Consider the following 57,671-nt stretch of genomic DNA (forward strand, 5'->3'; position numbering starts at 1 on the left):
TGCTGCTATCCGACCGGGTCATCCCGCCTTCAACACCATAATGCCAAGTCAGGTCTCCTTCGCCATAAATGTGGCTCAAGGCGGCGATGTACGCTCGCTGCTTTGTCTCAACATCGACGCTGGGGCCTACCCCGCTGACGGTCCGCGTGTCAGTATCATCCGTGCGAAATTCATTGAAAAACAGAGCGGCGTTTCCGACATTGCGGTAACCGAATGTGTGACTCCACGCGACGCCCGAAAGTATTGCGGAAGAGTTGTCCCCTATTTCGATATCCGGCGGGCTGGGCAGAAGTTCCTGGAAATCGTCGATGTTCGAATAATTTGCGAAGGCGACAAAACGGTCGTCAGGAGTCGGATTGGCCGTGATGAAGCCATTGCCTCCGATAATCCGCAGCTCCCGTTCCAGGCGCGCGCCTCCGGATTCGATCGTGTCCCTCGGCTCCTCCCATTGGAACGTGCTGAATACGCTGATCGGGAACGGGGACACCGTAAATCCGCGAACTCCCGCTTCTCCTACCCACCCGGTATGATCGTCATTGGCGATGATCCCACCGCCAAGCTCGGTTTCGAAGAAGGGCGATTGCAGCAGGTTGACCGTCCGTTCCCGGCTCGCGAGCATGTGTGGCTCTATCAGGAGCCCCTGGATGAGAGCGGAGTAGCCGGTTGGATTGGCCGTGTTGATGACTGCGTTCGCGTCGAAATCGTAATCGTTGAAGAAGGGATTGACGCTGCCGCGCACCGCCTGGTCCACGTAGCTCGCGCCGGAAAAGGGGTCGAACACGGCATCGCCGTAATATTGGCCCCAGGCGTCTAGCCCCTGCAGGCGGAACGCGTCGTTGAGCGTCGAGCCTTGCTCCTGGTTCGCACCAAGCGCCGCCGTATCGCCGCCGCGCGCGCGTGTGCGGCGCATTGCTTCCTGGGCGTTGCGGATGGCGGCGTCCGCGTCATAGGCATCGATCGCAACGGCGGTTCGCGCCATTGGCACGACAGGATCGTTGGGGTCGAGCCTGTCGGCATTGTCGAGCGCCTGGGCAGCGGGTACCCGGTCGTCCTTTTCATAATGGGCTGCCGCAAGCAGCAGCTGGGCATTGGAATAGGTGGGGTTGGCCGTCGAGGCGGCGAGCAAGTCTTGAACTGCCTTGTCGACTTCACCATTCTGCAAGTAATAGCGGCCGCGCGCCAAAAGTGCGAGGTCGAACGAGGGATCCACGGAAAGTACGGTATCGATCTCTCGTTTCGCCTCGGCAATCCGCATTTCATCCAGATACTGGAGAGCTAGATTTGCATGGGCGACGGGATCAAGGGGATCGAGTACAATCGCTTCCTTGAAGGCGGCCTCCGCAGCGCGATTGTCGCCGCGCACACTCTGGACGATACCCAAGGAATTCAGAATCGACGATGATCCGGGCGCCGTCTTCAGCCCGGCCTGGAGATCGGCAAGGGCGCCCTCGAGATCATTCTCGATGTGATAACGATAGCGGGCGCGGGCCTCGAGCGCAGTCGGATCTTCGGGATCGATCGAAAGTGCCCGGTCGACGCCATCGCGAAACTCTTCCCGATCGTCAATCAAGAGTGCGGCTTGCGCCCGCAAAGCAGGAAGGCTCGGATCGTCGGGGTATCGCCGCTCGGCCTTTTTGATGACCTCGATCGCTGCGGGAATATCCTCCCGGAAACCTGCGGTCCAGGCCTGCGCCATGCCGGCGTACCGGCCGGTGGCATTGCGTGGCGGCTCCTCCACGCGGGTAGGATCGGCGAGGCCGCGCGCAAAATAACCGCCATAGGCAGCGATCGTACGGCGGTTGGCGTCGAGGCCGCGCTCGGCTTTCTCGAACAGCCGGGCGGCCTCCCGATACTGTTTCGAGGAGCCGGCGATCAATGCCCTGATGAGGTCGGCGCGAGCCGTCTGCACGCTTGTCAAGCCAAGCTCGGTCGCCTGCGAAAGAGCTGCTTGAGCCTTGTGGCGGCCATTGAGGGACGAATAGATTTCGGCAAGCGTCAGCCAGTCCTCGGCCGAGCGTGACATTTCCGGCTTGGCCTCGATCCGCGCGCGTTGACGACGCATCTCAGGAACGCTGAGTGGCGTCGGCGGCATCCAGACGAAGGCGTCTCGGAGCGAGAGATGGATGAGCATCTGCTCGCGGTCCGTCGGCGCGACGATGAAAATTTTCGTCGGCGCGCTGCCGATCGCGGCTACCGCACCCTCGCCCTGTTTCACAGTGACGCTGCCATAGGCGTTCTTGAGTTCGACGACGCCTTCGAGGACGGTGAGCGAGGTCTTGCCGTCGCCCCCGACCCTCATCGTCCAGTCGGTGCCGCGGATGGCAGCGGCCGCGGCGGGCGTGTCGATCACCAGGCCTTCGCCGCCGCGCTCGGCGCGGGCCCAGATCGACCCCGATTCGAGTTCGAGGTTGGTGTCGCCTCCGCCGATCTGCTTGACGCGGAGCGCCGTGTTACGCCCGAGCCGAATCTGCGTGTGGTCCCGGAAGAGCACGGCAAGTGAGCCGGTGGCGTTGGTCCGCAGCACGTCGCCTGGGATCAGGTCCTGGGCGAGGTCAACGAAGCGCCAGTTGGAGACGTCGACGAAGCGCACCTCCTCGCCGGACTTGCGGGCGATGACGGACCCTGCTGCCGGCTGATGCCGCGGCACCGGCTCGGCGAGCGCGGGCCATGGCGCAAAGAGCGCCATTGCGGTCAGCAATGCCCCCGTTCTTCTTCGCCGCATTCCTGCAATTGCTCCTCGTTACACGGAATCCAGTGGATTTTCGGTGAAGAAAAGTCAAGCGCCCAGTTTTGGGCATATAAAGTTGCGGCTCCGGTGTAATAAAGAGGAGACAAGAAACAAGGGGGCGCGCATGGATCTGGGCGGAAACCTGTACAAGCTCGAAACGCCAAGTGAAGGAGAGAGGTCGGAGGCCGCGCCGAGCGCCTATTACGATCACATCCAGAAGATCAATGATGTCTTCTCCGACCAGATCAAGATGTCGGATCAGAAGGCAGCCTATATCTTCACTTTCATGTTTGCTTTCTTGGTCTCGTCGGAAGAGGGGCGGAACGTGTTTACTTGGCAGCGCTACATGGAAGGGGAGATGCTGCCGATGATATTTTCGGCCGTCATGGCTCTGGCCTCGATATTCTCGCTCCTTGCCGCCATCCTCGTGGTTCTGCCGAGGAAGGGTGCCACCTCCACGACGCTGTTCTGGGGTGCATGGCGCGCCCACCGCAACGAATTCATCGATGCGGCAGGCCGTGGTGATTCGGCCTATCTGTTTCGCCAGTACGTGGACAATGCCGACGTGCTCTCGGCGATCGCCTGCAGCAAATACCGCTTTGTCATTGCCGCTTTCCGCGGCCTGTTGGTGACGGTGCTTGCCTATGTCTGTCTGCTGGCAATCCCCTAGCCGCCTTCGGGGTCGCAATGAGAATCCGTCGTTGCGCCAGCGCGTGGCGGCGCGCCGGTAGCATTACACCGAGTCGCGCACCCGCTCCCAGGCCTTTCTCAGGTGCCGCCCCAGCACCTCCGACAGCCTCGCCTGATCGCGCGCCTCGAGCGCGGCGATCATCTCCTCGTGCTCGGCGACGGCGGCGGCCCATTTTTCCGGGCCTTCGTGGCCGATGAAGCGAATGCGCTTCAGGCGCGTCTGCAAGATCCCGTGCATGTCGGCCAGCGCCGCATTGCCGGAAAGCTGGGCGATCGCCGTGTGGATCTGCTGGTTGAGCTTGTAATATTGCAGCCGGTCGCCCGCCTTGTAGCGGCTAACCATCTCGTCGTGCAGCGCCCGTACTTCGGCTACGCCCGCATCGCTTGCCGTTTCGCAGGCGAGCCGGCCGGCGAGTTCCTCGAGCGACCGCAGCACCGTCAACATATCCTGGACGTCCTTGGCACTGAAGCGCTTGACGACGGCGCCGCGGCTCGGAACGAGCTCGACGAGGCCTTCGCTCGCCAGATACTTGATCGCCTCGCGAAGCGGCGTGCGCGACACGCCGAGCTGCTCGCCGAGCTGTCCTTCGTGCAGGCGGGTGCCGGGCGGAAGGTCGCCCTCGATGATCATGTCGCGCAAGTGGGTGACCAGCGTATCGTGCAGCGCGGTGCGCCGGATCGGCCCCGGGCCGCCCTCGGGCCGCCGTTCCAGAGATGTGATTTCGTTCATTTTTCCGTTCTGCGCTCAGACCGGTGACCGGTCTTAAGTTCCCTCGACCGCTCGATTGAATCAGCGGTGTCTCATTCAAGCATGGAGACAGCCTTCTCCATCGTCAACAAAAAATGCTGCATACAGAATACAAAAGACTTGATGCAAAATTTTGAATAACATATGACATCGATCAACGCAGAGGATGGAGGACATCTCACGATGACGAATGGTGCGGCCGAAGCGAAGAGTGGGCGTCCTGTCATCGCCCTTGCCATGGGCGACCCGGCCGGGATCAGTCCGGAACTGACGGCGCGGCTGCTGGCGCTTGTGGATGTCCGCGAAGCGGCGCACATCATTGCCGTCGGGGACCGCCGCATTCTCGACGAGGGTGCGAAGGTTGCCGGCGTCGAGCTCGATCTCGATGCAGCGTCGCTCGATGCCCTCGACAAGGCCGGCACGTCGCGTCACGTCTTCGTCGATCTCAAGCATCTCGATCCGGCCGACGTGGTGCGCGGCGAGGCGACGCTTGCCGGCGGCTCTTTCGCGACTCGCAATTTCCGAGTGGCGCTGGAACTGGCGCATGCCGGCAAGGCCGATGCGGTCTGCTTCACGCCCTTCAACAAGAAGGCGATGCGCTTTGCCTATCCGGGCTACGACGACGAGATCCGCTTCGTCGCCGATGTGCTGTCCTTCACCGGCAAGGTCCGCGAGTTCAATGTTCTCGATAAAGTATGGAACGCCCGCGTCACGTCGCACATTCCGCTGTCGGAAGTGGCGCGGAGCCTTTCGGTGGAAGGGATCGTCGCAGAACTCGAACTGACCCGGGTCTGCCTTAGGAATGCCGGCCATGACGAGGCGCGGATCGCCGTCGCGGGGCTCAATCCGCATGCCGGCGACGGCGGCAGCTTCGGCATGGAAGAGATCGACATCATCGAGCCCGCCGTCGAGAAGGCGAAGGCGCTCGGCTTCAACGTGGAAGGACCGTTCCCGGCCGACACGGTCTTCGTCCGGGCGCTGAAGGAAGGCTTCCACGCGGTGCTGACGATGTATCACGACCAGGGCCAGATCGCCATGAAGCTGATGGGCTTCGACAAGGGCGTGACGATGATGGGCGGCCTGCCTTTCCCGCTCTGCACGCCGGCGCATGGCACGGCCTATGACATTGCCGGCAAGGGCATTGCCGATGTCGGCGCCAGCCGCGAAGCGATGCTGCTTGCGGCCCGCATGGCGAAGAAAAACCGCGGCCTCTCGGCGGCCGCCTGAATTCGCACGCTTTCAAGCCATACCGGCGTCAGGGGAGGTCTTGCGCCGGAATCAACTCAACGGGAGGACAAAACATGAAGAAATCCGTCTCCATCGCATGCATCATGGCCGCCGCCTTCGGCGTTGCCGTACCGGCCGCGGCCTTCGAACCGAACCGTCCGGTGGAATTCGTCGTGACTGCAGGCCCCGGCGGCGGCACGGACATTTTCGCGCGCACCATCCAGGCGATCATCGCCAAATACGAACTCATGAAGACGCCGGTCGTCGTCACCAACAAGGGCAGCGCCGGCGGCGCGGAAGGCTTCGTCTACACGGCCGGCTACGAGGGCGATGCCCACAAGCTCGCCTTCGGCACCAACAATGCCTACCTGCTGCCGGTTCGCGCCAAGGTGCCCTACAAGGCCGAAGACCTGACGCCGGTCGCTGCCCTCGCATCCGACGAATTCATCCTTTGGGTCAACGGCAAGGCTGACTATACGACCGCCGCGGACTTCGTCGCCAAGGCGAAGGAAGGTGGCTTGAAGGTCGGCGGCAGCCAGTCGAAGGACGTCGACCAGATCCTCACCTCGATGATCAACGACGCGACAGGCGCCAAGATCAGCTACATCCCGTTCAAGAGCGGCGGCGAGGCGGCCGTTCAGCTTGCCGGCGAGCATATCGACGCCAATGTCAACAATCCGAGCGAGAATGTCGGCCAGTGGCAGGCCGGCATGGTGAAGCCGCTCTGCGTCTTCAAGAGCGTAAAGCTTTCGAGCGAGGCCAAGGTCGCCGGCGACCAGGGCTGGAGCGACATCCCGACCTGCAAGGAAGCTGGCATTCCGATCGACAACTACTCCATGCCGCGCACCGTCTGGCTGCCGGGCGGCGTCGAGCCGGATGTCGTCCAGTTCTATGCGGACGTGCTGCGCAAGGTTTCGGAAACCCCGGAATGGGCGAAATATCTCGCCGACACCTCGCAGTCGCCCGTCTATCTGAGCGGTGACGAGCTCAAATCCGCCGTCGAAGTGGACGGCGACTCGGTCAGCGAAGTGCTGAAGCGCGAAGGCTGGCTCGCCAACTAAGGCTCCAGGCGGGCGCTTGGATGCCGGGCGGGTGCTGGAGCGGACATGCTCCCTATCTCGCTTTGGCGCCCGCCACCGCTTTCGAAAGGTTACGATCATGAGTGAGAACAGTGCGAATGGGGTTTCCCGCTTCGCGGTCGAGCTTGGCGTCGCGGCGCTGACCGGCGCCTTCGGCGCCGCCGTCTGCCACGGCTCGCTCGATATCGGTGCCGGCTGGACCGAGATGGGGCCGGATGCGGGCTATTTCCCTTTTTATATCGGCCTTCTCATCGTCTTCGGCAGCCTCGTCAACATCGCCCAGGCGTTCCTCAAGCATCGCGGCACGGGAGAGATCTTCATCGACGCCGGTCGTGCCAAGGTGGTCGCCTCCTTCCTGCTGCCGCTCGTCGCCTTCGGCGCTATCGCCGCCTGGCTCGGGCTCTATGTCGGGACGGCGCTCTATATCGCCGCGACGATGGTCTTCCAGGGGCGCTACAAATGGTGGATCGCGTTGCCGGCCGGGCTCGGCGTTTCGGCCGCCTTCTTCCTCATTTTCGAGATCGGCTTCCAGGTTCCGCTGCTGAAAGGACCGGTCGAGGCCTGGTTCGGGATCTACTGACCCGGCCGAATGCATTGCCTGCGGGAGGAATGACATGGAAAATATCGGTCTTCTGATCGACGGTTTCGGCCACATCCTCAGCTGGAACCACATTATGTTGATGATGGTGGGCGTGACGCTCGGCATCCTCGTCGGCGTGCTGCCCGGCCTCGGAGCACCGAACGGCGTGTCGCTGCTCCTGCCGCTGACCTTTTCGATGGATCCGATCTCGGCGATCATCCTCTTGTCCTGCATGTATTGGGGGGCGCTCTTCGGCGGCTCGACGACGTCGATCCTCTTCAACATTCCGGGCGAACCGTCCTCCGTCGCCACCACCTTCGACGGCTATCCGATGGCCAAGGCCGGCCAGGCGAGCCGGGCGCTGACGCTTGCCTTCGTCTCGGCCGGCCTCGGGGCGCTCGCCGGCGTCGTGATGATCACACTGCTTTCCGGCTGGGTTGCGAATTTCGCGCTCAAATTCTCCTCGCCCGAATATTTCGCCGTCTATTTCCTGGCTTTTGCGAGCTTCATCTCGATGGGGGCGCAATCCCCCTTCAAGACGCTCGTATCGATGATGCTCGGCTTCGCGCTGGCCTCGATCGGCATGGACACGATCTCCGGCAATCTCAGGCTGACCTTCGACATTCCCGAACTCATCAAGGGCGTGAGCTTCCTGATCGCCGTCATGGGCCTCTTCGGCATCGGCGAACTGCTGCTGACGACGGAGGAGGGCCTGCGCTTCGAGGGCATCAAGGCGCGCGTCAAGCTCGCCGAGATCGGCCGCACGCTGATCGAGATCCCGCGTTACTGGCTGACGATCGCCCGCTCGACGATCATCGGCATCTGGATGGGCATCACGCCGGCCGGACCGACGGCCGCCTCCTTCATGAGCTATGGCGTCGCCCGCCGCTCGGCGCGCGACAAGTCGCTATTCGGCAAGGGCGATCCGCGCGGCGTCGTGGCGCCGGAAACCGCCGACCATTCGGCCGGCACCTCGGCCCTGCTGCCGATGCTGGCACTCGGCGTTCCGGGTTCGGCGACCGCCGCGGTGATGATGGGCGGCCTGATGATCTGGGGGCTGACCCCCGGTCCGATGCTCTTCGCCGACCGGCCGGATTTCGTCTGGGGCCTGATCGCCTCGATGTATCTCGGCAATGTCGTCGCCGTCTTCCTGGTGATCGCGACCGTGCCGCTCTACGCCTCGATCCTGCGCGTGCCCTTCTCGATCATCGGGCCGATCATCGTCGCGGTGATCTTTTCGGGCGCCTACCAGGTGGTGAATTCCGTCTCGGACATTTTCCTGGTGATCGGCTTCGGCCTGCTCGGCTACGTCTTCAAGAAGCTCGACTATCCGCTGGCGCCGCTGGTCCTTGCCATGGTGCTCGGCGACAAGGCGGAGGACGCCTTCCGCCAGTCGATGCTGATGTCTGGCGGCAGCCTCGACATCTTCTGGTCGAACGCGCTGGTTGCCGGCCTGATGACGCTCGGCCTGGTGCTGCTTCTTTCGCCGCTTGCCTTTTGGCTGATCGGCACCCTGCGCAAGCGCCGCGACGACGTCGCTCCGCATGGCGACGGAAACGCGGCAGTCTGAACCGGCCGCCGCCGAAACACCCGACTTAATTTCCCAAATCTCGAGGAGTCCGCCATGGCGCCACGCAAATGGAACCGTGACAACTGGCCGATCGCGGCCGCGATGATCCAGTATCCGAACCTGTTGCCGGACGGCCGATCCGTGCAGGACCAGTCGGCGGAGGAGTGGGCCGCAACGCTTGGCGATGTGGTGGACGCCGGCTTTACCGAGCTCGACCCGACCGACAGCTGGATCCGGCTTGCCGACCTTTCCCGCGATCGGCTGGAGGAATTTGTCGCGTTGACCCGATCCGTCGGCCTCACCATTCCGGCGATCTCCACCGCGCGGCGCAGCCTGATCGATCCCGAGCATGGCGAGGAATATCTCGCCTATGGGCACCGGGTCATCGAGACTGCCGCGGCTGTCGGCGCCGGCTCGGTGTCCTTCGGCTTCTTCGGTCCGCTGACGGAGGCGCAGAAGAAGGTGCTGTGGTTCTGGACGGTCGACGGGCTGAAGAACCCGGACGACGCGGCGACCTGGAATACAGCGATCTCAAGGGTTCGCGAGCTTGGCCGTCATGCGGAAGAGCTCGGCGTCGAGGTGTCGCTGGAAATGTACGAGGACACCTATCTCGGCACGGCCGACAGCTCGGTGCGCTTCGTCGAGGAGGTAGGGCTCGAAAATGTCGGCATCAACGCCGATATCGGCAATCTCATCCGCCTGCATCGCCCGGTCGAACACTGGCAGGAGATGATGGCAAAGGTTGCGCCCTTTGCTAAATATTGGCACGTCAAGAACTACAACCGCACGGAGGATGCGGCCTCGGGGCTCATCGTCACCCATCCGGCCCCGCTCGAATTCGGCGTCATCAACTATCGTGCGGCGATCCGCATGGCCCTGGCGCACGGATTTCAGAGCCCCTTCCTCTGCGAGCATTACGGCGGCGACGGCCTTTCGGTCAGCGCCGCCAATCGCGATTATCTGAGGCGCATCCTGCCTCGCGAAGAGGGACTTTGAAGCGATGACGACGATCTTTGACGCTCCGGAAGATTTTGCCACCACCGCGCTTGCCGGTTTCGCAGCGATCTATGCCCGCAATGTCCGCCTGGTGAAGGGCGGCGTGGTGCGCTCCACCAAGGTGCCGCAGGGCAAGGTGGCCGTGGTCATCGGCGGCGGCTCCGGCCACTATCCGGCTTTTGCCGGCTATGTCGGTCCGGGTCTTGCCGATGCGGCTGTTGCCGGCGACGTCTTCGCCTCGCCATCGACCGCCGCCGTCGCACGCGTCTGCCGCCATGCGGACCAGGGCAGCGGCGTGCTGCTCGGCTTCGGTAACTATGCGGGCGACGTATTGAACTTCGGGGTCGCGGCCGAGCGGCTGCGCGCCGAAGGCATCGACGTGCGCGTCGTGCCGGTCACCGACGACGTGGCCAGCGCTTCGGTCGAAACGCCGGCCAAGCGCCGCGGCATCGCCGGCGATCTCGTCGTCTTCAAGATCGCCGGTGCCGCCGCCGAGGCGGGCAAATCACTCGACGAGGTCGAACGGCTCGCGCGCCTTGCCAATGACCGGACGGTATCGTTCGGCGTCGCTTTCGGCGGCTGCACCCTGCCGGGTGCCGCCGGGCCGTTGTTCACCGTCGACAGGGGGCAGATGGCGCTTGGTCTCGGCATTCACGGCGAGCCCGGCATCAGCGAAGAGAAAATCTCGACCGCAAGCGACCTCGCAAGGCTGTTGACCGGCAAGCTCATCGCCGAGCGGCCTTCTGGTGTCAGGAAGGTTGCGGCGGTCCTGAACGGCCTCGGTTCGACCAAGTACGAAGAGCTGTTCGTTCTCTGGACGGCGGTCGCCAGGGAACTGGCGGACGCAGGCCTCGAAATCGTCGATCCCGAGTGCGGCGAGTTCGTCACCAGCCTCGACATGCAGGGCTGCTCGCTGACCATCCTCTGGCTCGACGACGAGCTGGAAGCGTTGTGGCGCGCGCCCGCAGATGCGCCGGTCTTGCGCAAGGGCGCGATCATCGCCGCAGAGCCCGCGACGGATGAGATCGTCGATGCCGAAGGGCCGCAAAGCTTCCCTGCCGCCTCGGAAACCTCGCAGCAGAGCGGCAAATGCATCGCGCGGCTGATCGGCAATATCGCCGACGTGCTGAAGGAGGCGGAAGCGGAGCTCGGCCGCATTGACGCCATCGCCGGTGACGGCGACCACGGCCAGGGCATGCGCCGCGGCTCGGCTGCCGCGCTCGAGGCGGCGAGGACGGCCGTTGCGGCAGGCGCGGGGGCGGCGAGCGTACTTGCCGCCGCGGGTGATGCCTGGGCGGATCGTGCCGGCGGCACGTCGGGAGCGATCTGGGGTCTGGCGCTGCGCTCCTGGAGCAACGCCTTCAGCGACGAGGAGAGGGTGAGCGAGGCGGCGATCGTCAAGGGCGCGCGCCTTGCGCTCGATGGAGTGACCCGGCTCGGCCGCGCCCGCGTCGGCGACAAGACGCTCGTCGATGCGCTAGTGCCGTTCGTCGAGACGCTCGAGAGCGAGGCGGCTTCGGGCAAGTCCGTCGTCGCAGCCTGGCGCGTGGCAGCCACATCCGCGCGAGATGCCGCGGAAGCGACTGCCAGTCTGACCCCGAAACTCGGCCGGGCGCGGCCGCTTGCGGAGAAGAGCATCGGCCATCCGGACGCGGGGGCGGTCTCGCTGGCGCTGGTGGCAAGGGTGGCGGGGGATTTTCTGAAGGTGTGAAGGACGCTTGAGAAGACCCCTCCCCAACCCCTCCCCACAGGGGGGAGGGGCTCACATTGCCGCACCGTCTCCGCCTCCATCTCAACCTTGCCCCCGATGCGACGGTTGGGAATGGCGGGCGGTTGAAGCGGACGAGTGCCGCGGGGAAGCCCCTCCCACCTGTGGGGAGGGGTTGGGGAGGGGCCTTGTGCGGCGGGCAAGTTTCGGCGCTGTGGTCCCCCGTACCGGACCAGGAACTCCTCCCCCATCAGCTGTCCCGGAAATCGTCCAGAAGGCTGCCCGATGGAATTCTTAACCCACGCGCTTTGCCGCCGACCAGATGAAGCTGCGGTTAGAGGCTAACTTCAATCACGATCCAACGTCAGCTTGACCCGCACCGTCTGCCCGGCCGTAAGCCTTTCCGCCCGCCGTACATTTGCCTTGACCGGCAGGAGAAACGAATCCGATGCCCTGTCCGGGAAGATCGACGTGGTCCATTCGGTCCCGCCCGACTTGACGGTCACGGCCTCGCTGCGCCAGCCGCGGGCTTTCGGCTCGGCCAGGAAGCGGATTTGTCGGGCGATGTCTCGCGGCAGGGTGACGAAATGCCAGCCGCCTTTTCCCGGATAGAGCCAAAGCTCCGCATCGAATTCGAACGCTGCCACTTTTCGTTCTCGACTATTGCCGCTGCGACTTCACATAATCGATATAGCCGCGCACATCGGCGGCGGGTTCGGTGTAGGCGTCGCCGAGCGTCTCTTCCATCGTCGCCATATAGGTCTTCGCCCAGTCCGGCAGGGGATAATCGATCGCCGCCAGGAATTCGAGTGTTGCGGCCAGCCTAATGTCGGCGATCGACGGTCCGTCACCTCCGATGAACGGCCTGTCGCCCATATAGAAGACGCGGAAGACCTCGAGCGGTTCGGCGAGCGCCTCCGCGGCGGCCCCACGCGCCCGTTCCTTGGTTTCGGCATCCGCGTCGCTGAAGCCGACTTCGCCCGGATATTGCGGGAAATTGAGAGCCGGGTAGGTGGCACGAGCAAGATAGGGATAGAAGGTGCCGATCAGGTAGAACATGGCGCTGTCGATCATCGCGCGCGCTTCGGGGTCTTTCGGATAGAACTGATCGAGTCCGTGCTTGTTGCAGAGATATTGCATGATCGCGCAGCTTTCCCAGAGCGCGCCCTTGGGCAGTTCCGCCGTTTCGATCATTGGCGTCAGGTGCGACGGTGCCCGCGCCAGATATTCGGCGGACCGGGTCTGTCCGTAGACGTCATGTTCGGCGAAATCGAGCTTTGCCGCCCTTAAGAATACGCGCACCGTCATGTTGTTGACGCTGGGCTTGATCACGTTGAGCTTCATCGAGACCATCTGCCTTCCTCCCTCTGTTTCCCTAAACTTCGTCGAGCATTGCCGCGATCATGACGATCCGTATGGGTCCTTTGGTGCCCGGTCAGCTGACAGCGTCGGCCGCGCGCTCTCGACCAGCGCTTCGATGGCGTCGGCGAGATGCACTTCGGCGATGGCGTAGTCGCCGCGTGCCAGCCTGATATTGTGCGCCTCCATCAGCACCTCGGCATGGCTGTGGCCGGCCGGCGGCTCGAAGCGATAGGAGGCAAGCTCGATCAGGAGCCCGAGCGGGTCCTCGAAATAGATCGAGTCCATGAAGCCGCGGTCCTTGACGCCGCTGTGCCGGATGTTGCGCTCGTCGAGGCGCTCGACCGCCTGCTGGAACGTCGCGCGCGAAACGGCGAAGGCGATGTGATGGACGCAGCCGATATCCGTCGACGTCCGCTTCGGGTCGGGCTTGCGGTTCTCGTCGGTGAAGACGGTGATGAGCCGCCCGTCGCCGGGATCGAAATAGAGATGGCTTTCCGACGCCCTGTCGAGGTTCGGCTGTTCGAAGATGAAGGGCATGCCGAGAATGCCTTCCCAGAAGTCGATCGAAGTCTGCCGGTCGGCGCCGACCAGCGTGATGTGATGGACCCCCTGCGATTGAAGCTTCCGCATTGCCGTCCTCCCGATTCTTTTTCTGTCGGCGGAATACCGCTCCGCACTCATCCCGTTTCTTCTCAATCGCGGGATGCGAGCGGAAAACCGCTTCGCACTTTTCCTCATCCCGCTTGATGCTGCACCAGTTTCGACTTGTATTCGCTGCGTTGTAGCGTTCCCCAGGGCACGATTTCGACCCGGGTGGAAACGACAAGCAGGTCGCGGATGCGTTTCTGGATCTTTTCGGCGAGTTCCGCTGTGCCTTCCTTGTCTCTGGCTAGTTCCACCAATACCGGCAAGGGAGGCTCCTGCCTCGCGCCCGCCGCCTTGGGCGTTATCAGGATGACGCCGCTGACGGCCGGCGCAAAGTCGTTCACCACGTCGCGGATAGCCGAGGGGAAGACGTTCACGCCACGGACGATCAACAGGTCGTCCGTCCGGCCGATGCAACGCACCCGCGGCGCTGTCCGGCCGCACCGGCAGGCCGATGTCCAGATCTCCACATGGTCCCGCGTGCGGAACCGCAGCATCGGCGCCGCCTGATGGCGAAGATGGGTGAGCACCAGCTCGCCTCGCGCTCCATCCTCGAGGGCGATCGGCGCTTCGGTATCGGGATCGATCAGCTCGGCATGGACGAAGCCGCGGGCGCCGAGATGCATGCCGCATTGTTCCTCGCACTCGCCCCACAGCGACACACCGATATCGCCGATGCCCATGGCCTCCGTGACCTTGGCGCCCCACGCCTCCTCGAGGCGCGCCCGCATTTTCGCTTCGCCGCCACCCGGTTCGCCGGCCACAAGCAGCCGGCGGACACTGGAGGCTTTGAGGTCGAAACCGCGGTCGGTGGCCCATTCGCCGAGATAGGCGGCGTAGGACGGCGTCATCACCACCGCCGACGGCATTAACAGCCGGATGGCGGCCATCAGGCGTTCAGTGTTTCCCGTGCCGACCGGAATATGGCACATGCCCAGCCGGTCGAAGGCGCCGAGTGCTGCGCCGGCGACGAAAGGCCCGGCATTGTAGGTCGAAACGATCGCCTCGCCGCGCGCTATCCCCGAGGCCGAATAGCTCCGCGCCGATGTCGTCACCCAATTGTCGAGATCCTGTGTCGTCAGCGGAATGTAGCTCGGCGTTCCGGTCGTTCCGCTCGTGGAGTAGATGCGGACAATCCGGTCCCTCGGTGCGGCGACATGCGTGCCCATCGGCTCCGCCTCGGTGCAGCTCGCCCGGATCTCGTTCTTCTCCGTCAGGGGAAGATCGGCGATCGCATCGAGGCCGCCGACCTTTTCCGCGGTGTCGAAGCCTGCATCCAGGAGCTTGTCTCGATAGAAGCGCGAATGCGCCAACAGGTATTCGATCTGTTTCCGGTAGAGCGTATCATCCAACCGGATCTGGTCGCGCCAGGGAAGCGTCTCGACATCGGGCTCGAACATGATCAGCCGCCGCCCTCGTCGTTCTGGTAGGTGACAGCCGCCTCGGCATGCGCCGCCAAGGTGAAGCCGATTGGGTTCTGCTGCTCCTCCGCCAGATGGGCGAGCAGGCCGCCGGCACGGGCCAGCAAAGGCACCGCCTTGATCATCGCAACGGGAAAGTCGAGATCGAGCAGCACCGCAGCGATCGGCATCGAAACGTTCATGACAAGGGGCTTTCCCCAAACTTCGGCAGCCGCGTCGCGGAGGTCTCGCGCCATGCGCACATGCGGTCCGCCGACGCCGCGCGCGTCCGCGAGCTCGAGAATGCGTTCGGCGCGGGGATCGGTCGGGCGATGCACCGGATGTCCGAAGCCCGGCAGCTTGCCGCCTGCCTTGCGGATGTCCCGCAGCATGTCGACGGCGACCGCCTTCGCGTCCTCGCCGGCCGCGACGTGGGCCTGCGCCTCGGCCAGGAGCTTGCCGCACCGTTCCGACGTTCCGACCAGCACGGGACCGCAGCCGAGAAGTCCCGCAGCGAGAGCGCCCTGCAGCGAGTCAGGCTCGGCCGCAAGCGTCATTCGGGCTGCCTGGACCGTCGGCATCATGCCGTGCTCGGCGATGGCGATGAGCAGCAGGTCGAGAAAATAGCGCTGGTTGTCCGTAGGCTCCCGGCCGGTCAGCAGCAGGTAGAAATATTCCGTAAAGCTCAGCCGGCCCATGAGGTCGCGGCAGAGATCGCGGCCGCGCACCTCGACGCTCTCCGCACTTGCCTGGCAAATGCGGGTGATCGCCTCATGAGGTTTGCCGATATGCATGCGGTTCCCTCTGGCGGTGGTTTGCGGACGCGGTTGTCCGTGGGCGCGCCACAGCGATGATAGTAGTTCAAAAAGAGCCGAGGTAAAGCGGCGCACGGTTACAGGACCGGCGCGTCAGAACGACGGCTCGTCTCGCGAGCCGTCGTCGAAATGTCTCTTTGCGATTAGTCTTCAGACGTTGCGCCGCTTGCCTTCGATCAGGTCGAGCACGGCGCGCGCCGCGTCGAGCACATGCGTGCCGGGCCCGAAGATGGCGGAGACGCCGTTCTCCATCAAATATTGGTAGTCCTGCCGCGGTATGACGCCGCCGCAGACGACGATGATGTCTTCGCCGCCGCGCCTTTTCAGCGCTTCGGCGAGTTGCGGCATCAAGGTCTTGTGGCCGGCGGCGAGTGAGGAGACGCCGATGACGGTCACCTCTTCGGCAAGCGCCAGCTCGGCTGCCTCGTCCGGCGTCTGGAACAAGGGCCCGGCGACGACGTCGAAGCCGATGTCGCCGAAGGCCGAGGCGATCACCTTGGCGCCGCGGTCGTGGCCGTCCTGGCCGAGCTTGGCAACCATGATCTTCGGCTTGTGGCCGAGCCGCTTGGTAGCTTCGTCGAGGCGCCCGGCGAGCACGCCCAATTCCGGGTCGCCCTCATAGGCCTTGCCGTAAATGTCGGTAACGACTTCCGGGACAGCGGTGTAATCGCCGAAGGCCTGCCGCATCGCGTCGGAGATCTCGCCGACAGTGGCGCGCGTCCGCGCAGCCTCGACCGCGGCGGCGAGCAGATTTCCCTTACTGCTTCGCGCCACTTCGGCAAGCGCGTCCAGCGATTCCTTCAGCTTCCGTGAATCCCGGCGGCGCTTCGTTTCCTCGATCCGCTTGATCTGCGCCGTGCGCACCGCGGCGTTGTCGATCTGCAGGATGTCGAGCGGTTCCTCGTTCTCGAGCCGGTATTTGTTGACCCCGACAATGACCTCGTCGCCCCGGTCGACCGCCGCCTGGCGCCGCGTCGCCGCCTCCTCGATCAGCCGCTTCGGCAGGCCGGCATTCACCGCCTTGGTCATGCCGCCGAGTGCCTCGACCTCCTCGATCAGCGCCCAGGCCCTCTCGGCAAGTTCGTTCGTCAGGCTTTCGACATAATAGGAGCCGGCCAGCGGATCGACGACCTTGGTGACACCGGTCTCGTGCTGCAGGATCAGCTGCGTGTTGCGGGCGATGCGGGCGGAAAACTCGGTCGGCAGCGCGATCGCCTCGTCGAAGGAATTGGTGTGCAGCGATTGGGTGCCGCCGAGTACGGCCGACATCGCCTCGAAGGCGGTGCGGATGATGTTGTTGTAGGGGTCCTGCTCGGCGAGCGACACGCCGGACGTCTGGCAGTGGGTCCTGAGCATCAGCGAGGATGTCTTCTTCGGCTCGAACTCCTTCATGATCCGCGTCCACAAGAGCCGCGCGGCGCGCAGCTTCGCCGCCTCCATGAAGAAGTTCATGCCGATCGCGAAGAAGAAGGAGAGCCGTCCGGCGAAGTCGTCGACATTCAGCCCCTTGGCAAGCGCGGCGCGCACATATTCGCGGCCGTCGGCGAGCGTGAAGGCAAGCTCCTGGACCAGCGTCGCGCCGGCCTCCTGCATGTGGTAGCCGGAGATCGAGATCGAGTTGAACTTCGGCATCTCCTTCGCCGTGTATTCGATGATGTCGGCGACGATCCGCATCGACGGTTCCGGCGGGTAGATATAGGTGTTGCGGACCATGAACTCCTTGAGGATGTCGTTCTGGATAGTCCCGGAGAGTTTTTCGCGGGAGACGCCCTGTTCCTCGCCGGCGACGATGAAGGAGGCGAGGATCGGGATCACCGCGCCGTTCATCGTCATCGACACGGAGATTTTCTCGAGCGGGATGCCGTCGAACAGGATCTTCATGTCCTCGACGGAGTCGATCGCCACCCCCGCCTTGCCGACATCGCCCTCGACGCGCGGATGGTCGCTGTCATAGCCGCGGTGGGTGGCGAGGTCGAAGGCGACCGAGACGCCCTGCTGGCCGGCGGCAAGGTTCCTGCGGTAGAAGGCGTTCGATGCTTCCGCGGTCGAGAAGCCGGCATACTGCCGTATCGTCCAAGGGCGGCCTGCATACATGGTGGCACGCGGGCCGCGGACGAAGGGCTCGACGCCGGGGAGCGAGTCGAGATGGCCGATGCCTTCAAGGTCGCCTTGCTTGTAGAGCGGCTTGACCTCGATGCCTTCCGGCGTGTGCCAGGTGAGGCTTTCCGGGGAGGCCTTCAGCTCCTTCTCGGCGAGGGCTTCCCAGTCTTTGATGGTCTTTGTCTCGGTCATCGCATTGCTCCATCGAAGCCCAGTTGCGTCTGGTGCGGGCGAAACCCCTCCCCAACCCCTCCCCACAAGGGGGAGGGGCTACCGCGCCGCGCCCTCCGCACACTGTCTTTGCTGCAATTACGCCTGGAACGGTAGAACGGAGCAAGGCGGTGCCGCCGCAGAGCCCCTCCCCCTTGTGGGGAGGGGTTGGGGAGGGGATTGCGCCGCTGGCTCAACATGGCCGTCGTTCTCAGCAACATCACTCAAACTCCATGATCAGCTCGTCAACCGCGAGGCTCGCGCCGGCGGCGATCGCCACCCGCTTCACGGTCGCGCGCCGTTCCGCCCGCAGGATGTTTTCCATCTTCATCGCCTCCACGATGGCGAGCGACTGGCCCGCCTCGACCGTGTCGCCAGCCTTGACGGCAATCGAGGTCACGACGCCGGGCATCGGGCAGAGCAGCATCTTCGACGTGTCGGGCGGCAGCTTCTTCGGCATCAGCCGGGCAAGCTCGGCGACCCGCGGGCTTCTCACCCGGGCAAGGACATCGATGCCGCGCCAGCGCAGCCGGATCGCGGTGCCGACGAGGTCGACCTTCACGGCCATCGGGTGATTGTCGATGTTGAAGGTGGCAAGCGTACGGCCAGGTACCCAATCGCTGGCGACCGAAATGGCTTTCTCTTCGCCGAAGCGCACATAGGCGCCATCGGCCGAGGCGCCCGAAGCCACCTGGAATTCGCGCTCGGCAAGGCTCGCCACCCACTCATGACCGATGACCCGGCGATGGTTGCCGATCGTTCCGGAAACCTGGCTGGCGCGCTCCTGCAGCGCCTGGTTGATGGTGACGGCGACGGCCGCGAGTTTCATCGCCGATGCCTCGTCCGGGGCGACGCCCTGGAACCCGTCGGCGAATTCCTCGGCGATATAGGCAGTCGTCAGCCGTCCCTCGCGAAACCGGCCCTGCTGCATGACGGCTGAGAGGAACGGCAGATTGTGGCCGATACCCTCGACCTCGAAAGCATCGAGCGCCTCCGCCATCGCCTCGACCGCCTTCGCGCGATCCGGGCCCCAGGCGCAGAGCTTGGCGATCATCGGGTCGTAGTACATCGAGATCTCGCCGCCCTCGAAGACGCCGGTATCGTTGCGGATGACCGTGCCATCGTCCTGCCGGCCTTCTTGCGAAGGCCGGTAGCGCGTCAGCCGGCCGATCGAAGGCAGGAAGTTGCGATAGGGATCTTCCGCATAGAGCCGGCTCTCGATCGCCCAGCCTTCGAGCTTCACGTCCTGCTGGCGGAAGGCAAGTTTCTCGCCGGCCGCGATGCGGATCATCTGCTCGACGAGGTCGAGCCCGGTGATCATCTCGGTCACCGGATGTTCGACCTGCAGGCGCGTGTTCATCTCGAGGAAATAGAAGTTGCGGTCGGCATCGACGATGAACTCGACCGTGCCGGCCGAATGGTAGCCGACGGCCTTGGCGAGTGCGACCGCCTGCTCGCCCATGGCGCGGCGCGTCATCTCGTCGAGGAAGGGCGAGGGCGCCTCCTCGATGACCTTCTGGTTGCGGCGCTGGATCGAGCATTCGCGCTCGCCGAGATAGAGCGTGTTGCCGTGCTGGTCGCCGAGCACCTGAATCTCGATATGGCGCGGTTCGGTCACGAATTTCTCGATGAAGATGCGGTCGTCGCCAAACGAGCTCTTCGCCTCGTTCTTCGACGACTGGAAGCCCTCGCGCGCCTCGCGCTCGTTCCAGGCGATCCGCATGCCCTTGCCGCCGCCGCCGGCCGAGGCCTTGATCATAACCGGAAAGCCGATTGACGAGGCAATCCGCACCGCCTCGTCCGCATCCTCGATCAGCCCCATATGGCCGGGCACGGTGGAAACGCCGGCCTTGGCCGCAAGCTTCTTGGAGGTGATCTTGTCGCCCATCGCCTCGATCGCCTTGAAGGGCGGGCCGATGAAGGTGACGCCCTCCTTCTCCAGCGCCTCGGCGAAGGCGGCATTTTCGGAGAGAAAGCCGTAGCCGGGATGGACCGCATCGGCCCCGGTCCTGCGGATCGCATCGAGGATCTTGTCGATGACGATATAGGACTGGCTCGAGGGCGAGGGGCCGATAGGGACGGCCTCATCCGCCAGGCGCACATGCATGGCGTCGCGGTCAGCGTCGGAATAGACGGCGACGGTGGCAATGCCGAGCTTTTTGGCGGTGCGGATGACGCGGCAGGCGATTTCGCCCCGATTGGCGATGAGGATCTTCTTGAACATGCGTTTCTCTTTCAATTCTCTCTGTCGCGTCATCGCCTGAATTTTCGCAAAATGGGCAGCAAGCCGATTGCGGCGCCCGCGGCCGCGCCGATAAGGACGAAAGGGGCAAGCACCGTAGCCGCGGCAAGCAACGGGTCGGTCGAGCGTGCGACCAGCGTGCCGATGGAGGCGATGTCGAGCATCATCAGCACGCCGGCGGCAATCGCCCCGGCGATCGTGCCCGCGAGGGCACTCGTCGCCACATGCCGCAGCATCCGCCGGTGATCGCGGCCAGCGGCTTCAGGCATCAACCCGGGTCTCGGTTCCGGCCTCATGGCTCTCCATCAAAGCGGGATCGTGTCGTGCTTTCGCCAGCGGGTCTCCACCTGCTTGTTACGGAGCGAGGCGAAGGCGCGGGCGACGCGGCGGCGCGAGGAGTGCGGCATGATCACCTCGTCGATGAAGCCGCGCTCGGCGGCAACGAAAGGATTGGCGAAGCGTTCCTCGTACTCCTGGGTGCGGGCGGCGATCTTCTCCGGGTCGCCGAGTTCGGAGCGATAGAGGATCTCGGTCGCGCCCTTGGCGCCCATCACGGCGATCTCGGCGGTCGGCCAGGCATAGTTGACGTCGGCGCCGATGTGCTTCGAGGCCATGACGTCATAGGCGCCGCCATAGGCCTTGCGGGTGATCAGCGTCACCATTGGCACGGTTGCCTGGCTGTAGGCGAAGAGCAGCTTGGCGCCGTGCTTGATGACGCCGCCATATTCCTGGGCGGTGCCGGGCAGGAAGCCGGGCACGTCGACGAGCGTCAAGATCGGGATCGAGAAGGCGTCGCAGAAGCGTACGAAGCGGGCGGCCTTGCGCGAACTGTCGATGTCGAGGCAGCCGGCGAGCACCATCGGCTGGTTGGCGACGACGCCGACCGTCTGGCCCTCGAGGCGGATGAAGCCGGTGATGATGTTGCGGGCGAAATCCGCCTGCAGCTCGAAGAAGTCGCCCTCGTCGGCCACCGCGAGGATCAACTCCTTCATGTCGTAGGGTTTGGTGGCGCTCTCGGGAATGAGGCTGTCGAGGCGCATCTCGATGCGTGCCGGATCGTCATGGAAGGGCCGGACCGGCGGCTTCTCGCGATTGTTCAGCGGCAGGAAATCGAAGAGCAGGCGCACCTGTTCGAGCGCCTCGATGTCGTTCTCGTAGGCGCCGTCGGCGACCGAGGATTTGCTCGTATGGGTCCGCGCGCCCCCAAGCTCTTCCGCCGTGACGATCTCGTTCGTCACCGTCTTCACGACGTCCGGCCCGGTCACGAACATGTAGGATGAGTCGCGCACCATGAAGATGAAGTCGGTCATCGCCGGCGAATAGACGGCACCGCCGGCGCAAGGCCCCATGATCACCGAGATCTGCGGGATGACGCCGGAGACCTCGGCGTTGCGGCGGAAGACCTCGGCATAGCCGGCGAGCGAGGCGACCCCCTCCTGGATGCGGGCGCCGCCGCTGTCGTTGAGGCCGATCACCGGCGCGCCGTTGCGGGCCGCCATGTCCATGATCTTGCAGATCTTCTGGGCATGCGTCTCGGAGAGCGAGCCGCCGAGTACGGTGAAATCCTGGGAAAAGACGTAGACCTGCCGGCCGTTGATCGTGCCCCAGCCGGTGACGACGCCGTCGCCGGCGATCTTCTCACCGGCCATGCCGAAGTCGACGCAACGATGCGTCACATACATGTCGTATTCTTCGAATGAGCCCTCGTCGAGCAGCACGTCGATGCGCTCGCGTGCCGTCAGCTTGCCCTTTCCGTGCTGCGCAGCGACGCGGCGCTCGCCGCCGCCGGCCCTGGCCTCAGCCCGGCGGGCCTCGACCTGTTCAAGTATGGCGCGCATCGGTCTCCTCCCATTTTTTGCTGATTGTGCAGAGGCTTCTTCACCTTCGCAATAGCGCCGAAGGCCAGCTTTCAAAACCTTCGATCATGTGCAAATGTAGAATATAGAACATTGTAAACCGCAAATTGCAAAGTTGCGAACATGGCGATCGGCAAGCTCTATATCGGCCGGAAGGTCAGGGAACTGCGGGAAGCAAACCGGGCGACACAGGGGCAGTTCGCCGAGCGCATCGGTATCTCGACAAGCTACCTGAACCAGATCGAAAACAACCAGCGGCCGGTCTCGGCGGCGGTGCTCTTGGCGCTCGCGGAGAAGTTCCAGATCGACATTGCCGAACTCTCCTCGGGCGAGGGCGACAGGCTGCTCTCGGCCCTGTCGGAGGCACTCAGCGATCCGCTCTTCGAGACCTATGCGCCGAGTCTCCAGGAACTCAAGCTCATTACCCAGAACGCGCCGGGACTGGCGCACGCATTGATCAAGTGCCACCAGGCCTATCGCCGCAACAGCGAACAGCTCGCCAGCATAGACGACACGATCGGCCGCGACGCTTCCTTCGTCGAGACGACGCCTTATGAGGAAGTGCGCGACTTTTTCCACTTCGTCGACAATTACATCCACGAGATCGACAGGCTGGCCGAGCGGTTGGCGGGCGAACTTGGCCTCGGAGAGGGCGACCACCACGCCGCACTTGCCGGCCATCTCGAACAGCGGCACGGCGTTCGCGTCGTGCGGGGTGCGGCCGGCGACGAGGCGATCCGGCGCTTCGATCCGCGCGCCCGCATCCTGACCTTGAACCCTTACGCGCCGGCGCCGACGCGCGACTTCCAGCTGGCTCTCCAGATCGCCCAGCTTCACGCCCGCGAGGAGATCGACCAGGTCGCCGGGAGCGCCGGCTTCCGTACCGAGGAAGCCTATGAGATCTGTCGCATCGGCCTGCAGAACTATTTCGCCGGCGCGCTCATCCTGCCCTATCAGGCTTTTCTCAAGGCGGCGCGCGAGTTGCGCCACGATATCGAACTTATCGCGGCGCGCTTCGGCGCCTCGCTGGAGCAGGTCTGCCACCGGCTGTCGACCCTGCAGCGGCCGGGGCAGAAGGGCATACCGATCTTCTTCGCGCGTATCGACCGGGCCGGCAACATCACCAAGCGTCACAGCGCCGCCAAGCTGCAGTTCGCCCGCTTCGGCGCCGCCTGCCCGCTCTGGAACGTCCACCAGGCCTTCGAGGCGCCGGGCCGGATCATCCGCCAGCTCGCCGAGACGCCGGACGGCGTGCGCTATCTCTGTCTCGCCACGCAGATCACCAAGGGCGGCGGCGGCTACCGTGCCGCCCATCCGCGCTACGCGCTGGCGCTCGGCTGCGAGATCTCCTACGCCGACGCCTTCGTCTATGCGGACGACATGGACCTCGGCAACCGCGCCGCCTTCGATCCGATCGGCATTTCCTGCCGCATCTGCGAGCGTACCAAATGCGCCAGCCGCGCCATGCCGCCGCTGAAGCGTAAGCTGATTGTCGATCATGACATGCGTGCCGCTCTGCCGTATCGTCTGAGTGAGAGCTGAGCCGCCTCCTGTCGCGGGCCTGTTCGTTTTTGAACAGATACTGTGAGAATTTGCGTCTGTGCCTGTTCGAGATTTGGTGTAACTACAGCGCCACATCATAAATATGCGGGTCAGGGAGGACATGCATATGGATTTTCGCCTGTCGGAGGAGCAGGAAGCCATCCGCACGATGGCGCTCGATTTTGCGCGGGACGAGCTTGCGCCCCATGCCGTCGACTGGGACCAGCAGAAGCATTTTCCGGTGGAGACGCTGCGCGCCGCCGCCGCCCTCGGCATGGCGGGCATCTATGTCCGCGACGACGTCGGCGGCACAGGGCTTACCCGTCTCGACGCCGCGATGATCATCGAGGCGCTGGCGACCGGCTGCCCGTCGATCGCTTCCTTCGTGTCGATCCACAACATGTGCGCCGGCATGATCGACCGCTACGGCACGGACGAGCAGCGCCAGCGGTTGCTGCCGCCGCTGCTCATCATGGAGACGCTGGCGAGCTACTGCTTGACCGAGCCCGGCTCCGGCTCGGACGCGGCGGCGCTGAAGACCAAGGCGGTGCGTGACGGCGACGCCTATCTCCTGACCGGCCAGAAGCAGTTCATCTCAGGCGCCGGCGAATCCGGTCTCTACGTCGTCATGGCGCGCACCGGCGAGGAGGGGCCGAAGGGCATTTCCGCCTTCGTCGTCGAGATGGATGCGCCTGGGCTCACCTTCGGGGCCAACGAGAAGAAGATGGGCTGGCACGCCCAGCCGACGCGCGCGGTGATGCTCGACAATGTCCGCGTGCCGGCGGAGAACCGGCTGGGGGCAGAGGGCGAAGGCTTCAGGATCGCCATGGCCGGCCTCGATGGCGGCCGGCTGAACATCGCCGCCGCCTCGCTCGGCGGCGCGCAGGCCGCCTTCGACAAGGCGCTCGCCTATGTCCAGGAACGCCGTGCCTTCGGAAAAGCAATCGGCGAATTCCAGGCGCTGCAGTTCCGGCTTGCCGACATGGCGACCGATCTGGAGATCGCCCGCACCTTCCTTTGGCGGGCCGCCGCGGCGCTCGATGCCGCGGATCCGGAGGCCACCAAGCTCTGCGCCATGGCCAAGCGTTTCGTCACGGACCGCTGCTTTGCCGTCGCCAACGACGCGCTGCAATTGCATGGCGGCTACGGCTATCTCGCCGATTACGGCGTCGAGAAGATTGTCAGGGACCTGAGGGTGCACCAGATACTCGAAGGCACCAACGAGATCATGCGGCTGATCGTGTCGCGCGCGATCATAGGACGGAAATAGGAAGGACGCTTCATGGAGATGCAGACCGTTCAACCGGAAGTCGTCGTCGAACGCAACGGCGCGATCGGCAGGCTCCGGCTCAACCGGCCGCGCGCGCTGAACAGCCTCAATCTGGCGATGATCCGGGCGATCGACGCGGCGCTCACCGAGTTCGAACGCAATCCGGCGATCGCCGCCGTGCTCGTCACCGGCGAAGGCGAGCGTGGCCTTTGCGCTGGCGGCGACATCCGCATGATTTACGAGAGCGGCCGCGAGCGCCCGCATGAAGGGGCGCAGTTCTGGCGCGAGGAGTTCATCGTCAACAGCCGCATTGACGCTTTTGGCAAGCCCTATATCGCCATCATGGACGGCATCGTCATGGGCGGCGGGGTCGGGATTTCCTCGCATGGCAGCCACCGCATCGTCACCGAGAAAACCCGGTTCGCCATGCCGGAAACGGGGATCGGCTATTTCACCGATGTCGGGGCGACCTGGCTCCTGCCGCGGGCGCCCGGCGAGTTCGGCACCTATCTCGGCCTCACCGGCCGCGACGTCGGTGCCGCGGCGGCAATCTACGCGCGGCTTGCCGACAGCTTCGTCCCGTCCGAGAAGCTCGACGGGCTGATCGCCTCGCTTGTCGAGCTCCCGCCGTCGGCCACCGGCAAGGATGTTTCGGCCGCGATCCGGGCGGTCGCGGCTGAGGCGCCGGCCTCGGCGCTGCTCGACCACGTCGCGCTCATCGACCGCTGCTTCGCCTTCGATACGGTCGAGGAAATCCTTGCGGCGCTGGAAGAGGACGGGTCCGACTTCGCCCGCGAGACGCTCGCCCTGTTGAAGACCCGGTCGGCGATCAGCCTGAAGCTGACCCTTTCGCTGCTGAGAGCCGGACGCCGCAGCGCGACGCTGAACGACTGCCTGGAGCGGGAGTATGCCGGCTGCGTCGCCATGCTCTCCAACCCGGACTTTTACGAGGGCGTTCGCGCCGCGGTGATCGACAAGGACCGCAATCCCAAATGGTCGGTCGGGCTCGAGGAGGTCACGCCGCAGATGCTCGCGCGCTTCAAGCGCTACGAAGGTTCGCCGCTTTTTGCCGGCGGCTGAGGACGATCGCGCGGCGGAAAGCGCCTGGACCAAAGATGTGAGTTGAGGAGGAGAGGCAAGATGACGAAGATCGCCTTTATCGGACTTGGCAATATGGGCGGCCCGATGGCCGCCAATCTGGTGAAGGCGGGACACGCGGTCACCGGCTTCGACCTGTCGGAGGCCTCGCGCAATGCGGCGGCGAAGACGGGCGTTTCGATAGCCGGATCGATCTCCCAGGCGGTGCGCGAAACCGAATGCGTCATCACCATGCTGCCGGCGGGTTCGCACGTCATCTATGTCTGGGACGAGTTGCTCGGTTTCGTCGACCCGGGGACGCTCGTCATCGACAGTTCGACGATCGATGTCGAAAGCGCCCGCAAGGTCCACGGCTTCGCCGACAAGGCCGGCTGCCTCTCGCTCGACGCGCCCGTTTCCGGCGGCACGGCCGGTGCGGCCGCCGGGACGCTGACCTTCATGGTCGGCGGCAGCGACGGCGCTTTTTCCCGCGGCAAGCACCTGCTGGACGCTATGGGCAAGAAGATCGTCCATTGCGGTGATGCCGGTGCCGGGCAGGCCGCCAAGATCTGCAACAACATGATCCTCGGCGTCTCGATGGTGGCGGTCTGCGAAGCCTTCGTGCTCGCCGAGCGGCTGGGCCTGTCGCACCAGGCGCTCTTCGACGTGGCGTCCACCTCGTCCGGGCAATGCTGGTCGCTCACCTCCTATTGCCCGGTGCCGGGCCCCGTCCCGGCCTCGCCGGCCAACAACGACTATAAGCCCGGGTTCATGGCGAGCCTCATGCTGAAAGACCTGATGCTGGCGCAGCAGGCCGCAAGCGCAAGCGGTGCGACGACGCCGATGGGCGCGCAGGCGGCGCAGCTCTACAGCCTGTTCGAGAAGCTCGGCCATGGGGCTGAGGATTTTTCCGGACTGATCCGCATGCTGCGGGGGGAGGCGGTGAGGGCGGGGTAGGATGGCTACTTAGGCCGCGACGCTCAAAACCCCCTCTGGCCTGCCGGCCATCTCCCCCACAAGGGGGGAGAATATATGCGGCGTGCGCCGTGCCCCATTGAAGGATTCCGCCTGTGTCAGCCTCTCCGTTGGATTGAGCGGATCGCCGCGACTCGTCTCCCCCCTTGTGGGGGAGATGGCCGGCAGGCCAGAGGGGTATCCTTCCCAGCGGCGTTGCCGAAAGCTCACATCTGCACGGTCATACCGCCATCCACAGTCAGCGTAATGCCGTTGACGAAGCTTGCTGCCGGCGAGGCGAGGAAGACGGCGGCGGGGGCGATCTCCTCGGGCCGACCCCAGCGTTTCAGCGGAATGCGCACCTCGACAAAGGCCTGGAGCGCCGGGTCGGCGGCGAGATGGGCGTTGGTCTCGGTCGCGAACCAGCCGGGCGCGATTGCGTTGACCGTGAGGTTGTCGGCGCCGAGTTCGACGGCAAGCGAGCGCGTCAGCGCCGAAAGCCCGCCTTTCGCCGCCGTATAGGCTGGATCGCCGGCCCGGGCGGTAAAGGCGGCGATCGACGTCACGAAGATCAACCGGCCGGCGGCGGAACACTTGAGCAGCGGGAGGGCGGCCCTCGCGACGGCATAGGCCGCGGTCAGGTCGGTGTTCAGGAGCTGCGCAAAATCCTCCGGCTCCATCGCCTCGGTACCGCGCCTGTCGCGCTCGCCAACCGCATGAATGAGAATATCGAGCTGACCGGTCTCCTCGGTCGCCTGGGCGAGGATAGCGCCGACATCGCGGGTGATATCGCCCGGCGCGATGCCGATCGCGATGCCGTCGGCGGCGAGCCGCTCGCGCGCCTCTTGTAGGCTATGCCGGTTGCGGCCGTTGATCACCGTCCAGGCGCCGGCCTTCGCCAGCGCTCTGGCCATTTCGAGGCCTAGTCCGCGCCCGCCGCCGGTCACCAGCGCGGTCTTGCCGTTGAGGTCGAACATCGCTTGTCCTCGCTGCTTCAATCATCGAAACGCCGGATGGGGCCGATTTCTCACAAGGGGACATTTGCAGCGAACGGCGCCATGGTTCACATTCTTCAGAACGACGCTGGAAATCCCTTAATAGGTTGGCAAGAAACCAATGCCTGGACACAGTGATGATGTTGTATGTTGCTTTTGCTGGAAACAACTTCCCTTCAGCAAGGCTGTCAAACTCGAAGTTCATTCAACAGAAATGGGAGAGGAGAGGCAAGAGCTGTTCTGTCATGCGGCCTGCCTCTCGAAAGCGGTGTCACCAGCGATACCACTCCATCCCAATCTTCGAGAGTAAGAGTTGGCGAAGCGCCGTTCGCAAGCGCGCAAAGGGAGCACCCCGGGGCGATGCGCCGCCGAGGTGCTTGGTTGCCGCGCTGATCAACTGGAGCTCAGCACGTAGCGACGATTGCCGGCAACAGCCGGCCGCGCGTTCATCGAATAGAGCGCCGTGAACTTCTTGATGTCGGCCGGATCCACCTCGATCGGATCCATCGCCACCATCCAGTCGACGATCTCGCTGCAGGGCGGGGTGGTAAGCGATCCCTCGTAGGCCCAGTATTTAAGCGAAGCGGGCAGGAGACCCTTGGGGTCGACCGCGTCGAGGGCAACCTCCTCGCCTGCCTTCTGCGGGAACTTCGCTGCGAGGCTCGCAAAGGTCGGGTTGGCGGCACCGGGGACAATGAAAACGCCGAGCACGCCGAGCGTGCCGGTTTCGGCATTCTTGTGGACGAAATGCACTTCCATCGGGAAGCCCTTGCCGTCGACCAGATGTTCGCTCGGCGCGTGGAAATGGTATTGCACCAGGTCGTAGGTCTTGTCGCCGCGCTTGAGCGTGCCGCCGGCCGCCTTCACCTGGATCGTATGGCCGTTGTTGAGGATCGTGCCGCCGCTCTTCCAGTCGGTCGCGAGGTCCGGGATGTCGGCCTTGATCGCGCCCGTGATGTCGATCGGCGATTGCTGCGAGCCGGCCGAGCAGGCACTGTTCTCCTTGCTCAAGGTGCCCCAATGCTCCGGGCCCTCTTCGCCTTCATAGCTCCAATGCACGCCTTCGGCGGCGTAAGCCGTCTTGACGCAGAGCGGGCAAGCGGCAAGCAAGGCCAGGCCCCGGAGGAAATCACGCCTTTCCATTCTTATTTCCTTTCGAACAATTCGCGAGCAGATAGCGCTCGCGGGGACGCGATGTTGTGCTTCCAAACCTGTCCATCAACTGTCAGGAATGACGCAGTGCAAAAAGGCTGCGCGAAACGGACATCGCCTGCGGGATTCGGGTGTCCGGGTCAGGAACGGAGAGGTCCGTCCACCCGCGCGTTCACGAGAAGTTCGCCATTTACTTGTGCTCCAACTGCGCAGAAAATAGGCGGATGGGAGGAAGCCTTCGACGCGCCTCTCGACAACTGCGCCCGAACCGCTTCGCCCGCTGACACTTGGAGGGGGAAGGGGCAAGGTGTATGCGATTTTCCACCCGTATCCCGCTCTAGCCATTGGGAAGCGATCACGCAGGCTCCGGTTGCCAGAACCAGCATAGGCGTGATCCGAGGGAGGAAAGCCATGAGGCGAATTTTGCTCTCCGCGGTCTCCGCCGCGGCGTTATCAGTTGGCGTAACATCCGCATCCGCGCAATCGGGCAGCGTCGAGAAAGCGGTCGGCGGCTATAGTTTCGACGACGCGGCGAAGGAAGCCCCGGAAACCAAGGACTTCCATTCGGCCGACGGTCATCTGACCTTCGCGATCGTCACGCATACGGCCGGCAACGGCTTCTTCGATCCGGTCTATGTCGGAGCGAAGGTGGCCGGCAACATGATCGGCGCCGAGATCCTGCTGCTCGGCTCGGAATCGCCGGTGGACGACCCGGCGCGCGAGATCGAGATCCTCAACCAGATCGTCCGCGATCCGAAAATCGACGGCATCATCATGACGACGCCGCAGGTCGGCGCCTATAACGACATCGTCAAGGCGGCCGAAGCGGCCGGCATTCCGGTTGCCACCACGAACTCCTTTGACGAATCCATACTCAACCGCAGCAGCATCAGCCACACCGGGCAGGACGCCTCGGCAGCGGCGATCGGCGGCGAGGCGCTCGCCAAATGCGTGCTCGACAGCGGCAAGACCAGCGGCTCGATCCTGCTGCCTTCGTCGACCGCGATGGGCAATATCGAGGTGAACAATCGCGTCACGGCCGCCTTCAACGCGATCGTCAAGACGCTGAAGGATGCCGGCAAGCTCGAGGCCTTCAAGGTCGATGCCGGGCCGGAGAATGTCGGCATCGACACGAACCCGAACGACCCGGTCAACGCGCTCGTGACGCTCTTCGAATCGCGCGGCGACGTGGTCGGCGCGTTCACGGCCAACAATGTGTTCACGCCGCCGCTCGTCAAGGCGGTGGAGCAGATGGGCTGGACGGGCAAGTTCTGCGCCTTCGGCTTCGATCTCGGCCCGGCGCAGCAGGAAGGCATCGCCGCCGGCAACCTGACCGGCTCGCTCGGCCAGCAGCCTTTCCTGCAGGGCTTTTGGCCGGTCATGCAGCTCTATCTGCAGATCGACCGCGGCATCTCGGCCGCCAACCTCGACACCCGCGCCCAGCTCGTGACGAAGGAGAACGTCGCCAAGGTCGGCAAGCGGTTCGAGAACTGAACGGTGGCCTGGAGCGGAATGATGGCGGCAGCACTCCCCCTCTGGCCTGCCGGCCATCTCCCCCACAAGGGGGGAGAATATGTGCGGCTGCCCACTCGCTCCAACCATAGGTTTCCGCAAGCGGAGCGCTTCGAGGGAGACGGGGGCCGTGCCGCGCGTCGTCTCCCCCCTTGTGGGGGAGATGGCCGGCAGCCCAGAGGGGGTAGGGCATCCGCACCCATCTCGAACGGATCGTATCCTCGCGCGCGGAGCAAGCGGAAGACACCTCCATGACACCCACGTCGCCATCGCTCGGCCGCGCGCCCTCCCAGCTTGCCGGCAGCTGGGAGGGGGGACTCCTTGTTTTCATCGCGCTGCTCTATCTCGCCGGAGCGGTCGTCAATCCGACCTTCTTCGGTTCGACCGAGGGTCTCCACGCGCTGCTCCGCGACACCTCCCGCGTCGGGATCATTGCCGTCGGCATGACATTCGTCATCGTCAACAAGGACCTCGATCTCTCCGTCGGCTCGACCTATGGGCTGATCGCAGTCGTTTTCGCGAGGCTCTTTGCGCCGAGCTTTCTCGATTTCGGCATTGTCGCGACCATTATCCTCTGCCTGTTGCTGGGTGCCGCTATCGGCCTCGTCAACGGCGTGCTCGTCACCCTCCTGAAGGTGCCCGCGTTCATCGCCACGCTGACGATGCTCTTCATCGGCCGCGGCTTCGTGCTGGCGCTGACGCACGGCCAGGCGATCTACTATTCCGGCAAGGCCAAAGCAGCCCCGCTTTTCTTTCACCTGGGCGAGACGAATGTCCTCGGCTTCAACAACCAGATCGCCATATTCGCCATCGTCGCAGCGGCCGGGGCGATCGTCCTTGCCAAGACACGCTGGGGCTACGAAACCTTCGCCACCGGCGGCAACGAACAGGCCGCCGTCTATGCCGGCATCCCGGCGAACTGGGTACGTATCCGCGCTTATCTGATCTCCTCGCTGTCGGCGACCGTCGCGGCCCTCCTGGCGGCCGCCCAGGACAAGGGCGTCACTCCCCTCTACGGAGTGAGCTGGGAGCTTACCGTGATCGCGTCGGTGATCATCGGCGGCGCATCGATCCTCGGCGGCCGCGGCGGGGTTGTCGGGTCCTGCCTTGGCGCGGCGCTGGTCGTCCTCATCGACAAGGTGCTGCGCGAGGGCTGGCCGATCACGCGCACCGTCGTCATCGACGGTGAGAGCATTGCGGTCAGCGCCCGCTATACGCTGCCGGCAGGCGCAGTGCTGGTCTTCCTCGGCCTTCTCCTCGTCATCGCCGTGCTCATCGAACCCTATCTCATTCGCCGGCAGGTGCTGGCCCGATTCTGGGCCTGGCTGCGCCGCCACCCGCCGCCTCCTGCCATGGAGATGGGCGGCGTTGCCCTCGAGGGCGTCCAGACCAAGGGGGCGATGGCGGCGGACATGGCGCTGTCGGCGACGGGGCTCGGCAAGTTCCTGGCGCGGCGCGATGCGCTCGCCATCATCCTGGCCGCCGTTCTGTGGCTGACGGGAGTTGCGCTTCGGCCGGACTATTGGTGGAACCTCTCCAATACTTTCGCCATCCTGCTCAACTATACGGAGCTGGCGCTGATCACGATCGGGCTGACCTATGTGATCGCGGCCGGCGATATCGATCTCTCCGTCGGCGCGGTCCTGGCGCTTGCCGGCAGCACGGCGGCCTATTTCCTCAAGGTGCTGGGGGCCGATCCGATGACGGCGATCGCGATGGGCCTCGTCGCGGGCATGGCCGCAGGGCTCGTCAACGCCACCGTCACCGTCGGTTTCAAACTGCCCTCCTTCATCGCCACGCTCGGCATGTTCTACATCGCCCGCGGCCTTGCCGCCTGGTTCGTCGCAGGCCAGCAATTGACCGGCTGGACTGAGGGTTACAACCTCATCGGCCGCAAGGTCAGTGACGTGCTCCTCTATTTCGACGTCGCGCCGCCTCCGGGCTTTATCCGCACCGTCACCGAGGTCGTCAGCGTCCAGACGGTGTGGATGTTCTTCGTCGCCGTCGTCGCCGGCATCGTGCTCGCCTATACGCCGTTCGGGCTCAAGGTCTGCGCCACCGGGGGTAATCTCAGGGCGGCGGCCTATGCCGGTATCAACACCAACCGGATACGCTTCCTCTCGCTGATGCTGGCGGCGCTCTGCGCGACCATGGCGGGGCTCATCAACGTCGCCTATTTCCGCAGCTTCAACCCCGTCGCCGGGCAGTTCCGCGAGCTCGACGCCATCGCCTCGGTGATCATCGGCGGCGGGTCGATCTTCGGCGGCCACGGGACGATGATCGGCTCGCTCGCCGGGGCCGCCGTGATCACGCTGATCCGGGCGCTGCTGCAACTGAACGTCCAGGGCTTCACCATGCCGCAGCACTGGATCAACGTCTTCATCGGCGTCATCCTGATCGTCGCCGTGCTGATCGACATATGGGTGCGCCAGGCCAACATTCTCGGAACTCTGCGTGCGCGCTTCGCGAGGCGGGCGCCAACAGGAGCGGGCAGCCATGGTTGATATTCAGTCGCCCCGGCCGATCGTCGAGATGCGCGGCATCGAAAAGGCCTTCGGTGCCGTGCAGGCGCTTCGCAAGGTGGACCTCGTCCTCTATCCGGGCGAAATCCTCGGCCTCGTCGGCGACAACTCGGCCGGCAAGTCGACGCTGATGAAAATCCTCACGGGCGCCTATCAGCGCGATGCGGGCGAAATCCTCGTTGCCGGACAGCCGGTGCAGTTCAAGAGCCCGCACGAGAGCCGCGACGTCGGCATCGAGATGATCTACCAGGACTTCGCGCTTTGCGGAAACATGGATGTCGGCCAGAATATCTTCCTCGGCCGATGGCCGCTCAAAGGTCCCTTCGTCAACCGACGGGCGATGTATGCGGAAGCCGATCGGGTGCTGAAGCGGCTCAAGGTCGACGTGAACTCTGTCTACCAGAAGGTCGAAAGCCTCTCGGGCGGGCGCCAGCAGTCGGTGGCGATCGCCCGGGCGATCTCGTTCGAACCGCGCGTCGTCATCCTCGACGAACCGACCGCCAACCTTTCGGTGATGGCCACCGAGCGGCTGCTCGAGACCATGCTTGAATTGAAGAGGCAAGGTGTCGCCCAGATCATCATCTCGCACCGGCTCGTCGACATCTTCGCCGTCGGCGACCGTGTCATGGTGCTGAAGCGTGGCGAATATGTCGGCGACCGTTACATCAGGAACACCGACGAGCACGAGGTGCTGGAAATCATCGTCTCCGGCACCCGCGAGACGGCGCTGACGGCCGACGAGGCAAGAGGGCGCCGGCCGTAGCACGGCGACGATATAAGGAAACATGCAGAGGCTTCAGATCACCTGTGCTGTCACGCAGTGGATCGAGTTGTTGCCGTAGCCGAGCCGGTTCCACTCGGCCCGCTCTGGCTGGGTCCGGCCCGCCATGTCGGTGCCGCGCGCCCGCACGACGAGCGGCCCTGTCTGCTCAAGCGGCGTGATCAGCTCCCACCATTGCCATGCGGAGCTCCGCCGCTCGCCCACGAGGCGCGCCTCACGCCACGGGCCGTCGTTCAGGCTTACATCGACCCTGGATATATTTCCGGCGCCCGACCAGGCGACGCCACGGATCGCCGTCTCGCCACGTGGCAGGCTCTCCCCCTGATCGGGCGAAGCGATGAGCGCCCGCACATTCATCAGCGTCACCGGCTCACGCTCGTCGCGCCCGTTCCGGACCCACTGGTACCAGTACTTCTCCGCCTGATAGTGGGCCTCGCAAGGCTTGTCGGTAACGATGATCTCGGTCAGCCACTTGACGGACGCCACCGCATACCAGCCGGGCACGATCAGCCGCAGCGGGTAGCCGTGAGGCGGCGACAGCGGCTCGCCGTTCATCTCGTAGGCGAGCAGCGCACCCGTTTCGCGGATCTGGTCGAAGCTGAGGCCGCGCTCGAAACGGATCGGCGCATCGCGACCCTCGACGAGCCCGCCGTCCGCACCGCGGAACGTGAGTTGCGTCGCGCCGGGTTGCAGGCCTGCCCGTTCGATCACTTCGATCAAGGGAACGCCGGTCCATTCGGCGGTGCTTACGGCGCCCAGGCCCCAGGCCTCGCCGGGCACGGCCGGATCGAACAGGCTGCGGCCGTTGCCGGCGCATTCGAGGGTCACCACGAGGCTCTCGGCATGAAGATTGTGAAGGTCTCGCATGCTCAGGCTCAGGGGCCTTTCGACCAGCCCGCCGACCGAGAGCCGATAGCGTTCGCCATCGAGGTTCGGAATATCGAAGTGGTTACGCAGGTAGAAACGGCCGTTGGGCATGACTGCCCCGCCCGCGAGGTCCGGCACCGACGTCTCGCCGTTCAGCGGATAGGCGCGATGAACGAGAAGCCCGGCCTCGATTGCGTCCTGGCATGCGTCGGCCGGATCGAGCAAAGCGGCCGAAACTTCCGCCGCGGGCTGATCGCAGCCGCCACTCGCGACCACCTCCGCGCAGGTCGATGCCGCCATCACTTCGACCTCGCCGGCTTGACGGAATGGCGCCAGGAACGCCTGGAGGACGGTCTCATCCGCCGCCTCGGCGATGAAGAACAGCGAGTGGGCACCGCGAACGACGGCCTCGGCCTTGATGACCACGCCGTAGCGAGCGGCGCTCGGCCGGCTCAAGTGGTTCAGCAGCATCACGCCCATGGCCGGATCGCGCGCCGGGCAGTTTTCGGGTGCATGCTGGTGGCGCACAATGAACAGAGGCATCGGGACCCCCATGCCTTTCGGTAAGATTGGACGAGCGTTCGGGGCAATATATCATGCATCCTCGCTTTCGCCGGATATCGTTGAAAACTCTCCTGTGGGGGTCTCGTCCACAGCCCCCGCTCCTCCGGAAATCGATGACGGCTTCGTGTCGATCGGACCGCTTGAAGGAACAAGCGGGCGTTCATATCTCCGTCTCGGAAGACGGTGGCGCCGGTCCTGCATCAGTAACGGCCGGCGATCGTGAACAGTGCCTGCGCACGCCGGTGACCGTCGCACCTCCGGACGCTCGAACAGATCAGCACCCTTCCATGAACTTTGGGATCCAGAGGAACGGTCATGGGCTATATCGACAAGAACATTCAGGCGGCACCGGATGCCGAACTGCTCGACGCCTATTCGCAAACGGTGACGGATGCGGTCGACCGCGTCGGCCCGGCCGTCAGCCGGATCGAGAGGATCGGCGGGCGCGGTGGCCAGGGTTCCGGGTTCGCGATCTCTCCGGACGGGCTGATCGTCACCAACAATCACGTGGTCGAGAACGCCCGCGGCCTCCGCGTGAAGATGCCGGATGGCTACAGCGGCGAAGGCAGGATTCTCGGCAGGGACCCCGACACCGATCTGGCTTTGGTCCGAGCGGACTCGAGCCTCGGCGCCTGGGCGCCGCTCGGCGACTCGAAGAGGTTGAAGCGCGGCCAGATCGCCATTGCCATCGGCAACCCCCTCGGCTTCGAATGGACGGTCACCGCCGGGGTCGTTTCGGCGCTCGGGCGGTCGATGAGGGCGGCCAGCGGTCGCCTCATAGACGACGTCATCCAGACGGATGCCGCGCTCAATCCCGGCAATTCCGGCGGCCCCCTGGTATCGTCGGCAGGCGAGGTCGTTGGTGTGAACACGGCGGTCATCCAGGGCGCGCAGGGGATCGCCTTTGCCGTGGCTTCGAATACGGCCAACTTCGTCATTTCCGAGATCCTGAGGTTTGGACGGGTTCGCCGGGCCTTCATCGGCGTCGCGGTCGACACGATCGCCCTGCCGCGTCGCATCGCGCTCAGCGCCGGGATCACGGGCGAAACCTCAGTCCGCCTGCGCCGCATCGAAGCGGGCGGGCCGGCCGATCAAGCGGGCCTTCGCGAGGGTGACTTCGTGCTCGCGATCGACGGCACCCCGGTCCTCGGTATCGATGACATGGTCCGGCTCCTCGATGGCGAGCGTATCGGGAGAGCGACGGAGTTTCTGATCTATACGGTCGCAAACGAAATCGAACGGAAGACCGTGTTGCCGATCGCGCGAGCTTCGTGAACTGGCCTATCTCGCGTAGGCGCGAAGCGTCGCCGCCGATCCTTCTTCGACGAGCCTTGTCAAGGCCCTGACGAGCGCGAGGCGAAAGGGGGCGCTCGTCGCCAGATCTGCATCGAAAACGTCCTGCATGGTCAGGTAGGCATCGACGATCCGCTCCGGCTCGACGACGTCCCGGACGAGGCCGGCGATGCGGGCGGCATGCGGGTCGCGGACGTCGATCGCCTGGCCCCGTTCGTCCAGCCCTCGCGCGTAGCGCATCCAGGCGGCGACCCCGAGCGCCAGCCGCGAGTACCCGGCGCCGGCCTTCAGGCGGTCACGAATGGTGCCGAGAAGGCGCTGCGGCAGCTTCTGCGAGCCGTCCATGGCGATTTGCCAGGTGCGGTGGCGGAGCTTCGGATTGCGGAACCGCCGGAGCAGGTCGGCGCGATAGGCGGCGAGGTCGATACCCTGCAGGGGCGGCAAGGTCGGTGTGGCTTCTTCGCGCATCAACCCCTCGATCAGCGCCTCCATCCCGGGAAGGGCCATGGCTTCGGCCACCGTCTCGGCGCCGGCCAGATAGCCGAGATAGGCGAGCGTCGAATGGCTGCCGTTGAGCAGCCGAAGCTTCATCATTTCGAACACGGCGACATCGTCGACGAAGACGGCGCCCGCCTCTTCCCAGGCCGGGCGGCCGAGAGGGAAATCGTCCTCGATCACCCATTGCTGGAAGGGCTCGGTCATGATCGGCCAGGCGTCCTCGAGCCCGAGCGCCGTCGCGATCGCGTCCCGGTCGCTGTCCGTGGTGGCCGGCACGATCCTGTCGACCATGGTGGAAGGGCAGGAGATGCCATGTGCGAGGTCTGCAAGGACGGGATCGCGCAGCTCCGCAAAGCGTGTCACCACCCGTTTCAGCACGTGGCCGTTCGACGGAAGGTTATCACAGCAAAGCAGGGTGAACGGAGCAATGCCGGCCCTTTTCCTCCTGGCAAGCGCCTCGACGATGAAGCCGACTGCCGAGCGCGGCTGCCGCGGATTTCCAAGGTCATGGACAATGTCGGGATGGTTCTCGTCCAGCGTGCCGGTCGCGGGGTTGTGGCAATAGCCTTTCTCGGTAATCGTCAGCGAAACGATGCGTGTGGCGGGATCGGCCATCCGGCGGAGAACGGCCTCCGGATCTTCCGGCGCGCAGAGCAGCTCGACGATGCTGCCGACGACCTGCAACTGCTCGCCTTGGCCGTCCTGGATCTTGAGTGTGTAGAGACCGTCCTGAGGCTTGAGAGCGTCCCGTGTATCGGGGCTCCGGAGCGAGACGCCTGAGATGCCCCAAGCCGGATCGTCGGCGAGGACCGCCTCGGTAAAGACCGCCTGGTGGGCGCGGTGAAAGGCGCCGATGCCGAGATGGACTATGCCGATGATTACACATGTCGGATCGTAGCCCGGTCTTCCTACGCCTTCCGGCAGGCGGTCGAGCGTCAGTCTTGAAAGCCGCATGGCGCTCTTCCTCCCGCGTCCGATTGGCAGCACGTGCAAATTGATATACTAGTATGACAAACACTGTCAAACATGGCGGCTCGGCATTGCGGCATCAAACCTCGGATGGACCAAATGGTATCAGGCTTCGCCGGGTCACGACGGCGGCGGCCATTTACCAGCAGCTCCATGCTGCAATCGTGTCCCTTGCGTTGAAGCCGGGAATATCGCTGCAGGAAAAGCGCATTGCCGAGGAATTCGGCGTCAGCAGGACGCCGGTGCGCGAGGCGCTTTTGCGGCTTGCCGAGGTGGGCCTCGTGGAGATCTTCCCGCAATCGGGCACCTTCGTTTCGCGAATTCCGCTTTCCGCCATTCCCGAGGCGGTCGTCATCCGCAAATCTTTGGAACGCACGACTGTCGAGCGTGCGGCGCAAGTCGCCACGGCGGAGGATATCGCACAACTCGATTCGATCATCGCCCGCCAGCGCGCCCATGCAAGCCTGGGCGAGGCCTCTCACTTCTATGAACAGGACGAGGCGTTCCACGAGGCGATTTCCGCGATCGCCGGCTATCCCGGAATCTGGACCCTGGTCAAAACGGTCAAGCTGCAGATCGATCGCGCCCGCCGGCTGACGCTGCCCGTCTCCGGTCGCATGACAACCGTGACAGAGGAACACGAGGCAATCCTCGACGCGATAGCGGCACACGATGCGGACCGCGCCTCGGCGGCGATGATGCACCACCTGGGCGCCGTCATCCCCGATGTCGAGGCGCTTCGGCAGCACCATCCCGGCTATTTCGCGTGACATTCTTCAAAAAGGCCGGTCTGCACGGACGTGCCGCCCAGCTTTGAAGGTCATTCAAATGCCACAAAACTGAAGACCCTCGAGCCTGGATCAAGAACGATCTTCGCCGCCCGTTGGCCACAACGTCAGGCCAATGCTCTGTCGCATCCCGATCGGCTGCACTCCAGAGCGGGCATTTCTCCAAGGACCTGAATGAGAAGGTTCGCCGCGACCAAAGCAGATCTGCGAGGTTCAATGCGATGCATTCCATCCAAGACCGTCTTCCAGTCTCCATCATCATTGCGAACTACAATTATGCGCAATTCGTGAGCCGGGCGATCGATAGCGCACTCGAGCAAAGCTACGGCAATGTGGAAGTCATTGTCGTCGACGATGCTTCGACCGATCATTCCGCCGAGGTCATCGCTTCCTGCGGCCCCCGGATCAAGCCGTGCATGAAAAAGGCGAACGGCGGTCACGGCGCAGCGTTCAACACCGGTTTTGAGGCAAGTCGCGGCGCGATCGTCCTCTTTCTGGACGTCGACGACTACCTCTACCCGAACGCCGTGTCGGAGATCGTCGCCCGGTGGGATGACGAAACCGCCCAGATGCAGTTCAGGTTGCATATCGTCGACCAGTGCGAGCACGTCAGCGACGTCTTCCCGCCGCCCGAGGTGCCGTTCGACTCCGGCGATGTCACCCCGCAACTGTTGCGCCGTGCCCGTTACCAGACGACGGTGACCAGCGGTCTGGCTTTTGCCCGCTCTGCGCTTGAGCGCATCATGCCGGTGCCGGAACAGGAATTCCGGCAGGGTGGCGACGGCTATCTGGTCACCCTGGCGCCGCTCTACGGCAAGGTGAAGTCGATCGATACTTGCCTCGGCGCTTACCGCATGCATGGCAACAACCATTCGACCTTCTCCGAGAAGCTGGGTCAGAGGGCCCGATGGCGCGTCGAACACGACTTTCACCGGTTGCAGGCCCTGGCGCACCAGGCCGGGGACATTGGGCTGGAGGTGCCGCCGGACGCCAATCTGCGCGACCCGACGCACATCGAGGAACGTCTGGCTTCGCTCTGCGTCGATAGCCAGCGCCATCCGGTGGCAGAGGATTCGAGGCTTTCGCTTGCTGCGGCCGGCGCCGCCGCCAGCATGGAAATGAACGTCTCGCTCCGCCGCCGTGCCATGCTGGCGGCCTGGTTCCTGTCGGTCGGGCTCCTTCCGCGACGCATGGCGCAGGCGGTCCTGTCATGGAAGCTCGTCGCCTCTTCGAGGCCCGCGTTTCTCACGCGAATATCCAAGACCATTCGCTATGTGACGGGATAGTCCGCACCTTCCGCCGCGCGCTGCCCACCAAGCTGCAACGAAAGCGGTAGCTAATACGACCCTCTCTAAATCAAGCGCAATGTGGTAGATTTGCGTTGGGAGCAACGTCGGCTTGTGGAGAAGCCCGATGACGGTCGGAACCGTTGCAGGCCCGACCTCATGGACGTTGCATCAGCCTCTCCGCCAAGCCGGATCCGGCGGGACCCATAAGGTGGTCTCGCCAAGAGCTCGGATTGGGAGGTGTTCAATGGTGCGCAAATTCTGTCTGGCCCTCGCTGTCGCGGCATCCGCACTCGCGATCAGCGCGTCAGCCTGGGCCGACATCACGATCCTCGTGCCTTCAGGCAGTGAAGGTGACGGCCTCAGAGCCGCAGCCGCCGACTATGCGAAAATGAAGAATACGAAGGTGGAGACGGTGCAGGCGCCCTACGCCAATGTGTTCGAACAGGGTGCCAATGCCGGGGCAACCAAGTCCGGCGTTTTCGATATCATCCTGATGGACGATCCGTGGATCCCGTTCTTTGCGGAGAACGGGCATCTCGAGGACCTGACGTCCTATTTCAAGGGCGCCGGAGTGGAAGGGCCGGATAACGACTTCCTGTCGAAGTCTCTGGCGATCTGCCGCAACCCTTATAATTCGGGGCCTTATGTGTGCCTGCCCTATGTGGGAAACGCGCAGATGTTCTTCTATGACGCCGCCAAGTTCAAGGAGGCCGGCGTCGAGTCCCCGAAGACCTGGGATGACGTGCTGAAGGCGGCAAAGACGCTGACCGAGCAGGGCGGCGGCCGCTATTTCGGCTATGTCTTCCGCGGTGGCCAGGGCAACCCGGTCGTTGCCGACTTCATGCCGATCTTCTGGTCCCATGGCGCCGACATGTTCAATGCCGACCGGACCAAGGTGACGATCGACACGCCCGAGGGCGCTGCCGCCATGAAGGTCTTCATGGCACTGCGCGACGTCTCACCGAAAGGCGTCGAGAGCTATAACGCCAACGAGGTCGGCACGGCCCTTGCAGCGGGCACCGCCGCCTCGTCGATCAACTGGCCGAATTGGGTCGCGACCTTCGAGGACCCGAGCCAGTCGAAGATGGTCGGCAAGATCTCCTACAGCCCGATCCCCGCAGGCACGAAGCCGGGCAGTTCGGAGATCGGCCACTGGACCATGGGCATCATGGCGGCGTCCAAGAACAAGCAGGAGGCCTTCGACTTCATGATGTGGGCGACCACGGCCGAGCAGATCAAGATCTCCGCCGAGCGCGGCAATCCGCCGGTCCGGACCTCGGTCTTCACCGATGCGGAACTCACCAAGCAGGAGCAGTTCCGACACTATCCGGTGCTGATGGAGGCGATCCAGGCCTCGACGCCGCGCCCGCGCCATCCGAAGTGGCCGGAAATCGAGAATGCCTTCGGCATCGAGCTTTCCAAGGCGGTCGCCGGCACGATCTCGCCGGAGGAGGCGCTGAAGAACTCGCAGGCCGCGGTCGAGCAGATCACCGGCCTCAAATAGACGGTTGCCTGCATGGAGCGGGGCTTCTGTCGCCCCGCTCTGCGGTCGCGCCGGAATTCGCCCCGGCGGGCCGGGGTCCAGGTGCGCACGGGCAGGGTCCATGGGAGGGACCGATGTTGAAGTCCGACAAGGGCACAATGCCCAAGTCGCTCCGGCCGGGAGGGGGTCTGGAGCATTGGACGGAGCGTCATCTGCGCTATCTGATGCTCGCGCCGACCGTGCTCATCCTGTTGGCCCTGACGATCTTTCCCAGTGTCTATATGTTCTATGCGGCGGTCCACCGGATCAGCCCCAATCCCGACCTGCCCTGGGAATTCGTCGGCATCGGGAATTTCGCGCGGCTGCTTACCGACGCGCAGTTCCACGTGGCGCTGCGCAATACCGCGGTGTTCACGATCGCGGCGGTGACGCTCGAATTCCTTCTCGGCCTCGGCCTCGCTCTCCTCCTCGACAGGTTCATCCGACGGCTCGGCTTTCTGAAGACCATGCTGATGATCCCGATGATGCTGCCGCCGATAGCCGTCGCGATCACCTGGAAACTCATCTACGAGCCGCAGTTCGGCGTCCTGAACGAGATCATGTTTCTCCTCGGTCTACCCGTCCAGGCGTGGGCGGGCGACGTCAACCTAGCCATGTTCTCGATCATCGTCGCAGATGTCTGGCAATGGACGCCGTTCATCTTTCTCTTGATGCTGGCGGGGCTCGCAAGCCTGCCGGTCGAGCCCTATGAGGCTGCGGCGCTCGACGGCGCCTCGTCCTGGCGACAGTTCTGGGACCTGACGCTGCCCTTCCTGAAGCCGGTGATCGCCATCGCGCTTCTCCTGCGCGTCATGGATGCGCTGCGCCTTTTCGACCTGGTCTTCATCCTGACGGGAGGCGGCCCGGCAGACCGGACCAAGGTCTTGAGCCTCTATATCTACCAGGTCGCCTATCGCTTCGCCGATCCCGGCTACGCGGCGGCTATGTCGCTCTTCGTGCTGTTCGTCACGATCGTGCTCAGCACCTGGTTCATGAAACGCATGCGGCTGGCGGAGTGAGCCGATGGCGACGATCAGGACACGCAGCCGCATCCGGGAACTGCTTCTCCGCCTGTCGGCCTATCTGGCAATCCTCGTCGCACTGATCCTGACGCTCTTTCCGGTCTATTGGATCGCGGCGAACTCCTTCAAGTTCGACATCGACATTTTCGCCGTGCCGCCCGAATGGGTGCCGCGCAACCCGACGCTGAAGCACTACGACGAAGCCTTCGTCCAGCGTCCCTTCCTGCGCTACGCGCTGAACAGCTTTCTCGTCGCGGTCGGAACGACCGCCATTTCGGTGACCTTCGGCACCATGGCCGGCTATGCGCTGGCGCGGTTCAGCTATCCCTGGCAATGGCGCAAGCAGATTTCGTTCTGGATCCTTTCGACGCGGATGATGCCGCCGATCGTCAGCATCATTCCGCTCTATCTGTTCTTCAACTATTTCGACATGCTCAACACGAAGTCGGCGCTGGTCATCGCCTATACCGCCTTCAACCTGCCGTTTGCGACCTGGATGATGAAGAGCTATTTCCAGGACCTTCCGGTCGAGCTGGAAGAAGCGGCGATCGTCGACGGCGACACGCGCTGGGGCGCCTTCCTGCACGTCGCCCTGCCGCTCGCCCGCCCCGGGCTTGCGGCGACCGCCATCTTCTGCCTGATCATCTCCTGGAACGAGTTCCTGCTGTCGCTGGTCATCACGCTGACCGAGCAGTCGCAGACGCTGCCGATCGGCATTGCCGGACGGGTGACGCAGTACAGCACCTATTGGGGAGAGATCAGCGCGGCCGGCTTCATGGCCTGCGTGCCGATCGTCATCTTCGCCTTCATCGTCCAGAAGCATCTCGTCCGGGGGCTCTCCCTCGGCGCCGTCAAGGGTTGAAGGGAGAGGGGTTGAGGCCTATGGCGTCCGTCCGGTTCGACAATGTGACAAAGAAGTTCGGCGAGTTCGTCGCCGTCCACGATTTCAATCTTGAAATCCGCGACAAGGAATTCCTCGTCCTGCTCGGGCCATCGGGCTGCGGCAAGACGACGACGATGCGGATGGTTGCCGGCCTCGAGGAGGCGACATCCGGCGACATCTACATCAATTCGGACCGGATCAACGACGTCCTGCCGAAATATCGCGACGTCGCCATGGTCTTCCAGTCCTATGCCCTCTATCCGCATCTCTCCGTCGAGGACAATATCGGCTACCCGCTGAAGATTCGCAAAGTGCCGCCGGAGGAATACAAGCGCCGCATCAACGAGGTGGCACGGCGGGTCGAGCTCGACACGATGCTGAAGCGCCTGCCCAAGGAGCTTTCGGGCGGCCAGCGCCAGCGCGTGGCGCTCGCCCGGGCCATCGTGCGAACGCCGCGCGTGTTCCTCATGGACGAGCCGCTGTCGAACCTCGACGCCAAGCTCAGGACCCAGATGCGCGCCGAATTAAAGCACCTGCAGCACGAGCTGCAGGTGACGACGATCTACGTGACCCATGATCAGATCGAGGCGATGACGCTCGCCCATCGCGTCGCCGTGATGAATAAGGGTGTGATCGAGCAGCTTGGAACGCCGCGGGAAATCTACAACGACCCGCGCACGCTCTTCGTCGCCGGTTTCATCGGTTCGCCGCCGATGAACCTCATCCCGGGCGAGGTGAAGGACGGCGTCTTCGCCAGCGCAGGCTTGCGGGTCGTGGGGGCTGGCCACGTCAGCATTCCGCATGCTGTGCTCGGGGTGCGCCCGGAGGACGTCCATGTGGCGCGCGCGGAGGATCCGGACGTAAATCTCGCTGCGCCGATCTATTCGGTGGAACTCACCGGCGAGAACACCCTTGTCAGCCTGCAGCTCGGCGGCCGGCTCCTGACATTGCGCGCTGACAAGAATTTCGCCGGCCAGATCGACCAGCGGATCGGTGTAAAGATCGAGCCAGACCGCATGTTCCTGTTCGATGCGGAGACGGAACGTCGTGTCGATGTCTAGCCTGATAGTCTGTCGGGCAGGCGTCGTGACCCCCCTCTGCCCTGCCGGGCATCTCCCCCACAAGGGGGGAGATCGGCAAGACGCGGGCTCCCCACTTCGCGACCGCTCCAGCCATGCAGCAGCAGAAGTTGAGAGGGACGCATGGGCGGCACCGCTGGCGAGTCTCCCCCCTTGTGGGGGAGATGCCCGGCAGGGCAGAGGGGGGTACGGCCCGCCTCTCGGATATTCTCCTCATGTAACGGCAGCCGCAATCGCTCTCTTCCTAGCATCAGGCTCGCTCGCCGCCGACGCCGGCCCGATTGCCGGCAATCCGCTCATCGAAATCCCTGCCGGTCCTTTCGTTTTCGGCCGCGACGACGGCCCTGAGAACGAACGCCCGCGCCGCGTGCTCGAGGGCCGGGCCTTCGCCATCAACCGCACCGAGATAACCAACCGGCAATACGGAGCCTTCGTCGCGGCGACGGGCCATCGGCGCGCCTTTTATGCCGACCACCCGCTCCTCGGGCTCGCCGATCGGCCGGTGGTTGGCGTCAGTTGGGGCGATGCGGATGCCTTCTGCCGTCACTACGGCCTCGCTTTGCCGTCGGAGCAGCAATATGAGAGGGCGGCGCGCGGCACTGAAGGCAACGCCTTTCCCTGGGGCACCAGGTCCCGCGGCGAGGCACGGGCCAATATCGGTGCCGCTGTCTGCTGCACGGGCGATGATCGCGACGGCTATCCGATGACAGCACCCGCGGGTTCCTTCAACGCCGGCGCCAGCCTCGAAGGCGTGCTCAACCTTGTCGGCAATGTCTGGGAATGGACGCGCGACGTTTATGCGCCTTACATTGGAGCATCCGTCGCCGGGGGGCGTCATCGCGTGCTGCGCGGCGGTGCCTGGAACAGCGACGCGCGCCACCTGACGACGACCTACCGGCTCGCCTACGACCCCGACTTCCGTTTTGCAGCCAACGGTGGCTTCCGATGCGTCCGTTCCTCGCCCTGATCTCGGCCTGTATCCTGCTTCTGGCTCGCAGCGGGGGCGCCGAGCCCGTGGCGGCGGGATACCGCCTCGAGACCGTTCATGTCCCCGGCGCCGCCTTTGCCGGGCTTGCCCGCGATGGCGGGAGCCTGCTCGTCACCGATCTGGCGCGCGGTCGCCTCTATCGCCGCGATGAGGACGGGCGGCTGGCCGCCTTCGGGCCCGTCTTTCCCCACGGCCCGGACGTGATCGGAGACCCGACCGGGCCGTATCGTGCCGCGCGCGTCGGTGCCGAGTTCGTCGTGGCGCAAGGGTGGACGCCGGCCAATGCCGATGAAAATCCGCTCGATCACAGCCTGGTCGCGATCGATAGCGTCGGCGAGACCCGGGTCATCAGCAATGACTTCTGGAACCCGTTCGATTTCATAGCCGCCGACCAAGGCTTCTATGTCGTCGACGCGGCGCGCAACAGCGTCGAGCATGTCAGGTCCGACGGACGAAAGAAGACGCTCATCAGTTTTCGACGATTGCCTCAGGCGCCGGATACATTGCAGAGCCTTTCGCCGACGGAATTCGCGGCGGGCAGTAGCTATGAGGTCGACGCAGTGCCGACCGGCATCGCGCTCCACAAGGGGCGCCTTTACGTCGCGCTCTTCGGCGGCTTTCCCTTTCTCTCCGGCGCGGGGAAGATCGTGTCGATCCCGACGGCGGGCGCGTCCGAACCGCGGCTCGAGGCCGACGGTCTCAATGCACCGGTGGCGATTGCGTTCGAAGGTGGTGGCGGAATGCTCGTGCTCGAACACGGGATCTACGATCAGAAGCAAGGCTTCGTGAAAGGCAGTGGCCGACTGCTTAGGTTCAATGCTGCGGCGAAGAGCAGGAGCACCATCATCAGCGGCCTGACACGGCCGGTCTCGGTTCTCATCTGGAACGAAACCGAGCTTGTCGTTTCCGACCTCGCCGGCAACCTGCATTTCCTGCGGCGCGACTAGGAAGAACTGCCTCTGGATGAGGGTCGGCGGCCGCCGGCGCGCAAGGCTCTGCAGCGGCGACGACCGATGCGCGGGGAATCATACTCAGTGCCTGGTGCTTGTTTCCTCGCGAACCGCTTCCTCGTGGTACCAGCAGCCGTCGATGGCAGCCGCGCACACGTCCGACGAAGCGAAGTCCGCCTTTCGCTGCACCTCGGAACGGCGCTCCTCGGCCTTCCGGGAGATGTGTGCCGGGAACTGATAGATCGTCGCACTCTTGCCGTGAAAACTCGTGGCCATGCTCTGGTCTCCCGTGAGTCCTGTCGAAAAAGATAGTACGCCGCGGCAGAAATTGCACATCATTTACGCGAATTGCCGAAAATTCGTTCAATTGCGTGCCGGAATCGCAAGCACTCCCCCCCGTTTGCGCTTGAGGGAGGGCAATTGGTGCGATTTTTTAGGCAGCTGCGCGCAACTGACGCATTTTGCGGCGGTTGCATCCGAGCAGCCCGATGCGGACGCGCGCGCGCCGAGCGGAGGAGAGGCGCGGGATATCCAGCAAAATCAACGGGGTGGCAAGAAGCTTGAGGCGCACGGGGAGGCTTGCGGTTTGCCACGAGCTTCGCGGTCGGCCCCTCCGAATCCGGTCTGAATTCGCGACTGGCCAAAAAAAGAGTCTCGCCGATCGCCGAGTTGGCACGCTTGATGCTTGAACGGAGTCGATCCCTGGTGGTCGAGCACGTTTCCCGTGCAAGACCGCGCCAGGAATTCTCAAACCTCGCAGCACCACGTTAGAGAGATTCGCTAATGACCAAGTATAAGCTCGAGTACATCTGGCTCGATGGCTACACACCCGTACCAAATCTCCGCGGCAAGACGCAGATCAAGGAATTCGACGCGTTCCCGACGCTCGAGCAGCTTCCGCTCTGGGGCTTCGACGGCAGCTCGACGATGCAGGCCGAAGGCCGCAGCTCCGACTGCGTGCTGAAGCCGGTTGCCGTCTATCCGGATCCGGTCCGCACCAATGGCGTGCTGGTCATGTGCGAGGTCATGATGCCGGACGGCAAGACGCCGCATCCGTCGAACTCGCGCGCCACGATCCTCGACGACGAAGGCGCCTGGTTCGGCTTCGAGCAGGAATACTTCTTCTACAAGAACGGCCGCCCGCTCGGCTTCCCGGAGCAGGGCTATCCGGCACCGCAGGGTCCGTATTACACGGGCGTCGGCTACAGCAACGTCGGCGACGTCGCGCGCCAGATCGTCGAAGAACACCTCGACATCTGCCTGGCTGCCGGCATCAACCATGAAGGCATCAATGCCGAAGTCGCCAAGGGCCAGTGGGAATTCCAGGTCTTCGGCAAGGGCTCCAAGAAGGCCGCCGACGAAGTCTGGATGGCTCGCTACCTGCTGCAGCGCCTGACCGAAAAATACGGCATCGACGTCGAGTACCACTGCAAGCCGCTCGGCGACACCGACTGGAACGGCTCCGGCATGCACTGCAACTTCTCGACCGCCTACATGCGCGAAGTCGGCGGCAAGGACTATTTCGAGGCGCTGATGGCAGCCTTCGACAAGAACCTGATGGAACACATCGAGGTCTACGGCCCGGACAACCACCTGCGCCTGACCGGCAAGCATGAGACGGCACCGTGGAACAAGTTCAGCTACGGCGTTGCCGACCGCGGTGCATCGATCCGCGTTCCGCACAGCTTCGTCAACAATGGCTACAAGGGCTACCTCGAAGATCGCCGCCCGAACTCCCAGGGCGACCCCTACCAGATCGCTTCGCGCGTGCTGAAGACGATTGCTTCCGTTCCGGCGGAAGTTTCTAAGGTCGCTTAACTACTCCCAAGCCTCTACATGGCGTCGATCTCACGGTCGGCGCCATGCTTTTTTAACAGGCGCCGCACCGCGCGAGAATCCATTCGGCGGCTGCCCCGATGTCGTCGACGGTCGCGCTCGGCGCCGGCGCAAATCGCGCTTCGTCTCCCCCCCTGTACTTTCCCGTACGCACCAGCAGCGCATGACCAAGCCCGGCGCTCAGCGCACCGGCGACGTCGGTTTCCGCGTCGTCCCCGACCATCACGGCGTCCGCTGCCGTGCAGGGTATGGTGGCGAGGGCAGAAAGGAAAAAGCCGGGCGCCGGCTTGCCGAGGACGATTGCTTGCCGCCGGCTGGCAAATTCCAGTGCGGCGACGAAAGCTCCCGCGTCGAGGCTCAACTTCCCGTCGGCGTCCTTGAAGGTGCGGTTCGGCGCAAGCGCCAGCAGTTCGGCGCCATCGGTGAGTTTTCGGAAGGCGGCGTTCAGCGCTCGATAGTCGAAGGCATCGCCGGCATCGCCGACGACGACCGCCATGCTGCCCTCGGCCGGTAGGTCATAGAATTCGGATACGAGATCGGGATGGACGAGAAGGTGCGCGGCTCGCTCGTGCGCGCGGAGCCAGTTGCAGGCGGCCTCGGCCGGCGTGAAGAGCTCGGCGCCTTTTACCGGAAGCCCCAGTTTCGCCAGCCGCTCGAGGACGGCTTGCTTCGTCGAGCGAGTGGTGTTGCTGACGAAGCGGATCGGAAGGTTCGACGCGCGCAATCGGGCGACGGCAGCCGCCGCCCCGGGCACGGCCTTTTCGCCGTCATAGATGACGCCGGCAAGATCCAACAGCACAGCTTTGATCATACGGGCAGGATGGCACGGCGCCGTGCGGGGTCAAGCTTTGCCATGTCAGGCGAAGGGAGGCCCCGAATTCCGGGTCGCGGCACCCGATCGATCAGTGGGGGGTAATGCGGACGGTTTGGCATGGCGCCGCGCGTCGCTCACGCGAACCGGCTCGCCGTTCTCGCGCGCGCCTTTGCGGCCTCTTCCTCGCGGTTGCGTGGAGATTGTGAAGTCTCCAGCGAATCGAGCAGTTCCCGGGCGGATGCCGCGATCGAATTGACCGCGCGCTCGAACGCCTCCTCATTGCGTTTCGACGGTTTGGTCGTTCCGCTCAGCTTGCGCACGAACTGCAGCGCGGCGTCGTGGATTTCCTCTTCCGTTGCTGGCGGATCGAAATTGAACAGGGTTCTTATGTTCCGGCACATGACTTGCTCCCAAGCACGGAAAGCACAACACGCTCACGGCGATCCATCCTCGATGTAGCACCACCGAGGGCGCAGCGATCATCGTTGAAGGACAGGATTTAGCCAAACACTTTTTTCACGCGGGATTGGCTTGCCATTCCGCGTCATTCGCCGAACTCGGAGATGCGTCGCCAGTCTATCATGTCGACGAGAACAGCCAGCCTCCGAGCCGGCTCGGTCAGGGCTTCGTCAAGCCAGCCGATCTGACCGCCGCTCACAGGCTCATTTGCGCCCACGTCGGCCTGATGATCCTCGGGATTGAAGGAAGCTTAGTGGAGATTGCCCAATTTCGTCGCTTTGGCGGCCTGGAAGATTGGTCAGCCGCCGCCGGGTGGCCGCTTCCGGCTGAATTTGGTTGTGTTTTTCCAAGCCGCAACTGACAGAGACGTTGACACCGGCCCCGTTCCTTTAGCATTTAGGGGCGGGGACTCAGCAGACACTTCATCGATGCACAAGCTCAGACTAGGGGTTGCAGCACTTGTGGTGCTGGCAAGCGGGCTGCCAACTGCGGCCGAGGTACTGTCGCGCGCCGGCTTTGCCGAGGGGTCCGTCATATCCCGCAAGTCCGGCGAGGAAATCAGCTTCATTGACATCGAAGGCTGGCGCAGCGTGGAGGTCAGTCAGGACCTGCTTGCCGGCGACATTCTGCGGACCAATGCGTCCGGCAGTCTTGCACTGCTCTTTTCCGACGACACCCAGATGCGCATGGGGCGCAACACGACGCTTCTTGTCAAAAAGATTGGCGAGCACTCCGGCAGCGAGCTTGAACTCAAGGCCGGCGCCATTTGGGCACGGGCAAAGCGCGGAGGCAGTGGCCTCACCGTCGATACGCCTTCGGCTGCCGCCGCGATACGGGGAACGGACTGGACGCTCAGCGTGAGCGGCAACGGCGACACAACCCTCTCCGTCCTGGAGGGCAGCGTGGAACTCAAGAACGCCCAAGGTGCCGTGACCGTCAATCAGGGGGAGGGCGCGATTGCGGCCATTGGCCAGGCGCCGCGCAAGTACATCCTCGTCAATCTCAAGGAACGCGAGCAGATCCTGCTCTATTCGGAGCTGCGCGGTGTTTTCGCAGGTTTGCCGGCAAGCGGGCTGGGCGGCCGCGAGACTCGCGCCGAACGCGAGCGCATCCTGGCCATTGCACCGGTCCGGCGCAGCGATGAAGACTGGCTCGCGCTTGCCGAAGCGTCGCTGTCGCACGACGGCCGGGCAGCCGCCAAGGAGGCGCTGAGAGAACTGCGGCGGCCTCTGCCTGCTCGCTTGGAGGCGCGTGCCAAGCTCGTCGAGGCGATGATCGCCGGACTGGAGCGGCGCTATGGCGATGCAAGCCGGCTCTTTGCCGCCGCTCTGCCTGCGCTTCCCCGAAACCGCAGGGCATCGGCAATCTATGGCCGCTGGTTCGCCGAGACCCTGGCCCATCCCGATCGGCAAGCCCCGCCGCCGCGCGAGGGCGCCTATGCGGACGATCCTACCGCGGCATTGATGCAGGCCACGGCCGCTTCCCATGCAGTCGGGCCGGCCGAAGCGATCGAGATACTGCGAGCGGCCGAGCGCCGCTATCCCGAGGACGCACGGCTGCCGGCGATGCGCGCCGACCTCGCTTTTCAGCTCGACCGCCGCGACGAGGTTAAGGAGGCGCTTGCCCGGGCCAAAGCGCTTGATCCGGATGAGACGGCCTATCTCCTGAGCAATGCGCGCTTCCGCGCGTCGGTATCGAGCGACCTTGATGGCGCGCTCGCCGACCTGAAACGCGCCACGGAAGTCGCTCCGGGTGACGATGCCGTCTGGAATGAACTCGGCATCATTCAGAGTGATCGCAACGCGATCGTCGAAGCGGATGCCGCCCATCGCCGCGCCATCGCATTGAACCCGGAAAATGCGGTCTTGTACGCCAATTATGCGCGCTTCCTGATGGACAATGATCAAATCGTGGCGGCGAAAGCGGAGATTGACAGGGCGGAGGCACTCGATCCCCATTCCTATGCGGTTCTCGCCGCCAAGGGCCGCTATCTCTTGCGGATCGGAAAAACCGAGGAAGGCGAGAAGGTGCTGCTCGAAGCCTCCGCCGTGAACCCGACCTATGGCGACAGCCTCATAGGCCTGGCGATCGGCAGCTATCAGCTGGGCGAAGAGGAAGAGACCGCCCAGGCTCTCGACAATGCGGACAGGTTTGATCCGGACAATCCCTCGATCCCACTGATCCGCTCCGGCATAGCCATTGACCAGTACCGCGCCGACGAAGCGATCGTGGAGGCTCGCGAGGCGCTGCGCCGTCGCCAGGCGCGCGGCGGCTACTACAGCGGTTACGACGCAAACCGACAGGCCTCATCTTTTCTGGGAGTCACGCTCGCCAATATCGGACTGACCGAATGGGGCCAGTACTACGCGGATCGCTCATTCGACCCGTTCAAAGCAACGAGCTACATCGACGAGGCTGCAAGCGGACGGCTCAACCCTTTCGTGGGAGAACCGCTTTCTGGTCTGGATCGCTTCCCGTTCGGTTCAACGTCCACTTCCTTGCAGATGCAAGGCCTTCTTTTTGATCCGCTTGCCGTCGCTTCGGAGGGTAAGCGCAATTCGCTCGAAGGGCGAAGCTTTTTTGAAACCGCGATCGGAGCCGCGGTTTTCGACAGTGGTGCGGGTCCAGGCTGGGGCAGTGACGTCCTTCTTCAGGGCACGAGCTACAGTGGCATACCCTTGAGCTATTACGTACAGGGCCAAATATCGCGCCCGGAGTTCGAGCGCGAGAATGATACCGACGATTTCGACGGCGGCCTGTTTCAGCTCGGTCTTCGACCCACCCTTGCCGATAGCCTCTTCCTGTTTGGAAACAACATCCGGCAAGAGATCGGTTATCCTGGTCAAATATGGAACCCGGCTCCGTTTAACGAGGTCGGAACTCGCGACAATACAATCGGGGGGGCATGGAGCCATACGATCTCTGACCGCAATGTCATTCAGGCCTTCGCTGTAGCGAGTGATGTCGACACTCGGCGCCAGTTCCGGGTAACAGATTTTGACGCAGGGATAGTCTACCGGATCAACGAAAGGAACGAAGATGACGACATTGCGTACGGTGTAAGTCATCTATTCGGTATCGGCCCCCTCACCGTTCGCTACGGTGCGGAGGCGGCACACTCTCAGTTCTGGATCTCTCAGACGTCAACCAATTTGAGCTCGGGTGCCGTCGAACACCTTGGTGAGTTTTCCGGAGAAAGCAACGCGACCCGCGCCTATTTCGACGTCATGCTGGACCTGTCCCAGGATCTTCAGTTCCAGGGCGGAGCTTACGTCACTCGGTTTGACGGCGAAAGCGGGATTTGGGGCCCGGTCGACCCGCGGGTAGGCGTCGCGTGGTCTCCCATAGAGGGGCACTGGCTTCGGGCCTACTACCGGCAGGACACCCAGTTCCTATCCAACCACACGCTATCGCCTGTGACAACGGTCGGCCTGGCTCCGCTTCAGCTGCCGCTCTATTCGAGCGGACAGACGCGCACGGCCGCCTTACGTTGGGATGCGGAGTGGAACGAGCGCTTTTTTACGGCTGTCGAATACCAGCACCAGCGGTTCAATGGCCTTACGCTTGAGTACGAAGACCTGCTCTCGACCTTTATTACGTCGGATGGTGAGATCGACCGCTTGAATATTAGTGCCAATTACTGGATCGGCAATGGCTTGGGTGTCTTCGGCTCGCTGACGTTGAACGACAGTAAAGACACCACCCCCTTTTGGAATTCCGATTTCAAGGTGCCGCTCATACCCGACTACGTGGCCCAAGTTGGCCTCAGCTATGTACATCCCTCGCGCGTGACGCTGACCATCGCCGAGACATTCGTCGGTTCTCGGGTCGGCGGGCAATACTACGACGAGGACGACGACTTCAATCCCGTAGCGGTGGGATTGGAATCGTACCGGACGACGGACGCGGCGATCACCTGGAAATCTGAGAGTGGGCACCTGGAGATTGGGGCGCAGGTGCTGAATGTCTTCGACACGGGTATAGAAATGGCCGGAGGTCTGCCGTCGCCCGGACGTACGATCCGCGCCACGATCCGGGCGCGGTTTTAGCGCCCGAGAGCAAATGTGGCCGTCAGTGAGGCTGTGAGCCGCGGCAGGGGAGTACCGAGCGGTCGGCGACTGCCCTTCGTATTAGGCTGACCGCCGTTCAGGCCGTTAGCCGCGGCGCACGTCCGGGAAGTTGGCCGGGTTGATGCCGAGGGTGTGGAGGTCGCGGGCGCTCGGGCGGCGGTGGCCTTCGACGGCGGCGGCGGCAGCAGTGGCGGCGCCCAGGACTGCGAAGGCGCGGCCGATGAAGCCCATGCGGTTCTTGCTAGTCATTGTCTTTGCTCACTTTCTTTCTCAATTCGATGAGCAAAAGATGGGCCTGACGGCGTTATTTTGCAATGCACAAAACCTCACCCCAGCCATGCAGTGAAAGCAGGCCCGGTTGGCGATCTGCCAACCGGGCCTGTGTTGAGCGGAGCGTGGCTGCCCCTCCTCGTCCCGCTCGTTGGATGACGATGAAATCATCGTCATCACCTTTGAGAAGTAGCGCGGGATGCGGGCGGAAAACCGCACACACTTTTCCTCATCCCGCGCTAAAGCGCCTTGGGAGGCGGAAGCAATCAGTCTTCGCTGGCAGCAAGCTGGGCGAGCACTTCGCCGCGGCCGCGGGCCCTGAGGATCAGTGGGACGATGAAGGCCAGCGCCGCGATCAGCAGCAGCACAGCCGCGATCGGCGAGGTGAAGAGCACGGTCACGTCACCCTGGCTGATCGACAGCGCCCGGCGCAGCTGCTGCTCGGCGAGCGGCCCGAGGATCAGGCCGACGACGACCGGCGCGATCGGGTAGCCAAAGACGCGCATGACGTAGCCGAGCAGGCCGAAGGCGAGCAGCATGCCGAGCTCGAACACCGAGGGATTGGCGCCGATCGTGCCGAGCGTCGCGAAGAGCAGAATGCCGGCATAGAGCCAGGGCTTCGGGATCGTCAGCAGCTTCACCCAAAGGCCGACCAGCGGCAGGTTCAGGACGAGCAGCATGAAGTTGGCGATCAGCAGGCTGGCGATCAGGCCCCAGACGAGCTGCGGATTGGTCGCGAAGAGCAGCGGGCCGGGCTGCAGGCCATATTGCTGGAAGCCGGCCAGCATGATGGCCGCGGTCGCCGACGTCGGCAGGCCGAGGGTCAGGAGCGGCACGAGCGTGCCGGCCGCCGACGCGTTGTTCGCGGCTTCCGGACCGGCAACGCCTTCGATCGCGCCATTGCCGAATTCTTCCGGATGCTTGCTTAGGCGCTTCTCGGTGGCATAGGAGAGGAAGGTGCCGATCTCGGCGCCGCCCGCCGGCATAGCGCCGATCGGGAAGCCGATGAACGTGCCGCGCAGCCACGCCTTCCAGGAGCGTGCCCAATCCGAGGCACTCATCCAGACCGAGCCGCGCACGGCCTCGACCTTGTCGGGTCCCTTGTCGCCCTGCGCCGCGATGTAGAGCGTTTCGCCGATCGCGAACATCGCAACGGCGAGCGTCGTCACCTCGATGCCGTCGAGCAGGTCGGGAACCCCGAAGGAAAGCCGCGCCTGGCCGGTCAACTGGTCGATGCCGATGCAGGCGAGCGTCAGGCCGATGAAGAGCGAGGTGAGACCGCGCAGCGTCGAGTCGCCGAAGGCGGAAGAAACGGTGACGAAGGCGAGCACCATCAGTGCGAAGTATTCGCGCGGACCGAAGACGAGTGCCAGCTTGACGATATAGGGGGCGACGAAGGCGAGGCCGAGCGTTGCAATCAGCCCTGCGACGAAGGAGCCGATCGCCGCCGTTGCCAGTGCGGGGCCGCCACGGCCAGCGCGCGCCATCTTGTTGCCTTCGAGGGCAGTGACAATGGAGGAGCTTTCGCCGGGCGTGTTGAGCAGGATCGATGTCGTCGAGCCGCCATACATGCCGCCGTAGTAGATGCCGGCGAACATGATCAGCGAGCCGCCGGGATCAAGCTGGTAGGTGACAGGCAGCAGGAGCGCGACAGTCAGGGCGGGGCCGATGCCCGGCAGGACGCCGACGGCCGTGCCAAGTGTCACTCCGATCAACGCATAGAGCAGGTTCATCGGTTGGGCAGCAACCAGCAGCCCCTGCAAAAGGAAATCAAGAGTACCCATAATTGTCGGCCTTTCTAGAAGAGCAGGCGTTCAAGCGGTCCTGCCGGCAGCGACAACTGCAGGACTTTGGCGAAAATCGTCCAGACGACGAAACTGGCGACGATGCCGAAGGGAATTGTCAGCCAAATTTGCCGCTTCCCGAAGCCGCGCGCCGTCATGGCGAAGAGGATGCCGGTGGCGATCGAGAAACCGAGCGTGTTGAGCAGCAGCATCTGCGCCGCAAGACCGCCGACGACCCAGGCGACCGGCCCGAACTGCTGCGGTTCACGCTCGGCAAAGTCGCCCCTGAAGCCCTCGATAGCCGTCCAGACGGCAAGCACGATAAGACAGCAGGCGATCGCGTAGGGCACCGTCGTCGGGCCGACCTGCGAGTAGCCGGCGAGTCCGGTGAGGCGGGAAACGTCCCAGAAGATCACGCCGGCAATCGCAGCCAGCACGACGGCGATGATCAGCGCCGCCCGATCAGGGCGGCGCGTTTCGACGGAAGGGCTATCTCCCCTGCTCATTTGACCAGTCCGATGTCCTTGAGGACCGCTTCGGTGGCCGAGACGTCCTTGGCGAGCTGCTCATTGAAGGCGTCGCCGGCGAGGTAGGTATCCTGCCATCCCTTGGTCTTCAGCACTTCCTGCCAGCCGGCGGACTTGGCGAGCTTCTCGATGTCGGCGGTAACAGCGGCCTTCTGTTCATCGGTCAGGCCAGGGGCGGCCGCAACCATGCGCCAGTTCTGGACGGTGACGTCGAGGCCGGATTCCTTCAGCGTCGGGGCATCGATACCCGGGAGCCGTTCGGCGCTCGATACCGCGAGCACGCGGAGCGTGCCGGCCTTAACCTGCGATTCGAATTCGCCGTAGCCGGAGATGCCGGCGGTCACCTGGCTCCCGAGAATGGCGGCGAGCGCCTCGCCACCGCCGGAATAGGCGATGTAGTTGATCTTGGTCGGGTCAACGCCGGCAGCCTTGGCGATGAGGCCGACGGTGATGTGGTCGGTGCCGCCGGCCGAGCCGCCGCCCCAGGAAACGGCGCCCGGATCCTTCTTCAGGGCTTCGACGAGGTCGGCCATCGTCTTGATCTCGGAGGCGGCCGGAACGACGATCGCCTCGTATTCGCCCGTCAGGCGAGCGATCGGCGTGACGTCGTTGAGAGTGACCGGCGAGTTGTTGGTGAGGATCGCGCCGACCATGACGTAGCCGCCGACGAGCAGCGCATTCGGGTTGCCCTTCTGCTGGCTGGCGAACTGGGCGAGCCCGATCGTGCCGCCGGCGCCGGGCACGTTCTGCACCTGCACATTGCCGGAAATGCCTTCCTGCTGCATGACGGTCTGCAGCGAACGGGCGGTCTGGTCCCAGCCGCCGCCGGGATTTGCCGGCGCGATGATCGTGTAGTCGGCGGCGTAGGCCGGAAGCGCCAGCGCGCCGGCGAGAATGGATGCGAGGAAGAAGTGTTTCAAGGTCGGTCCTCCGTAGGCGCGGTTCGTCCGCGCGTTGATCGTTGTCGCGAACGGGAGAAACGGGCGGCTGACCTCAAAAGCGGCAACCTCCGACCGGATTGGTGATTTCCTCCCGATGCGCTGCTGGCATTCCGCCTCCACGGGTCGCCAGCGGCCCTAAACCAACACAGAAAGCTGACATTAACCTGACATCAACCCGGCAGCGCGTAAACGGTTTGTTTGGGCTCCAGGAATATTCACTGGAGTCTGAGCACCTCGTTCCAGCGGGCGATCAGCCGGGCACGTTTCACCTGGTCGAGATAGACCATCAGGCCGGGACTGACCGGCACCGGCTTCAACTGCCCGCCAAGCATTTCCTGCATGGTATTGGCCGTGTTCTCGCCGGCGACATCCGGGCTGACGGCCGGGATCTGCAGCTCGCGCGCCATGATCGTCTGGCCTTCCTTCGACATGAAGAATTCGAGGTAGCGGCGGCCAAGATCGGGAGAGGCGGCCGCCTGCGGCACGAGGCCGATTCG

Annotated in this window: 48 protein-coding genes (2 of these 48 running past the window's edge); 25 read left to right on the forward strand and 23 right to left on the reverse strand. The window is 64.1% G+C overall.

From position 1 onward, the window contains the following. Positions 1 to 2,722 carry the 5' portion of a FecR domain-containing protein gene (locus AU381_RS23220; RefSeq protein WP_064244056.1) on the reverse strand. It extends 878 nt beyond the left edge of the window, so 2,722 of the gene's 3,600 nt are visible here — the first part of the coding sequence; it begins with the start codon at positions 2,720 to 2,722; its stop codon lies off the left edge, out of view. A gap of 130 nt (positions 2,723 to 2,852) precedes the next feature. Between AU381_RS23220 and AU381_RS23225 the strand changes: the two genes are divergently transcribed. Continuing rightward, complete coding sequence (locus AU381_RS23225) at positions 2,853 to 3,398, forward strand: Pycsar system effector family protein (RefSeq protein ID WP_064244057.1); 546 nt, start codon at positions 2,853 to 2,855, stop codon at positions 3,396 to 3,398. Positions 3,399 to 3,461: 63 nt separating this feature from the next. On the opposite strand, the gene AU381_RS23230 is transcribed toward AU381_RS23225, so the two are convergent. Continuing rightward, a complete protein-coding gene (locus AU381_RS23230) occupies positions 3,462 to 4,148 on the reverse strand; it encodes a GntR family transcriptional regulator (RefSeq protein WP_064244058.1) in 687 nt (228 codons plus the stop codon). Positions 4,149 to 4,349: 201 nt separating this feature from the next. Here AU381_RS23230 and AU381_RS23235 point away from each other — a divergent pair, with 201 nt between their 5' ends. The 6 genes from AU381_RS23235 to AU381_RS23260 all read left to right on the forward strand — a co-directional run bounded on the left by AU381_RS23235 (position 4,350) and on the right by AU381_RS23260 (position 11,329). Continuing rightward, positions 4,350 to 5,393 (forward strand): 4-hydroxythreonine-4-phosphate dehydrogenase PdxA, encoded by a 1,044-nt coding sequence (locus AU381_RS23235; protein ID WP_064244216.1) that lies wholly within the window; start codon positions 4,350 to 4,352, stop codon positions 5,391 to 5,393. Positions 5,394 to 5,467: 74 nt separating this feature from the next. Then, complete coding sequence (locus tag AU381_RS23240) at positions 5,468 to 6,454, forward strand: Bug family tripartite tricarboxylate transporter substrate binding protein (protein WP_064244059.1); 987 nt, start codon at positions 5,468 to 5,470, stop codon at positions 6,452 to 6,454. A gap of 97 nt (positions 6,455 to 6,551) precedes the next feature. Next, positions 6,552 to 7,052, forward strand: coding sequence for a tripartite tricarboxylate transporter TctB family protein (locus AU381_RS23245; protein WP_064244060.1), 501 nt, complete (start codon positions 6,552 to 6,554; stop codon positions 7,050 to 7,052). A gap of 34 nt (positions 7,053 to 7,086) precedes the next feature. Continuing rightward, on the forward strand, positions 7,087 to 8,622 hold the full coding sequence (locus AU381_RS23250; RefSeq protein ID WP_064244061.1) for a tripartite tricarboxylate transporter permease: 1,536 nt from the start codon (positions 7,087 to 7,089) through the stop codon (positions 8,620 to 8,622). A 54-nt stretch (positions 8,623 to 8,676) separates the two neighbouring features. Beyond that, positions 8,677 to 9,618 carry a sugar phosphate isomerase/epimerase family protein gene (locus tag AU381_RS23255; RefSeq protein WP_064244062.1) on the forward strand — a complete coding sequence of 314 codons (942 nt, stop codon included), beginning with the start codon at positions 8,677 to 8,679 and terminating at the stop codon, positions 9,616 to 9,618. Between the two features lie 4 nt (positions 9,619 to 9,622). Continuing rightward, entirely contained in the window at positions 9,623 to 11,329 is a 1,707-nt protein-coding gene (locus AU381_RS23260) for a dihydroxyacetone kinase family protein (protein ID WP_064244063.1), read from the forward strand. 344 nt (positions 11,330 to 11,673) lie between these two features. Here the strand turns inward: AU381_RS23260 and AU381_RS23265 are convergent, their stop codons facing one another. The 9 genes from AU381_RS23265 to AU381_RS23305 all read right to left on the reverse strand — a co-directional run bounded on the left by AU381_RS23265 (position 11,674) and on the right by AU381_RS23305 (position 21,938). Further along, positions 11,674 to 11,973, reverse strand: coding sequence for a DUF1905 domain-containing protein (locus AU381_RS23265; protein ID WP_064244064.1), 300 nt, complete (start codon positions 11,971 to 11,973; stop codon positions 11,674 to 11,676). A gap of 13 nt (positions 11,974 to 11,986) precedes the next feature. Further along, complete coding sequence (locus tag AU381_RS23270; RefSeq protein WP_064244065.1) at positions 11,987 to 12,679, reverse strand: glutathione S-transferase family protein; 693 nt, start codon at positions 12,677 to 12,679, stop codon at positions 11,987 to 11,989. Between the two features lie 48 nt (positions 12,680 to 12,727). Then, positions 12,728 to 13,318 carry a VOC family protein gene (locus AU381_RS23275; RefSeq protein WP_064244066.1) on the reverse strand — a complete coding sequence of 197 codons (591 nt, stop codon included), beginning with the start codon at positions 13,316 to 13,318 and terminating at the stop codon, positions 12,728 to 12,730. A gap of 104 nt (positions 13,319 to 13,422) precedes the next feature. Continuing rightward, the gene (locus tag AU381_RS23280) at positions 13,423 to 14,733 is read right to left on the reverse strand and encodes a phenylacetate--CoA ligase family protein (protein ID WP_064244067.1); all 1,311 of its coding nucleotides are present in this window, start codon (positions 14,731 to 14,733) and stop codon (positions 13,423 to 13,425) included. Between the two features lie 2 nt (positions 14,734 to 14,735). Continuing rightward, positions 14,736 to 15,527: a citryl-CoA lyase gene (locus AU381_RS23285; RefSeq protein ID WP_064244068.1), complete on the reverse strand. Its 792-nt coding sequence runs from the start codon at positions 15,525 to 15,527 to the stop codon at positions 14,736 to 14,738. 171 nt (positions 15,528 to 15,698) lie between these two features. Beyond that, entirely contained in the window at positions 15,699 to 17,840 is a 2,142-nt protein-coding gene (gene scpA / locus AU381_RS23290; protein WP_064244069.1) for a methylmalonyl-CoA mutase, read from the reverse strand. 238 nt (positions 17,841 to 18,078) lie between these two features. Then, entirely contained in the window at positions 18,079 to 20,082 is a 2,004-nt protein-coding gene (locus AU381_RS23295) for an acetyl-CoA carboxylase biotin carboxylase subunit (protein ID WP_064244070.1), read from the reverse strand. Positions 20,083 to 20,111: 29 nt separating this feature from the next. Next, positions 20,112 to 20,369 carry a hypothetical protein gene (locus AU381_RS23300; RefSeq protein ID WP_244520112.1) on the reverse strand — a complete coding sequence of 86 codons (258 nt, stop codon included), beginning with the start codon at positions 20,367 to 20,369 and terminating at the stop codon, positions 20,112 to 20,114. A gap of 36 nt (positions 20,370 to 20,405) precedes the next feature. After that, positions 20,406 to 21,938 carry an acyl-CoA carboxylase subunit beta gene (locus AU381_RS23305; protein ID WP_064244072.1) on the reverse strand — a complete coding sequence of 511 codons (1,533 nt, stop codon included), beginning with the start codon at positions 21,936 to 21,938 and terminating at the stop codon, positions 20,406 to 20,408. Between the two features lie 141 nt (positions 21,939 to 22,079). Here AU381_RS23305 and AU381_RS23310 point away from each other — a divergent pair, with 141 nt between their 5' ends. From AU381_RS23310 to mmsB, 4 genes are all read left to right on the forward strand, one after another. Further along, a complete protein-coding gene (locus tag AU381_RS23310; protein ID WP_064244073.1) occupies positions 22,080 to 23,498 on the forward strand; it encodes a helix-turn-helix domain-containing protein in 1,419 nt (472 codons plus the stop codon). 127 nt (positions 23,499 to 23,625) lie between these two features. After that, positions 23,626 to 24,768 (forward strand): isobutyryl-CoA dehydrogenase, encoded by a 1,143-nt coding sequence (locus AU381_RS23315; RefSeq protein WP_064244074.1) that lies wholly within the window; start codon positions 23,626 to 23,628, stop codon positions 24,766 to 24,768. A 12-nt stretch (positions 24,769 to 24,780) separates the two neighbouring features. Beyond that, complete coding sequence (locus AU381_RS23320; RefSeq protein ID WP_064244075.1) at positions 24,781 to 25,848, forward strand: enoyl-CoA hydratase/isomerase family protein; 1,068 nt, start codon at positions 24,781 to 24,783, stop codon at positions 25,846 to 25,848. 60 nt (positions 25,849 to 25,908) lie between these two features. Further along, entirely contained in the window at positions 25,909 to 26,802 is an 894-nt protein-coding gene (gene mmsB, locus AU381_RS23325) for a 3-hydroxyisobutyrate dehydrogenase (protein ID WP_064244076.1), read from the forward strand. A gap of 224 nt (positions 26,803 to 27,026) precedes the next feature. On the opposite strand, the gene AU381_RS23330 is transcribed toward mmsB, so the two are convergent. Further along, the gene (locus AU381_RS23330) at positions 27,027 to 27,776 is read right to left on the reverse strand and encodes an SDR family oxidoreductase (protein ID WP_064244077.1); all 750 of its coding nucleotides are present in this window, start codon (positions 27,774 to 27,776) and stop codon (positions 27,027 to 27,029) included. Between the two features lie 411 nt (positions 27,777 to 28,187). Continuing rightward, positions 28,188 to 28,937, reverse strand: a complete 750-nt coding sequence (locus tag AU381_RS23335) for a carbonic anhydrase (RefSeq protein ID WP_064244078.1) — start codon at positions 28,935 to 28,937, stop codon at positions 28,188 to 28,190. Positions 28,938 to 29,357: 420 nt separating this feature from the next. Here AU381_RS23335 and AU381_RS23340 point away from each other — a divergent pair, with 420 nt between their 5' ends. The 3 genes from AU381_RS23340 to AU381_RS23350 all read left to right on the forward strand — a co-directional run bounded on the left by AU381_RS23340 (position 29,358) and on the right by AU381_RS23350 (position 33,743). Continuing rightward, entirely contained in the window at positions 29,358 to 30,440 is a 1,083-nt protein-coding gene (locus AU381_RS23340) for a substrate-binding domain-containing protein (RefSeq protein ID WP_064244079.1), read from the forward strand. A 269-nt stretch (positions 30,441 to 30,709) separates the two neighbouring features. Continuing rightward, positions 30,710 to 32,962 carry an ABC transporter permease gene (locus AU381_RS23345; protein ID WP_064244080.1) on the forward strand — a complete coding sequence of 751 codons (2,253 nt, stop codon included), beginning with the start codon at positions 30,710 to 30,712 and terminating at the stop codon, positions 32,960 to 32,962. Beyond that, positions 32,955 to 33,743, forward strand: a complete 789-nt coding sequence (locus tag AU381_RS23350; RefSeq protein WP_064244081.1) for an ATP-binding cassette domain-containing protein — start codon at positions 32,955 to 32,957, stop codon at positions 33,741 to 33,743. The genes AU381_RS23345 and AU381_RS23350 overlap by 8 nt, the downstream gene beginning before the upstream one ends. Before the next feature lie 33 nt (positions 33,744 to 33,776). Here AU381_RS23350 and AU381_RS23355 read toward each other — a convergent pair whose 3' ends face one another. Further along, positions 33,777 to 35,171 carry a sulfite oxidase gene (locus AU381_RS23355; protein WP_064244217.1) on the reverse strand — a complete coding sequence of 465 codons (1,395 nt, stop codon included), beginning with the start codon at positions 35,169 to 35,171 and terminating at the stop codon, positions 33,777 to 33,779. A 336-nt stretch (positions 35,172 to 35,507) separates the two neighbouring features. Between AU381_RS23355 and AU381_RS23360 the strand changes: the two genes are divergently transcribed. Continuing rightward, a complete protein-coding gene (locus AU381_RS23360) occupies positions 35,508 to 36,467 on the forward strand; it encodes a S1C family serine protease (RefSeq protein WP_064244082.1) in 960 nt (319 codons plus the stop codon). Positions 36,468 to 36,473: 6 nt separating this feature from the next. Here AU381_RS23360 and AU381_RS23365 read toward each other — a convergent pair whose 3' ends face one another. Next, complete coding sequence (locus AU381_RS23365; RefSeq protein ID WP_064244083.1) at positions 36,474 to 37,937, reverse strand: mannitol dehydrogenase family protein; 1,464 nt, start codon at positions 37,935 to 37,937, stop codon at positions 36,474 to 36,476. 53 nt (positions 37,938 to 37,990) lie between these two features. On the opposite strand from AU381_RS23365, the gene AU381_RS23370 reads away from it, so the two are divergent. From AU381_RS23370 to AU381_RS23405, 8 genes are all read left to right on the forward strand, one after another. Next, entirely contained in the window at positions 37,991 to 38,722 is a 732-nt protein-coding gene (locus AU381_RS23370; RefSeq protein WP_064244084.1) for a GntR family transcriptional regulator, read from the forward strand. Between the two features lie 239 nt (positions 38,723 to 38,961). After that, positions 38,962 to 40,026 (forward strand): glycosyltransferase family 2 protein, encoded by a 1,065-nt coding sequence (locus tag AU381_RS23375; protein WP_064244085.1) that lies wholly within the window; start codon positions 38,962 to 38,964, stop codon positions 40,024 to 40,026. 247 nt (positions 40,027 to 40,273) lie between these two features. Then, positions 40,274 to 41,533, forward strand: a complete 1,260-nt coding sequence (locus tag AU381_RS23380; RefSeq protein WP_064244086.1) for an ABC transporter substrate-binding protein — start codon at positions 40,274 to 40,276, stop codon at positions 41,531 to 41,533. Between the two features lie 113 nt (positions 41,534 to 41,646). Continuing rightward, positions 41,647 to 42,570, forward strand: a complete 924-nt coding sequence (locus tag AU381_RS23385; RefSeq protein ID WP_064244087.1) for a carbohydrate ABC transporter permease — start codon at positions 41,647 to 41,649, stop codon at positions 42,568 to 42,570. Positions 42,571 to 42,574: 4 nt separating this feature from the next. Further along, positions 42,575 to 43,435: a carbohydrate ABC transporter permease gene (locus AU381_RS23390; RefSeq protein ID WP_064244088.1), complete on the forward strand. Its 861-nt coding sequence runs from the start codon at positions 42,575 to 42,577 to the stop codon at positions 43,433 to 43,435. Between the two features lie 20 nt (positions 43,436 to 43,455). Next, positions 43,456 to 44,517 carry an ABC transporter ATP-binding protein gene (locus AU381_RS23395; RefSeq protein WP_064244089.1) on the forward strand — a complete coding sequence of 354 codons (1,062 nt, stop codon included), beginning with the start codon at positions 43,456 to 43,458 and terminating at the stop codon, positions 44,515 to 44,517. A gap of 250 nt (positions 44,518 to 44,767) precedes the next feature. Then, positions 44,768 to 45,502 (forward strand): formylglycine-generating enzyme family protein, encoded by a 735-nt coding sequence (locus AU381_RS23400; protein WP_064244218.1) that lies wholly within the window; start codon positions 44,768 to 44,770, stop codon positions 45,500 to 45,502. Further along, positions 45,481 to 46,470: a ScyD/ScyE family protein gene (locus AU381_RS23405; protein ID WP_064244090.1), complete on the forward strand. Its 990-nt coding sequence runs from the start codon at positions 45,481 to 45,483 to the stop codon at positions 46,468 to 46,470. Before AU381_RS23400 ends, AU381_RS23405 begins: the two co-directional genes overlap by 22 nt. Positions 46,471 to 46,554: 84 nt before the next feature. On the opposite strand, the gene AU381_RS23410 is transcribed toward AU381_RS23405, so the two are convergent. After that, on the reverse strand, positions 46,555 to 46,749 hold the full coding sequence (locus AU381_RS23410; RefSeq protein ID WP_064244091.1) for a DUF2735 domain-containing protein: 195 nt from the start codon (positions 46,747 to 46,749) through the stop codon (positions 46,555 to 46,557). 507 nt (positions 46,750 to 47,256) lie between these two features. Here AU381_RS23410 and AU381_RS23415 point away from each other — a divergent pair. Beyond that, positions 47,257 to 48,291 carry a glutamine synthetase beta-grasp domain-containing protein gene (locus AU381_RS23415; RefSeq protein WP_064244092.1) on the forward strand — a complete coding sequence of 345 codons (1,035 nt, stop codon included), beginning with the start codon at positions 47,257 to 47,259 and terminating at the stop codon, positions 48,289 to 48,291. A gap of 52 nt (positions 48,292 to 48,343) precedes the next feature. Here AU381_RS23415 and AU381_RS23420 read toward each other — a convergent pair whose 3' ends face one another. Continuing rightward, positions 48,344 to 49,120, reverse strand: coding sequence for a TIGR01458 family HAD-type hydrolase (locus AU381_RS23420; RefSeq protein WP_064244093.1), 777 nt, complete (start codon positions 49,118 to 49,120; stop codon positions 48,344 to 48,346). A 137-nt stretch (positions 49,121 to 49,257) separates the two neighbouring features. Further along, complete coding sequence (locus AU381_RS23425) at positions 49,258 to 49,524, reverse strand: DUF2277 domain-containing protein (RefSeq protein WP_064244094.1); 267 nt, start codon at positions 49,522 to 49,524, stop codon at positions 49,258 to 49,260. Positions 49,525 to 49,842: 318 nt separating this feature from the next. Between AU381_RS23425 and AU381_RS23430 the strand changes: the two genes are divergently transcribed. Next, positions 49,843 to 53,631, forward strand: a complete 3,789-nt coding sequence (locus AU381_RS23430) for a FecR domain-containing protein (protein ID WP_082910303.1) — start codon at positions 49,843 to 49,845, stop codon at positions 53,629 to 53,631. A gap of 105 nt (positions 53,632 to 53,736) precedes the next feature. On the opposite strand, the gene AU381_RS30355 is transcribed toward AU381_RS23430, so the two are convergent. From AU381_RS30355 to AU381_RS23450, 5 genes are all read right to left on the reverse strand, one after another. Then, positions 53,737 to 53,901 carry a hypothetical protein gene (locus AU381_RS30355; protein WP_082910304.1) on the reverse strand — a complete coding sequence of 55 codons (165 nt, stop codon included), beginning with the start codon at positions 53,899 to 53,901 and terminating at the stop codon, positions 53,737 to 53,739. 287 nt (positions 53,902 to 54,188) lie between these two features. Then, complete coding sequence (locus AU381_RS23435) at positions 54,189 to 55,706, reverse strand: tripartite tricarboxylate transporter permease (protein WP_064244096.1); 1,518 nt, start codon at positions 55,704 to 55,706, stop codon at positions 54,189 to 54,191. A gap of 14 nt (positions 55,707 to 55,720) precedes the next feature. Continuing rightward, positions 55,721 to 56,212 carry a tripartite tricarboxylate transporter TctB family protein gene (locus tag AU381_RS23440; RefSeq protein WP_064244097.1) on the reverse strand — a complete coding sequence of 164 codons (492 nt, stop codon included), beginning with the start codon at positions 56,210 to 56,212 and terminating at the stop codon, positions 55,721 to 55,723. Continuing rightward, positions 56,209 to 57,153 carry a Bug family tripartite tricarboxylate transporter substrate binding protein gene (locus AU381_RS23445; protein WP_064244219.1) on the reverse strand — a complete coding sequence of 315 codons (945 nt, stop codon included), beginning with the start codon at positions 57,151 to 57,153 and terminating at the stop codon, positions 56,209 to 56,211. The genes AU381_RS23440 and AU381_RS23445 overlap by 4 nt, the downstream gene beginning before the upstream one ends. Before the next feature lie 236 nt (positions 57,154 to 57,389). Beyond that, positions 57,390 to 57,671, reverse strand: the 3' portion of a protein-coding gene (locus AU381_RS23450; protein WP_064244098.1) for an ABC transporter substrate-binding protein. 786 nt of this gene lie beyond the right edge of the window; the window shows 282 of its 1,068 coding nt (coding positions 787-1,068); its start codon lies beyond the right edge, outside the window — the gene reads right to left on this strand; the stop codon is at positions 57,390 to 57,392.

Origin of the sequence: Sinorhizobium glycinis (assembly GCF_001651865.1) — a bacterium.
GTDB classification, from domain to species: Bacteria; Pseudomonadota; Alphaproteobacteria; order Rhizobiales; family Rhizobiaceae; genus Sinorhizobium; species Sinorhizobium glycinis.

Coding starts and splice junctions, on each gene's coding strand:
- AU381_RS23225 (WP_064244057.1), top strand. CDS start 2,853: ATGGATCTGGGCGGAAACCTGTACAAGCTCGAAACGCCAAGTGAAGGA.
- AU381_RS23230 (WP_064244058.1), bottom strand. CDS start 4,148: ATGAACGAAATCACATCTCTGGAACGGCGGCCCGAGGGCGGCCCGGGG.
- AU381_RS23235 (WP_064244216.1), top strand. CDS start 4,350: ATGACGAATGGTGCGGCCGAAGCGAAGAGTGGGCGTCCTGTCATCGCC.
- AU381_RS23240 (WP_064244059.1), top strand. CDS start 5,468: ATGAAGAAATCCGTCTCCATCGCATGCATCATGGCCGCCGCCTTCGGC.
- AU381_RS23245 (WP_064244060.1), top strand. CDS start 6,552: ATGAGTGAGAACAGTGCGAATGGGGTTTCCCGCTTCGCGGTCGAGCTT.
- AU381_RS23250 (WP_064244061.1), top strand. CDS start 7,087: ATGGAAAATATCGGTCTTCTGATCGACGGTTTCGGCCACATCCTCAGC.
- AU381_RS23255 (WP_064244062.1), top strand. CDS start 8,677: ATGGCGCCACGCAAATGGAACCGTGACAACTGGCCGATCGCGGCCGCG.
- AU381_RS23260 (WP_064244063.1), top strand. CDS start 9,623: ATGACGACGATCTTTGACGCTCCGGAAGATTTTGCCACCACCGCGCTT.
- AU381_RS23270 (WP_064244065.1), bottom strand. CDS start 12,679: ATGGTCTCGATGAAGCTCAACGTGATCAAGCCCAGCGTCAACAACATG.
- AU381_RS23275 (WP_064244066.1), bottom strand. CDS start 13,318: ATGCGGAAGCTTCAATCGCAGGGGGTCCATCACATCACGCTGGTCGGC.
- AU381_RS23280 (WP_064244067.1), bottom strand. CDS start 14,733: ATGTTCGAGCCCGATGTCGAGACGCTTCCCTGGCGCGACCAGATCCGG.
- AU381_RS23285 (WP_064244068.1), bottom strand. CDS start 15,527: ATGCATATCGGCAAACCTCATGAGGCGATCACCCGCATTTGCCAGGCA.
- scpA (WP_064244069.1), bottom strand. CDS start 17,840: ATGACCGAGACAAAGACCATCAAAGACTGGGAAGCCCTCGCCGAGAAG.
- AU381_RS23295 (WP_064244070.1), bottom strand. CDS start 20,082: ATGTTCAAGAAGATCCTCATCGCCAATCGGGGCGAAATCGCCTGCCGC.
- AU381_RS23300 (WP_244520112.1), bottom strand. CDS start 20,369: ATGCCTGAAGCCGCTGGCCGCGATCACCGGCGGATGCTGCGGCATGTG.
- AU381_RS23305 (WP_064244072.1), bottom strand. CDS start 21,938: ATGCGCGCCATACTTGAACAGGTCGAGGCCCGCCGGGCTGAGGCCAGG.
- AU381_RS23310 (WP_064244073.1), top strand. CDS start 22,080: ATGGCGATCGGCAAGCTCTATATCGGCCGGAAGGTCAGGGAACTGCGG.
- AU381_RS23315 (WP_064244074.1), top strand. CDS start 23,626: ATGGATTTTCGCCTGTCGGAGGAGCAGGAAGCCATCCGCACGATGGCG.
- AU381_RS23320 (WP_064244075.1), top strand. CDS start 24,781: ATGGAGATGCAGACCGTTCAACCGGAAGTCGTCGTCGAACGCAACGGC.
- mmsB (WP_064244076.1), top strand. CDS start 25,909: ATGACGAAGATCGCCTTTATCGGACTTGGCAATATGGGCGGCCCGATG.
- AU381_RS23330 (WP_064244077.1), bottom strand. CDS start 27,776: ATGTTCGACCTCAACGGCAAGACCGCGCTGGTGACCGGCGGCGGGCGC.
- AU381_RS23335 (WP_064244078.1), bottom strand. CDS start 28,937: ATGGAAAGGCGTGATTTCCTCCGGGGCCTGGCCTTGCTTGCCGCTTGC.
- AU381_RS23340 (WP_064244079.1), top strand. CDS start 29,358: ATGAGGCGAATTTTGCTCTCCGCGGTCTCCGCCGCGGCGTTATCAGTT.
- AU381_RS23345 (WP_064244080.1), top strand. CDS start 30,710: ATGACACCCACGTCGCCATCGCTCGGCCGCGCGCCCTCCCAGCTTGCC.
- AU381_RS23350 (WP_064244081.1), top strand. CDS start 32,955: ATGGTTGATATTCAGTCGCCCCGGCCGATCGTCGAGATGCGCGGCATC.
- AU381_RS23355 (WP_064244217.1), bottom strand. CDS start 35,171: ATGCCTCTGTTCATTGTGCGCCACCAGCATGCACCCGAAAACTGCCCG.
- AU381_RS23360 (WP_064244082.1), top strand. CDS start 35,508: ATGGGCTATATCGACAAGAACATTCAGGCGGCACCGGATGCCGAACTG.
- AU381_RS23365 (WP_064244083.1), bottom strand. CDS start 37,937: ATGCGGCTTTCAAGACTGACGCTCGACCGCCTGCCGGAAGGCGTAGGA.
- AU381_RS23370 (WP_064244084.1), top strand. CDS start 37,991: ATGACAAACACTGTCAAACATGGCGGCTCGGCATTGCGGCATCAAACC.
- AU381_RS23375 (WP_064244085.1), top strand. CDS start 38,962: ATGCATTCCATCCAAGACCGTCTTCCAGTCTCCATCATCATTGCGAAC.
- AU381_RS23380 (WP_064244086.1), top strand. CDS start 40,274: ATGGTGCGCAAATTCTGTCTGGCCCTCGCTGTCGCGGCATCCGCACTC.
- AU381_RS23385 (WP_064244087.1), top strand. CDS start 41,647: ATGTTGAAGTCCGACAAGGGCACAATGCCCAAGTCGCTCCGGCCGGGA.
- AU381_RS23390 (WP_064244088.1), top strand. CDS start 42,575: ATGGCGACGATCAGGACACGCAGCCGCATCCGGGAACTGCTTCTCCGC.
- AU381_RS23395 (WP_064244089.1), top strand. CDS start 43,456: ATGGCGTCCGTCCGGTTCGACAATGTGACAAAGAAGTTCGGCGAGTTC.
- AU381_RS23405 (WP_064244090.1), top strand. CDS start 45,481: ATGCGTCCGTTCCTCGCCCTGATCTCGGCCTGTATCCTGCTTCTGGCT.
- AU381_RS23410 (WP_064244091.1), bottom strand. CDS start 46,749: ATGGCCACGAGTTTTCACGGCAAGAGTGCGACGATCTATCAGTTCCCG.
- AU381_RS23415 (WP_064244092.1), top strand. CDS start 47,257: ATGACCAAGTATAAGCTCGAGTACATCTGGCTCGATGGCTACACACCC.
- AU381_RS23420 (WP_064244093.1), bottom strand. CDS start 49,120: ATGATCAAAGCTGTGCTGTTGGATCTTGCCGGCGTCATCTATGACGGC.
- AU381_RS23425 (WP_064244094.1), bottom strand. CDS start 49,524: ATGTGCCGGAACATAAGAACCCTGTTCAATTTCGATCCGCCAGCAACG.
- AU381_RS30355 (WP_082910304.1), bottom strand. CDS start 53,901: ATGACTAGCAAGAACCGCATGGGCTTCATCGGCCGCGCCTTCGCAGTC.
- AU381_RS23435 (WP_064244096.1), bottom strand. CDS start 55,706: ATGGGTACTCTTGATTTCCTTTTGCAGGGGCTGCTGGTTGCTGCCCAA.
- AU381_RS23440 (WP_064244097.1), bottom strand. CDS start 56,212: ATGAGCAGGGGAGATAGCCCTTCCGTCGAAACGCGCCGCCCTGATCGG.